This window comes from Labrenzia sp. 5N (genome assembly GCF_012395805.1).
GTDB classification, from domain to species: domain Bacteria; phylum Pseudomonadota; class Alphaproteobacteria; order Rhizobiales; family Stappiaceae; genus Roseibium; species Roseibium algicola.
This window is the reverse complement of sequence record NZ_JAAZTM010000014.1, coordinates 227991-285661: the sequence shown is the minus strand read 5'-3', so window position 1 is coordinate 285661 and position 57671 is coordinate 227991. Positions and strand designations below refer to the sequence as shown.

54 protein-coding genes (2 of these 54 cut by a window edge) are annotated in these 57671 nt (G+C 60.2%); 31 read left to right on the top strand and 23 right to left on the bottom strand.

The genetic code is table 11. The features are described 5' to 3' along the window. Positions 1–463 carry the 3' portion of a glyceraldehyde-3-phosphate dehydrogenase gene (locus tag HEP89_RS14875; protein WP_055655809.1) on the top strand. 971 nt of this gene lie to the left of the window's left edge, so the window shows 463 of its 1434 coding nt (coding positions 972–1434); its start codon lies beyond the left edge, outside the window; it ends in the stop codon at positions 461–463. Between the two features lie 491 nt (positions 464–954). On the opposite strand, the gene HEP89_RS14870 is transcribed toward HEP89_RS14875, so the two are convergent. The 7 genes from HEP89_RS14870 to HEP89_RS14840 all read right to left on the bottom strand — a co-directional run bounded on the left by HEP89_RS14870 (position 955) and on the right by HEP89_RS14840 (position 10456). After that, positions 955–1176 (bottom strand): hypothetical protein, encoded by a 222-nt coding sequence (locus HEP89_RS14870; protein ID WP_168692381.1) that lies wholly within the window; start codon positions 1174–1176, stop codon positions 955–957. A 481-nt stretch (positions 1177–1657) separates the two neighbouring features. Then, positions 1658–2374, bottom strand: a complete 717-nt coding sequence (locus tag HEP89_RS14865; RefSeq protein WP_168692380.1) for a response regulator — start codon at positions 2372–2374, stop codon at positions 1658–1660. After that, positions 2371–5412 carry a PAS-domain containing protein gene (locus HEP89_RS14860; protein WP_168692379.1) on the bottom strand — a complete coding sequence of 1014 codons (3042 nt, stop codon included), beginning with the start codon at positions 5410–5412 and terminating at the stop codon, positions 2371–2373. The genes HEP89_RS14865 and HEP89_RS14860 overlap by 4 nt, the downstream gene beginning before the upstream one ends. 477 nt (positions 5413–5889) lie before the next feature. Beyond that, positions 5890–6642, bottom strand: a complete 753-nt coding sequence (locus HEP89_RS14855; protein WP_077292152.1) for a DeoR/GlpR family DNA-binding transcription regulator — start codon at positions 6640–6642, stop codon at positions 5890–5892. Further along, positions 6642–8324 carry an ABC transporter permease subunit gene (locus HEP89_RS14850; RefSeq protein ID WP_168692378.1) on the bottom strand — a complete coding sequence of 561 codons (1683 nt, stop codon included), beginning with the start codon at positions 8322–8324 and terminating at the stop codon, positions 6642–6644. The genes HEP89_RS14855 and HEP89_RS14850 overlap by 1 nt, the downstream gene beginning before the upstream one ends. After that, positions 8321–9361, bottom strand: coding sequence for an ABC transporter ATP-binding protein (locus HEP89_RS14845; protein WP_168692377.1), 1041 nt, complete (start codon positions 9359–9361; stop codon positions 8321–8323). Before HEP89_RS14845 ends, HEP89_RS14850 begins: the two co-directional genes overlap by 4 nt. Before the next feature lie 87 nt (positions 9362–9448). Then, positions 9449–10456 carry an ABC transporter substrate-binding protein gene (locus tag HEP89_RS14840; protein ID WP_022998042.1) on the bottom strand — a complete coding sequence of 336 codons (1008 nt, stop codon included), beginning with the start codon at positions 10454–10456 and terminating at the stop codon, positions 9449–9451. A gap of 202 nt (positions 10457–10658) precedes the next feature. Between HEP89_RS14840 and hisN the strand changes: the two genes are divergently transcribed. Next, positions 10659–11447: a histidinol-phosphatase gene (hisN, locus tag HEP89_RS14835; RefSeq protein ID WP_168692376.1), complete on the top strand. Its 789-nt coding sequence runs from the start codon at positions 10659–10661 to the stop codon at positions 11445–11447. 233 nt (positions 11448–11680) lie between these two features. On the opposite strand, the gene HEP89_RS14830 is transcribed toward hisN, so the two are convergent. The 8 genes from HEP89_RS14830 to HEP89_RS14795 form a co-directional block, all read right to left on the bottom strand. Further along, positions 11681–12997 (bottom strand): SGNH/GDSL hydrolase family protein, encoded by a 1317-nt coding sequence (locus HEP89_RS14830; RefSeq protein WP_168692375.1) that lies wholly within the window; start codon positions 12995–12997, stop codon positions 11681–11683. A gap of 12 nt (positions 12998–13009) precedes the next feature. Further along, the gene (locus tag HEP89_RS14825; RefSeq protein ID WP_286145743.1) at positions 13010–14845 is read right to left on the bottom strand and encodes a carbamoyltransferase; all 1836 of its coding nucleotides are present in this window, start codon (positions 14843–14845) and stop codon (positions 13010–13012) included. Between the two features lie 4 nt (positions 14846–14849). Further along, positions 14850–14999, bottom strand: a complete 150-nt coding sequence (locus HEP89_RS14820) for a DUF5989 family protein (protein WP_022998046.1) — start codon at positions 14997–14999, stop codon at positions 14850–14852. 47 nt (positions 15000–15046) lie between these two features. Continuing rightward, positions 15047–15451: an SxtJ family membrane protein gene (locus tag HEP89_RS14815; protein ID WP_031268239.1), complete on the bottom strand. Its 405-nt coding sequence runs from the start codon at positions 15449–15451 to the stop codon at positions 15047–15049. A 514-nt stretch (positions 15452–15965) separates the two neighbouring features. Continuing rightward, entirely contained in the window at positions 15966–16970 is a 1005-nt protein-coding gene (locus tag HEP89_RS14810; RefSeq protein ID WP_168692374.1) for an aldo/keto reductase, read from the bottom strand. A 134-nt stretch (positions 16971–17104) separates the two neighbouring features. Continuing rightward, entirely contained in the window at positions 17105–20284 is a 3180-nt protein-coding gene (locus tag HEP89_RS14805) for an efflux RND transporter permease subunit (protein WP_168692373.1), read from the bottom strand. A gap of 56 nt (positions 20285–20340) precedes the next feature. Next, on the bottom strand, positions 20341–21852 hold the full coding sequence (locus HEP89_RS14800; RefSeq protein WP_022998051.1) for an HlyD family efflux transporter periplasmic adaptor subunit: 1512 nt from the start codon (positions 21850–21852) through the stop codon (positions 20341–20343). Positions 21853–22121: 269 nt separating this feature from the next. Next, positions 22122–22793 carry an outer membrane protein gene (locus HEP89_RS14795; protein ID WP_168692372.1) on the bottom strand — a complete coding sequence of 224 codons (672 nt, stop codon included), beginning with the start codon at positions 22791–22793 and terminating at the stop codon, positions 22122–22124. Positions 22794–23163: 370 nt separating this feature from the next. Here HEP89_RS14795 and HEP89_RS14790 point away from each other — a divergent pair, with 370 nt between their 5' ends. The 7 genes from HEP89_RS14790 to mscL all read left to right on the top strand — a co-directional run bounded on the left by HEP89_RS14790 (position 23164) and on the right by mscL (position 32093). Then, positions 23164–24177: a calcium/sodium antiporter gene (locus tag HEP89_RS14790; protein ID WP_022998053.1), complete on the top strand. Its 1014-nt coding sequence runs from the start codon at positions 23164–23166 to the stop codon at positions 24175–24177. An 89-nt stretch (positions 24178–24266) separates the two neighbouring features. After that, complete coding sequence (uvrC, locus tag HEP89_RS14785) at positions 24267–26246, top strand: excinuclease ABC subunit UvrC (RefSeq protein ID WP_168692371.1); 1980 nt, start codon at positions 24267–24269, stop codon at positions 26244–26246. A 60-nt stretch (positions 26247–26306) separates the two neighbouring features. Next, positions 26307–27863: a tetratricopeptide repeat-containing sulfotransferase family protein gene (locus HEP89_RS14780; RefSeq protein WP_168692370.1), complete on the top strand. Its 1557-nt coding sequence runs from the start codon at positions 26307–26309 to the stop codon at positions 27861–27863. Positions 27864–28003: 140 nt separating this feature from the next. Beyond that, the gene (locus HEP89_RS14775; protein ID WP_168692369.1) at positions 28004–29563 is read left to right on the top strand and encodes a tetratricopeptide repeat-containing sulfotransferase family protein; all 1560 of its coding nucleotides are present in this window, start codon (positions 28004–28006) and stop codon (positions 29561–29563) included. A gap of 82 nt (positions 29564–29645) precedes the next feature. Continuing rightward, positions 29646–30749: an endonuclease/exonuclease/phosphatase family protein gene (locus tag HEP89_RS14770; RefSeq protein ID WP_168692368.1), complete on the top strand. Its 1104-nt coding sequence runs from the start codon at positions 29646–29648 to the stop codon at positions 30747–30749. Between the two features lie 128 nt (positions 30750–30877). Further along, the gene (locus HEP89_RS14765; RefSeq protein ID WP_022998058.1) at positions 30878–31456 is read left to right on the top strand and encodes a thymidine kinase; all 579 of its coding nucleotides are present in this window, start codon (positions 30878–30880) and stop codon (positions 31454–31456) included. A 193-nt stretch (positions 31457–31649) separates the two neighbouring features. Beyond that, on the top strand, positions 31650–32093 hold the full coding sequence (mscL, locus tag HEP89_RS14760) for a large conductance mechanosensitive channel protein MscL (protein ID WP_168692367.1): 444 nt from the start codon (positions 31650–31652) through the stop codon (positions 32091–32093). A 29-nt stretch (positions 32094–32122) separates the two neighbouring features. Here the strand turns inward: mscL and HEP89_RS14755 are convergent, their stop codons facing one another. Continuing rightward, positions 32123–33076 carry a helix-turn-helix domain-containing protein gene (locus HEP89_RS14755; protein ID WP_168692366.1) on the bottom strand — a complete coding sequence of 318 codons (954 nt, stop codon included), beginning with the start codon at positions 33074–33076 and terminating at the stop codon, positions 32123–32125. Positions 33077–33200: 124 nt separating this feature from the next. Here HEP89_RS14755 and HEP89_RS14750 point away from each other — a divergent pair, with 124 nt between their 5' ends. The 8 genes from HEP89_RS14750 to HEP89_RS14715 all read left to right on the top strand — a co-directional run bounded on the left by HEP89_RS14750 (position 33201) and on the right by HEP89_RS14715 (position 38958). Then, positions 33201–34226: a carbon-nitrogen hydrolase family protein gene (locus tag HEP89_RS14750; protein ID WP_168692365.1), complete on the top strand. Its 1026-nt coding sequence runs from the start codon at positions 33201–33203 to the stop codon at positions 34224–34226. Positions 34227–34393: 167 nt separating this feature from the next. Continuing rightward, positions 34394–34765, top strand: a complete 372-nt coding sequence (locus tag HEP89_RS14745; RefSeq protein ID WP_022998062.1) for a winged helix-turn-helix domain-containing protein — start codon at positions 34394–34396, stop codon at positions 34763–34765. A gap of 71 nt (positions 34766–34836) precedes the next feature. Next, positions 34837–35628 carry a molybdate ABC transporter substrate-binding protein gene (modA, locus tag HEP89_RS14740; RefSeq protein ID WP_168692364.1) on the top strand — a complete coding sequence of 264 codons (792 nt, stop codon included), beginning with the start codon at positions 34837–34839 and terminating at the stop codon, positions 35626–35628. A gap of 185 nt (positions 35629–35813) precedes the next feature. Beyond that, positions 35814–36104 (top strand): HlyU family transcriptional regulator, encoded by a 291-nt coding sequence (locus tag HEP89_RS14735; RefSeq protein WP_168692363.1) that lies wholly within the window; start codon positions 35814–35816, stop codon positions 36102–36104. Positions 36105–36206: 102 nt separating this feature from the next. Next, complete coding sequence (gene pgsA, locus HEP89_RS14730) at positions 36207–36779, top strand: CDP-diacylglycerol--glycerol-3-phosphate 3-phosphatidyltransferase (RefSeq protein WP_022998065.1); 573 nt, start codon at positions 36207–36209, stop codon at positions 36777–36779. 43 nt (positions 36780–36822) lie between these two features. After that, positions 36823–37074, top strand: coding sequence for a molybdopterin converting factor subunit 1 (gene moaD, locus HEP89_RS14725; protein WP_062487668.1), 252 nt, complete (start codon positions 36823–36825; stop codon positions 37072–37074). 3 nt (positions 37075–37077) lie between these two features. Further along, the gene (locus HEP89_RS14720; RefSeq protein ID WP_022998067.1) at positions 37078–37539 is read left to right on the top strand and encodes a molybdenum cofactor biosynthesis protein MoaE; all 462 of its coding nucleotides are present in this window, start codon (positions 37078–37080) and stop codon (positions 37537–37539) included. A 195-nt stretch (positions 37540–37734) separates the two neighbouring features. Then, the gene (locus tag HEP89_RS14715) at positions 37735–38958 is read left to right on the top strand and encodes a multidrug effflux MFS transporter (protein WP_168692438.1); all 1224 of its coding nucleotides are present in this window, start codon (positions 37735–37737) and stop codon (positions 38956–38958) included. Between the two features lie 24 nt (positions 38959–38982). Here HEP89_RS14715 and HEP89_RS14710 read toward each other — a convergent pair whose 3' ends face one another. After that, a complete protein-coding gene (locus HEP89_RS14710; protein WP_168692362.1) occupies positions 38983–40059 on the bottom strand; it encodes an alcohol dehydrogenase family protein in 1077 nt (358 codons plus the stop codon). An 80-nt stretch (positions 40060–40139) separates the two neighbouring features. Here HEP89_RS14710 and HEP89_RS14705 point away from each other — a divergent pair, with 80 nt between their 5' ends. Then, positions 40140–40667 carry a TetR/AcrR family transcriptional regulator gene (locus tag HEP89_RS14705; protein ID WP_286201050.1) on the top strand — a complete coding sequence of 176 codons (528 nt, stop codon included), beginning with the start codon at positions 40140–40142 and terminating at the stop codon, positions 40665–40667. 49 nt (positions 40668–40716) lie between these two features. Here the strand turns inward: HEP89_RS14705 and HEP89_RS14700 are convergent, their stop codons facing one another. Further along, positions 40717–41619 carry a branched-chain amino acid aminotransferase gene (locus HEP89_RS14700; protein ID WP_022998071.1) on the bottom strand — a complete coding sequence of 301 codons (903 nt, stop codon included), beginning with the start codon at positions 41617–41619 and terminating at the stop codon, positions 40717–40719. Positions 41620–41865: 246 nt separating this feature from the next. Here HEP89_RS14700 and HEP89_RS14695 point away from each other — a divergent pair, with 246 nt between their 5' ends. From HEP89_RS14695 to HEP89_RS14680, 4 genes are all read left to right on the top strand, one after another. Further along, positions 41866–42432, top strand: a complete 567-nt coding sequence (locus HEP89_RS14695; RefSeq protein WP_173017312.1) for a MarR family winged helix-turn-helix transcriptional regulator — start codon at positions 41866–41868, stop codon at positions 42430–42432. Between the two features lie 34 nt (positions 42433–42466). Further along, positions 42467–43165 carry a response regulator transcription factor gene (locus tag HEP89_RS14690; RefSeq protein ID WP_022998074.1) on the top strand — a complete coding sequence of 233 codons (699 nt, stop codon included), beginning with the start codon at positions 42467–42469 and terminating at the stop codon, positions 43163–43165. A gap of 71 nt (positions 43166–43236) precedes the next feature. Next, a complete protein-coding gene (locus tag HEP89_RS14685) occupies positions 43237–44571 on the top strand; it encodes an ATP-binding protein (RefSeq protein WP_209014724.1) in 1335 nt (444 codons plus the stop codon). Between the two features lie 233 nt (positions 44572–44804). Next, positions 44805–46139 (top strand): 8-oxoguanine deaminase, encoded by a 1335-nt coding sequence (locus tag HEP89_RS14680; protein ID WP_022998076.1) that lies wholly within the window; start codon positions 44805–44807, stop codon positions 46137–46139. 39 nt (positions 46140–46178) lie between these two features. On the opposite strand, the gene HEP89_RS14675 is transcribed toward HEP89_RS14680, so the two are convergent. Together HEP89_RS14675 and HEP89_RS14670 are read right to left on the bottom strand one after the other, a co-directional pair. Further along, positions 46179–46520, bottom strand: a complete 342-nt coding sequence (locus HEP89_RS14675; RefSeq protein ID WP_022998077.1) for a tRNA-binding protein — start codon at positions 46518–46520, stop codon at positions 46179–46181. A gap of 70 nt (positions 46521–46590) precedes the next feature. After that, entirely contained in the window at positions 46591–47289 is a 699-nt protein-coding gene (locus HEP89_RS14670; protein ID WP_168692359.1) for a TetR/AcrR family transcriptional regulator, read from the bottom strand. Between the two features lie 367 nt (positions 47290–47656). Between HEP89_RS14670 and HEP89_RS14665 the strand changes: the two genes are divergently transcribed. Then, entirely contained in the window at positions 47657–48130 is a 474-nt protein-coding gene (locus tag HEP89_RS14665) for a ferritin-like domain-containing protein (RefSeq protein WP_062487658.1), read from the top strand. Between the two features lie 108 nt (positions 48131–48238). On the opposite strand, the gene proC is transcribed toward HEP89_RS14665, so the two are convergent. The 3 genes from proC to HEP89_RS14650 form a co-directional block, all read right to left on the bottom strand. Beyond that, positions 48239–49057 (bottom strand): pyrroline-5-carboxylate reductase, encoded by an 819-nt coding sequence (gene proC / locus HEP89_RS14660; RefSeq protein ID WP_168692358.1) that lies wholly within the window; start codon positions 49055–49057, stop codon positions 48239–48241. Then, entirely contained in the window at positions 49054–49554 is a 501-nt protein-coding gene (locus HEP89_RS14655) for a YbjN domain-containing protein (protein WP_022998082.1), read from the bottom strand. Before HEP89_RS14655 ends, proC begins: the two co-directional genes overlap by 4 nt. A gap of 348 nt (positions 49555–49902) precedes the next feature. Then, positions 49903–50169, bottom strand: coding sequence for an accessory factor UbiK family protein (locus HEP89_RS14650; RefSeq protein ID WP_022998083.1), 267 nt, complete (start codon positions 50167–50169; stop codon positions 49903–49905). A 253-nt stretch (positions 50170–50422) separates the two neighbouring features. Between HEP89_RS14650 and lgt the strand changes: the two genes are divergently transcribed. The 8 genes from lgt to HEP89_RS14610 all read left to right on the top strand — a co-directional run. Next, entirely contained in the window at positions 50423–51238 is an 816-nt protein-coding gene (gene lgt, locus HEP89_RS14645; RefSeq protein ID WP_077292130.1) for a prolipoprotein diacylglyceryl transferase, read from the top strand. Then, entirely contained in the window at positions 51235–52323 is a 1089-nt protein-coding gene (locus HEP89_RS14640; RefSeq protein ID WP_077292129.1) for a class I SAM-dependent methyltransferase, read from the top strand. The genes lgt and HEP89_RS14640 overlap by 4 nt, the downstream gene beginning before the upstream one ends. A 55-nt stretch (positions 52324–52378) precedes the next feature. Continuing rightward, positions 52379–53143, top strand: a complete 765-nt coding sequence (pgeF, locus tag HEP89_RS14635; protein WP_077292128.1) for a peptidoglycan editing factor PgeF — start codon at positions 52379–52381, stop codon at positions 53141–53143. 9 nt (positions 53144–53152) lie between these two features. Then, positions 53153–54310, top strand: coding sequence for a Xaa-Pro peptidase family protein (locus HEP89_RS14630; protein WP_022998087.1), 1158 nt, complete (start codon positions 53153–53155; stop codon positions 54308–54310). Positions 54311–54401: 91 nt separating this feature from the next. Further along, entirely contained in the window at positions 54402–54923 is a 522-nt protein-coding gene (locus tag HEP89_RS14625) for a hypothetical protein (protein ID WP_022998088.1), read from the top strand. Positions 54924–55162: 239 nt separating this feature from the next. Further along, positions 55163–56095, top strand: coding sequence for a ribose-phosphate pyrophosphokinase (locus HEP89_RS14620; protein ID WP_031268253.1), 933 nt, complete (start codon positions 55163–55165; stop codon positions 56093–56095). A gap of 390 nt (positions 56096–56485) precedes the next feature. Then, on the top strand, positions 56486–57493 hold the full coding sequence (locus HEP89_RS14615) for a BMP family protein (RefSeq protein WP_168692357.1): 1008 nt from the start codon (positions 56486–56488) through the stop codon (positions 57491–57493). Between the two features lie 96 nt (positions 57494–57589). Further along, positions 57590–57671 carry the start of an ABC transporter ATP-binding protein gene (locus HEP89_RS14610; RefSeq protein ID WP_168692356.1) on the top strand. It continues 1466 nt past the right edge of the window, so only the first 82 of its 1548 coding nucleotides appear in the window; its start codon is at positions 57590–57592; its stop codon lies beyond the right edge, outside the window.

Here is a 57671-nt window from a genome sequence, read left to right as displayed (position 1 = left end):
CGACAACTACCACAGCGGGGATCGCCGCGGCCGGTCCGCTCCCCTGAACATGGTGTTGACGAGCACGGGTGCGGCCAGCGCGGTCGCAAAGTGCCTGCCGGAAATGAAGGGCAAGCTGACCGGCAACGCGGTGCGGGTGCCGATCCCCAACGTCTCCATGGCCATCCTCAACCTGAACCTCAAGCGCGAGACGACGGCCGAGGAAATGAACAATTACCTGCGCGGGATTTCGGTGCAGTCGCCGATGCAGGACCAGATCGACTACACAGCCTCGACCGAACTGGTTTCCTCCGACCTCGTCGGCTCCACCCATGCAGGTGTGGTCGACAGCCAGGCAACCATCGTCGACGGCGACCGGCTGGTCCTTTACGTATGGTATGACAACGAGGCGGGCTACAGCACACAGGTGATCCGCCTGATGCAGGAAGTTGCGGGCATGAAGTACCCGTCTGTCCCTGCATAACCCTACCGTTAAAGAACAGGAGGGGCCCAAGCCATGTCTTGGCCCCTTCCATTGACTTTTGCCGTGAAGCTGCGCGAAGCGCTTTTGCCCCATCAATGCGCAGGACGGGGTGAGGTTTTTTTGTGGTTTGATGATCACTGCCGGCTGTTGCCGAGCGCCGGACCAAAAACCGAACACGTCGGTCAGCGCCGCGCCTTGAAATCGGTTGCTCAACAGTTTGGGCTAGGTGGTAAAAGCAGGCATTCAAAAAAGGCGTAGAAATTTCAAAACACCTGGAGAGGAGAGCTTGCCTGAAGGGGCCAACCGGCCGTTTCAGATGTCTTCTTCTTGAAAATCTGTCTGCGGGCAATTCAACGGCTTGATGGGTAAAACCTGGCAAGCAAGCCAAAACACATCAATGCCAGTCGAATTGCACCGCAGGAGAGGTGACCCTTATGACGTCTTGTTCACGCCGAGGGTTTCTGGTTGTCAGTTCCGGTCGAGGTTAGGCCTCAACGAGATTTCTGACGGGAAGATTTCTTGATCTTCACTGTCTGCGTATCGGAATTGCTTTCGTGACCGATCTTGCCAAGTTCGTCGACAAGATTGTCGATGCAATCCTGAAGCGCCTGACCTTCAAGTCCCCAGCAGCTCTGGCCAGCGGAAGCAGGCGTTGCCTGGATCAGGAACGTGGACATGACAGCAGCCAGTGCGAAAGAAGTGGTTTTTATCATAGTAGTTCTCCATTTGGTTTTGGCGTCGGCGACCTTGCCGACACACCAAAGATGGGAACCTTTCTTTTCAGCCCCGTTTCACCGGGTGTTTCAATTGTATCCGGTCGTTCGCCCCACTGAAATATCCGACACATTGTTTCAAATGCGAGGTCTGAGCGGGGATTGAGCTGGGCGACAAAACCCCAGACAAGATCTGTGTAAACGACTGAAGAAAAACATCTTTTGAAAAAACTTGAAAAACCGGATCACGCGCCGGGGAAAGCGTTTTCCCATGTCCGCCCGGTATCAAAAAGCCCGCCCCTGCACACACCAAAGGTACAATTGTTACCGTTCACAAGGAGACAGCGCGGATCTGGGGCTGGATTGATGCGCCAAAAAGCCGGGATGCTGACCAACAGGACGCAAATTCCGGCTCTGACGAACTGGAATTTGCGGCAGGCATCACAGCTGACGGGGTTTCCCGGGTCGCCGGGAAGAGCACTTAATCGAAGACGTAGCCCAACCCTCGGACCGTTCTGATGGTCTCGGGTTTTGTGGGATTGAGTTCTATCTTGCGGCGCAGCCTTGAAATACGCAGATCGATCGAACGATCGAAAGGTTCCCAGCCCTTGTCGTGTGCCTGCTCCAGCAACTGGTCGCGGTTGAGAACGCGTCCACGGTTCTCAACGAACACCCTGAGCAGCTGATACTCCATCGACGTAATCGCAATTTCCTGACCGTCGCCACCGATCAGCCTCGCCCCGTCCAGATCCAGACGGCAGGTACCAAAGGGAACTGTGCCTGCTTGCCGATCCTTCTGCCGCGCACTTGTCTCGTCAAAACTTCTGCGCCTCAGTGCGGCTTTGATCCGGGCCTCCAGTTCGCGCAGGTCGACAGGTTTGCCGACATAATCGTCGGCTCCCATTTCCAGCCCCACCACGCGGTCGATCACATCACTTGCTGCGGTCAGCATGATTACCGGCACGGTCGAGGTGGTTCGAAGGTCACGCAACGCGGTCAGACCATCCGTACCAGGCATGTTCACGTCCAGAATGATCAGCGCCGGTTCCAGGCTCTCCAGAAGCCGTTTCATGTCGTTGGCGTTTGGCGCCTCAACAACATCATAGCCGCGCTCGGCGAGATACTCGGCAACCATTTCGCGAAGATGAGGTTCGTCGTCACAGACCAAAATTTGCTTCGCACCCGGAGCCCCGCTCATGATGTGTTTTTCCTGCTGTCCAGTTGATTTAACAAACAAGCCAGATCCTTCTTGGAAATGGGCTTTTCAATGTAGGGGCGCTCGCTTTCGATCAGAAATGTCTGAACGGACTTCCCCATGGCATCGCCCGTCATGAAGGCGATACGATCCTTGTAAGCGGGCGATAACCCGATCAGGCTGTTGTAAAATGCGGCACCGTCCATGCCCGGCATCTTGTAGTCGCTGATAATCAGATCGACGGATGTGTGAGACAGGCGCGCAAGAGCCTTGCGTGCGCTGGTTTCCTGTATTGCCTGGCAACCGAGATCTGCAAGCAGGTCACAAACGAGCTCGCTGACCGCGACATCGTCATCAACGACCAGTACCCGTTTGCGATGATGCGTTCCGCCTGGCTGGGCCTGCGAGGTGTCAGTTGAAGCCTCTGTTTCCATTGCGGGCAGCCGCACGAAGAAACTCGTCCCCTTGCCAACGGATGAACTGACTTCGAGAGTGCCTTCATGGGTGTCGACAACCCGGTGACAGAATGCCAGGCCGACACCTGTCCCCTCACCCACGTCTTTTGTCGTGAAAAACGGCTCGAAGATGCGGTCCCTGATTTTCTTCGTCATCCCCGGACCATTGTCCCGGACTTCAAGGACTGCCTGGCCGTCTCTTCCGTCGTGGAACGTCCGCAGCACAAGCACCGCGTCTTCACCAAGCGGCGAAAGGGCGTGTTCCGCATTGATAATGAGGTTCGTAACGACCTGGACCAGCTGGTCCGTATCGCCGAGGATTGAAGGAAGATCCTCATCAAACTCCGTCTCAATCCTGGCTCCGTTGGAGCGCAGCCCGTAGCCGGCAAGATCAAGGGCAACCGAGGCGATTTCGTTCAGCGTACACGGTTCCAGATTTGCCGGTCGCTGGCGCGCCATGGACAGGAAAGCCCTGACGATCCGCGCGCTTCTGTCGGCAGCCTCCGCGATGCGGTCGATGCGCTTTTCCAGAACCGGGTCCTTGAGCTTTCCCTGAAGCATCTGGGCGTAACCGGTAACGATGGAAAGGGGATTGTTGAGTTCGTGCGCGACACCGGCAAGCAGCTCACCCAGGGCGGACAGTTTTTCGTTCTGGTGGGCAATGTCACGCTGTTTCTGCAATTCCTCCTGCATGGCCAGAAGGTCCGAAATGTCCCTTGTGGAGGACACGATGACATTCTCGCCCTTGTAGTCGGTCACGCGGGCGGCGGTGATGCCTTCCATGATTGAGCCGTCGGCCCTGCGGAACTGAACCCGGTAATCATCAAGTGTTCCCGTCGGCAAGAGCGCTTCCAGATATCGCTCCCGATCCTCCGGCTTCAAGAAGAAATTGAGGGTCGTGTCGATATCGCCGAACCGCTCTCGTGAAGCAGGCGGGCAGTAGATGATTTTTCCATCTTCGATGCGGGATACGAGAAAGTTTGCCGGGCAGGCCTCGACGATCTTGTGCAGAAGCAGATCCGCCTCGCGCTGCTCTTCCTCGGCCCGTCGCTGCTCGGTCACGTCGATAAAGGAGACGAGGTACCCGTCCAGTTCGGTTCTGTGGGCTGACGCCAGCAGAATACGTCCACCGGCAAGATGGATGGCCTGCTTCTTCTGGTAGGATTTCACGAGCAGCGTCAGCTCGCACATATAGGACGTCTTGTCTTCGCCCTCGGGAACAAGAACGACGCCGTTGTCGATCAACCGGCCCAGGATGGTGAGAATGTTCTCCCCGGCAACGGGCGGCGCCAGTTCACTGAAGTACATTTCGTACCAGAGCCGGTTTCCGAGCACGAAATTGAGGCTCTTGTCGAAGAGCACCAACCCCTCATCGAGAGATTGAATGGCATCATTCAGGGTGGCCAGGCTTCTGGCCTCGGTTTCTTTCAAGGCGGTGATGTCGGTGACCACGACAACGCGGCTGTTATGTTCGGAGATGGCTCGCTCGACACGATAGTGCCGGCCATCCCAGAAGCGAACCTCCATGGGTTCCAGCGTCTCGCGCTGCTGCTTCACCGCAGCGGTGAAGAGCTCAGCCGCGCGGTCGCCTACTTCCTGCCCGGCAACCATCGATATCTGCGGTGCCAGCAAGTCGATCCGCTCAATATCCGACAGCTTTAGAATTTCGGCCGCGGTCAGGTGAAAGGGCGCTGCAAACGCATCATTGCAATGCGTGAACTGCCCGTCCGGCCCTTCAAAGGCGATACCCACCGGCAACCGTTCAACCGCGGTCGTAAAGCGCCGCTCCGCCCTGACGCGATCCGTGACGTCTTCAATCGTGAGCAGCCGTCCTTTCAGATTTGTCTCGTAGGCGCTGCCAACCAGCTCCCTGTTCTGATTGTTGGGTATCGGATACCCCTTGATAGCAAGGCGTATAAGCCGATCCAGCTCATCGAGAATTTCGGCGGGTTTCATGCCTCCCGGAAGCGGGATCAGGCCGCATGCTATGGCCTCGGCGTGGATGTCGCGCATCGCACGGCCAGGAACGAAAAGCCTCCCGTCCGGGTCGCCAATCTCCCGAAACTTCTTGTTGGCAAACACCAGCCGGTCATCATCATCGACGAGCGCGATACCAACGTCGACGGCATCAACCGCGCCGTAAAGGATCTCTCTTGCACGCGCCTCTGCGGTCCGCTGTTCCGTGATGTCGCGAACCTTCACGACAATGCTGCCGTCTTTCAGATGCTTGAGATAGATCTTGTGCTGGCTGCCGTCGGCAACCTTGATCTCGATCTTCAGTTTTCCCCTGGCCGCCAAGGTTTCCAGGACACCAGGCAAACCGCCTTCAGGGCTGCGAACGAAGGAAATGTGCCCACTGCCGACAGCACTGCCGACGATGTCGTCAAGCCGCGCGCCGGGAACAAGCAGATCCTTGTGCGGACCAAGCATCTCCGCATAGCGTTTGTTTGCGAAAACGAGCCTTCTGTCACTGTCGTAGAGCACAAAGCCATCGCTCAGCGCCTCGACAGCTTCTTCCATGAGCAGCTGGATCCGGTTTCTATCGGCTTCACTTTCAGAAGCACTCGCTCCGTCTTGAAGCAACATTGGATCTCACTTTGTATCAACGCCTCGGCAAGGGCGGCAGGCCGGACCTCATTTCTACGTAAGCTTCTTTTCAGTTTGGCCTTGCCGTTTGTATCAATTGTATCATGTCGCAAGCGTCGAGGGCCCGCAAACCGGGATTGAACATTGCCCATTGTCCGGCCTGGCCGACCCATTTGGAACTTTCTGCCCCCTTCCTTGAGGCCTGAAGGTAGCTGGAACCGGCAAGCTGAAACCATGGGCTTTCGATATCAAGGCGGTCGATATCCGGTCGGGAGAAACGCAGGCTGGGGATGAATGGGGCGAAGCGGCAACTTGATGCGGGTGCCGATTACCCATGTCGCCATCGCCGATCCCTCCACCAGAGCTGAACAAAGACGACATTGAACAGACGCTTCAGTTTGCCGAACCAGGCGCGAGTGCAGAAAACCTGTACCGCGTTGTGCAATCGGGTCCTGTCTATCGAGCGGTTTTCGCTTCTCAAGCCATTACGTCTATGGCCGCTTGGCGGAAGGCCGCTACCTGCTCTTCAGTTGCTGCCCTGTTTGTCACAAGCCTGCCGATCTCTCCGGCCTCCAAGGCCTGAACCCTGCTGGTTTTTCCAAGCTTGCTCTGGTCGGCCAGAATAACCGTCTGCTGCGCCTGTGCCGCCATGGCTTTGGAGATTTCAGCTTCCTGCAGGTCGTAGAAGAACGCACCCTTGGTCGGATGCACCCCAACCGGAGCCGAAAAGCACAGGTCGACACGGAAACGGCGGATTTCAGACAGCGTGAGTTCGCCGACCGTCGAAGGAACGTCGGCCGCCATCCGTCCACCGAGCAGCAGCACATCCTTGCCCGCCCCTTGCAGCGTGGTGGCAATATCAATCGAGTTGGTGATCACCGACAGATCCGACAGCTTGGCCAGTTCGCGGGCAAACAGGGCCGTAGTGGTGCCCGCGTCCACAAGGATCGTCTGTCCGGGCTGGATCAGTCCGGCAGCCTTGCGGGCAATCTCCGACTTTGCCCGGATCTGCGTCGTCATCCGTTGGCGGAAGGGCTCCTCGGAACGCGGCTCGGGCAAGACCGCGCCGCCATGGACGCGGCTGACCTGTCCAGACTCTTCCAGGTCCAGCAAATCGCGGCGCACCGTCTCGCGAGAGACGTTCAGCATCTGCGCAAGATCGTTGGCGCTCACCTGCTGGCTCGCACTTAGCATGGACAGAATGAGCCGGTGACGTTCTTTCGCCCACATCAGGTCCGCACCTTGCTCCGGTTGCCTCGTCCCATCAGCACCAGCGTTCCCTTCATGCTCAAAAGCGCAATACACACGACTGCCATCACACAGGTGGAAAAGGCTGCCGCCTGCGAAGTCAGACCGGCATCGTCCAGCCGCATGATGGTGACAGCCGCCACGCTCAGGTCAGGCGTGGTGAGGAAGACGACTGCCGACAGGGTTACCATGGACCGCATGAACAGGAAAAAGAACACTGAAACGAGCATTGGGGCAATGAACGGCGCGACGATATCGACGGCCGTCCTTGCCATTCCAGCTCCAAGACTGTCTGCAGCTTCCTCGAGCGCCCGGGGCAACTGGCGAAAACCGGTCATCACCGTCAGAAAACCCTGCGTGTGGTAGTGGTAGAAGTTGATGACCGCGATGAGGGCCGCCGTCCCATAGAGAAGGTAGAGCGGCGTCGCGGTTGAATTGAAAGTCAGGATATAGGCAAGCCCCAGCACCATCCCGGGCACTGCGGCCGGCATGGCGGCCAGCATCTGGATGGGTTGGGCCACGCTGCGCGGAAGGCGGCGCAGCCCGAGGCACAGGAGGAAGACCGCAAGCGTGCCTCCCGACGCTGCCATGAGCGATATCACGATGGTCATCCAGAGCGAGGAATACCCCCCGGCCAATGTGATGTCGTAGTGCTTGAACGACAGCGCCATGTTGTAAGGCCACAGGGTGACAAAGCTTGCGTAGACGACAATGCCGATAACCGCGACGATGCCGGTGCAGACCAGAAGCGACAGGAACGCCATGACCGGGTCGCGCACGGGTGCGAAGGAGGGCCGATACGGCACCTGGCCAGCCATCTGTCCGACCTGTTGCCGCTTCATTGCCTGACGCTCGATCGCATAGGAAACCACCGTCGGCAACAACAGCATGATGCCGACGACAGCTCCCATGTTGAAATTCCGCTGGCCGACCACTTGAGAGTAGATTTCGGTCGCCAGAACCGAGTAGTCCCCGCCGATCACCGCCGCGTTGCCGAAATCGGTGATCGTGATTGTGAAGCAGACGAAAGCCGCGTTGAGGATCCCGAAGCGCGCCGCGGGCAAGGTCAGGTCGCGAAACTGGCGTGACGGCGAAGCGCCCATGACTTCCGCAGCTTCGTAAACACGCGCGTCCAGCAGGACCAGCGCCGCGCCGATTATCATCACCGCCTGCGGCAAGGCATAAAGAGTGTTGGCGATCAACAGCCCCCAGAAGCCGTAGATTTCGATCTCGACACCCAAGGCACGGCTGATGACGCCGTTGCGTCCCAGAAGGAAGATCAGCCCGAGCGCCTGCACGAGCGAGGGGGCGAGCAGCGGCAGGACGATCACACCGCGGATCAGCCACTTGCCCCGGAAAGCGCAGCGATAGAGCCCATGCGCGATGATGAAACCCAGGAAGACGCTGAGAACTGTGGTGGCAGCCCCCATGATCAGGGAATGTTCGGTCGCACGCCAGAACCCCGTCGACCCCAGAACCCTCGTGTAGTTGGCAAACCCGTAACCATCGTCAACCGTCAGGGAACGCAGGAACACGATCACCATCGGGTAGAGAAAAAAGAGGACGAGCCCAATCAGCGGCAGCCCAACGCAAACAAGTGTGAGCAGCCGGTCTGCATCCAGTTGTTTGCGCGCTGGCGTGGTCATCGTTTCCACACCGCTCATGCGGCGGTCTCGGCAGGCTGTTGGGTGATGTCGTCAGCCACCCAGGTGCAGGCTTCCGGTGGAATGCTCAGGTTCACGCGTTCGCCCTCGTGACAGGAATTATACCCGTGGGTCTCGACGACCAGCGGGCCGATTGCGCTATCGACCTCAAGCCGTCTGAGATTGCCAAGGAAACTGATGCTGCGCACCGTGGCGTTGCCGTCCCGCGCCGGGGTCAGACTGATCTGTTCAGGGCGAATGCAGGCAACATGCTCCGCCCCCGATCCCCCCGGCCACTTTTCCATCAGATCCGGGTATTCACGCCGGATCGGGGCGGCAGAAACGAGATTGCTGATCCCCATGAAGTCCGCCACAAAGCGCGTCGCCGGTCGATGGTAGAGGTCTTCCGGCGTGCCGGCCTGCACCACGACACCATGGTTCATGCAGATGATCTTGTCCGCCAGCGCCAGCGCCTCTTCTTGGTCATGTGTCACCATCAAGGTTGGAATGCCGAGCGAACGCTGAACATGGCGGATTTCGTCTCGCAGTTCGGCCCGGACCTTCGCGTCGAGCGCCGAAAGCGGTTCGTCCAGCAGCAAGACGCGCGGGTCGACGGCGATTGCCCGTGCCAACGCGATCCTCTGTTGCTGCCCGCCGGACAGCTGACCGGGAAACTTGCCGGCGACTTGCGGCAGTTTCACCAGCTCCAGAAGTTCCGCCACACGCCGTGAAATCTCCGACCGCGGGGTGCCACGTATCTTCTGCCCGTAACCGATGTTTTCGGCCACTGTCATGTTGGGAAAGAGCGAGTAGGACTGGAAGACGATCCCGAAGCCCCGCTTGCGTGCGGGAAGGTTCGAAAGCGCAGTCCCCTCCAGAAGGATTTCGCCGCTGTTCAGCTCCGTCAGGCCGGCGATCAGCCGAAGGAGTGTCGTCTTGCCACAGCCGGAGGGACCCAGCAGGCAAACGAATTCCCGTCGATCGATCTCGATCGAGACATTGTCGAGCGCTTTGAAGGCCCCGAAGGTCTTAGTGGCGTTACGGACGGTCAAGTACACGGCGGATCGGTCTCCTGTCAAAGGTGCGCGGGCCTCCAGTGAAGCCCCGCGCGCTTCTGGCGGCAGCCGGAGCTGCCGCGGGCACGATCAGCGGCCCAGCTTTTCTTTCCAGGTTTCCTTCACGGCCGTCTGGTTCTTGGCCGCGGTGACGAAATCGATTTTCGCCAGGACGGTCGAAATATCAGCCGGCAGGCCCGCTTTTTCAGCTGCTTGCGAAGCATCGACACCCGGAACCGTGATCAGCGCCTTGTACTGCTGGTAGAGACCGATTGCCTCGTCAGACATCGTCCAGTCGAGGAAGGCTTTTGCCGCATCCTTGTTGTCGGAGCTTTCCATCAGGCCGGATGCTTCCAGTTCATATCCAACGCCTTCCTCTGGGAAGACCATTGCCAGCGGATAACCTTCCTCGATGGACTGCATCGCGGTGAAAGCCAGTGAAATGCCGACAGTGTATTCGCCGACGCGTGCGGACTTGCAGGGTTTGGAACCGGATGAAGTATATTGTGCCATGTTCGGATCGACGGCTTCGAGCTGTGCCCAGCCGGCCTCGTCACCCATGGTTTGCAGAACCGCATTGACGTGCAGGTATCCGGTCCCGGAAGAATTCGGGTCCGGCATCAGGATCTCGCCCTTGAAGTCCGGGTTCTCCAGATCCTTCCAGCTCTTGGGCATCGGCAGGCCCTTTTCCTCAAGCCGTGCCGTGTTCACGCAAAACGCGCCCATGTAGCCGATCGGAGCAAACCATTTGCCGTCTTCACCACGGAAGGAGGCAGGCAGAACATCGACGCCCTTGGCTGCGTAGGGTTCCAGCATCTCCAGGATCTGGGGATCCATCATGGCGCTGACGGCCCAGCCCCAGATCACGTCGGCCTGCGGGTTGCCCGCTTCTGCCAGAAGACGCGCGCCCAGCTTGCCCGTGGACAGGCGCAGCACATTGATCTCGGTATCGGGCATCGCCTTCTGGGCGGCCTCGATATAGGCCGCGATCTCTTCTTCCTCAAGCGCAGTGTAGACGGTGATTTCGTCGGCAGAGGCTGTTGCCGTCATGCCGACGGCAAACAGCGAAGCCAAGGTGAATTTCGTCCAGGTCTTCATTGTCGTCTCTCCTTGTTGATCCACGTGTTCGTGTGCCAGTGCCTGCCCCGGATCGGATCCTCCCGAGACCCTTTGTTATTGCCGCGTCCTCTGTTCGCGGTTCTGGGGATATTTGTGTAGTCTTGCATTTTTGTGGATTTTGTCTAGAGTTAATTTGCCGGCTGACCATCGTTGCCAGCTTCCCCGCAGACAAGGAAAACCCATGCAAAGCTCCACGACGCCGCCCGAAACGGAGATGCTGGCGCGTTTTGCCGACGGGCTCGCCAACGTGGCCGACGCCATGGCGATGACCTACTTCCGCAAGCCATTGGACGTGGAACAAAAGGCCGACCTTTCCCCGGTCACGCAGGCTGACCGCGCCATCGAGGCCGCGATGCGTGAAAGCATCCTCAAAGAGTTCCCGGCCCATGGCATTCTTGGCGAAGAGCATGAGGACGCACGTCTGGATGCCCAACACCTCTGGGTGCTCGACCCGATCGACGGGACAAAGAGTTTTGTTTCCGGGATGCCGACCTTCGGCACGCTCATTGCCTGCCTTTTCAACGGGACACCGGAACTCGGCATCATCTCGATACCGCCGACCGGCGAACGCTGGACGGGGCGGCGTGGTGAACCGTCAACATTCAATGGTGAACCTTGCTGCACCAGCGGCCGGCACCGACTGGCCGACGCGATCCTTTACACGACCACACCCGACACGTTCGACACCGAGGGACGCGCGCAGTTCGAGGCACTCTCAAGCAAGGTCGCCATGCGCCGCTTCGGGGGCGACTGCTACGGATACGGACTGCTGGCTTCAGGCCACATTGATCTGGTGTTCGAAATGAATCTGCATCCCTACGATTACATGGCCCTCATTCCGGTTATCGAGGGTGCGGGAGGCGTGATCACCGACTGGAAAGGTGAAAGGCTCGGCCTGCACTCCGAAGGTCAGGTTCTCGCCGCGGCCAACGCCGCACTGCACGCAGAAGCACTCGCCGCCTTGTCCTGACCCGCCTTCGACAGTGCCCTGGGCTGTCGCCCCCGCGCCGTCCCAATTCAGATCCTGTGCCCGTGCCGGCGTCGTCAGCCCGGGAGACATGACGAGGCTGCCTGTCAACGCCGTTGCCAGAAACAGGGCATCCGACGCTGGAGGGATGGTGCACGGCCACGTGCAAAGTTCGGCAACCAGGGTGCGGAAAACGACGGCATTGCGGCACCAAGCATCCACTCGGCAAGGCTGGGTCAGGGAAGGGTCATCAGCGGATCGGCCATGATCGTGCCGGCGGCAAGCGCCGCGCCTTCGGCATTCAGATGCGCATCCGGCGCGTAAAGGCCCAGCGGCGAGGGATAGTCGCGAAAGGTCGGGGTCAGGTCGATCAGACCCAGCCCTGCGCTCTCGGCTGCGCGCGCCACGTTCTCGCGTAGCGGAGCGCTGAGAAAGCCATGCGGAAACACCCCTCCGAACTGGTCGAGAGCGGGGATATAGACCACTACCACCTGCCCCTGCCAGCCATCTGCGATCTGCTTCATGCGATGCAGGATCTGCTCGAAAACCGGGTTGTCGCTGGCCGCCTTGGGGTAGTGCAGACCCAGGATGCTGGCGGTTTCCTGAAGGGCGAGGAAATTGCGCAAATAGGCCCGGCGGCTCAGATATTCCTCCAAAGTGGCAGCAGTGCCCTGCCACCAGCCGGCAATGATCCGGGCCGCGTCCGCGCGCCGCGCCGCATCCAACTCGATCGGGCCGAAATCGGCCTCCGGCGCCAGGGCCTCGTGCAGCCACGGCTGTTCTGTTTCAACGGACAGGTTTTCCCAGTCGTTCCCCTCGAAAAAGGCCAGAACGGTGATGCGGGGGCGAAAATGCGGGCCATAGCGGCCAAGGACCGCCAGTTCATACAAGGGGCCTGCGCCCCGGCTGGCAGTGTTCAGGATCGAAGCCCCGCCCGCACGCATCTGGTCGACGAAATGCTGCCCATCGTCGAGGCAAATCCCCTCGGCAAAGGAATCGCCGAGGATCATCAGATCGACCGGCGCGGCGGTTTCCGGTAGCGGATTGCGAAACCCGTAGCTGTCGATCCGTGTCGTGACCGGCACGCCCATACGGCTGCACAGCAGCATCTCGGCTCCGGGCGTCCCGGCCAGCACCGCCTCGGCCAGAGTTTCGGTCCCCAACTTGGCATTCAGGGCCTTGATCGTATAGGCCGGAGGCATGGCGCCGCCATAGCGCTCCAGATCGGTTCCGCCATCGACGATCCCGGCCAGCCCCATCCGCTGCGGCAGGTTATGCCAGCGCATGTACCCCTCGAACATGAACATCCCGGCCAGGATCGAGCAGGCTGTAATCCCCATCGTCAGCGCATTGTCGGGCGACAGAAGCCAGGCGCAGCCAACCAGCAGCGCGGCAATCGCCAGCGGCCCCAGGACATAACGCAGCAGCCTGGGCAGGTCTGAGGCGAAATCGTCAAAATGCACCAGCGCAAAGATCGCGGTCAGCAGGAAGTAACCCGCCGGGATCAGGCACAAGATGGTAGCGATCCGGCGATGGCGGCCGAAGATGTGCAAGGGCTCCTCCGGTCAGTCCAGTTCGTACATGTTTTCGTAATTCTCATGCAGCGAGGCGTCCTGCGCCTCCTTCTCCAGCAGGCAATTGCCGGCGACCAGCATCTCGATCCCGGTGCCCATGAAGCAGCGGAAGGCGTCGGTCGGAGTGCAGACGATCGGTTCTCCGCGCACGTTGAACGAGGTATTGACCAGCAGCGGGCAGCCGGTCAGGTCGTGAAAGGCGGAGATCAGCGCGTGATATTTCGGGTTGGTGTCGCGATGCACGGTCTGCACGCGGGCCGAATAATCGACATGGGTCACGGCGGGGATGTCCGAGCGGCGGATGTTCAGCTTGTCGATGCCGAAAAGAGCCTGCTCCTCGGACGTCATCTGGCGCCGAATACGTTCGGCAACATCGGCGACCAGCAGCATGTAAGGGCTGTCCCCGTCCAGATCGAACCACTCGCTGACATGCTCGCGCAGGACAGAGGGCGCGAAGGGCCGGAAGCTCTCGCGGTATTTCACCTTGAGGTTCAGCAACTTCTGCATGGAGCCCGAGCGCGGGTCGCCAAGAATAGACCGGTTGCCAAGGGCGCGCGGCCCGAATTCCATCCGTCCCTGAAACCAGCCCACGGCCTTGCCATCCGCCAGCGCCTGTGCGCTGCGGGCCAGGATCTCACCCTCGTCCAGCCGGGTAAAGCTGGCCCCCGCCGCTGTCAGATCCGCCGCGATCCGGTCGTCGTCGAAGGCTGGACCCAGATAGGCGCCCCGCATAGCATCGCCGGGCTGCGCCTGTCGGGGCTGGCCCAGTTCCATATGCCAAGCGGCCTGCGCTGCCCCGAGCGCGCCCCCGGCATCGCCCGCCGCCGGCTGCACCCAGATGTCGCGAAAGGCGCCGTCACGCAGGATCTTGCCATTGGCCACGCAGTTCAGCGCCACCCCGCCGGCAAGGCACAGCGAGGGAATCCCGTATTCCTGCGCCAGCGCGCGGGTCATGCGCAGCAGGATCTCCTCGGTCACGGCCTGGACCGAGGCGGCGATATCCATGTGGAACTGTGTCAGCGGTTCCGTCTCGGGCTGGCGCACGGGGTGGCCGAACAGGTCCTCCATGGCCTTGCTGGTCATGGTCAGACCCGCCGCATAGTTGAAATAACGCTGATCCAGCCGGAACGAGCCGTCCGGCTTTACGTCGACGATCCGATCCAGCATCAGGTCGCGAAATCGCGGCTGCCCATAGGGGGCCAGCCCCATCACCTTGTATTCGCCGGAATTCACCTTGAAGCCGGTGTAATAGGTGAAGGCGGAATAGAGCAGGCCCAGCGAATGCGGGAAATGCAGTTCGCGCTGAATTTCCAGATCCTTGCCGCGTCCGATCGCGACCGTGGTCGTCGCCCATTCCCCCACCCCGTCGATGGTCAGCACCACCGCCTCTTCGAAGGGTGACGAGTAGAAGGCACTGGCGGCATGGCTGATGTGATGTTCGGCGAACAGCAGCTTGTCCACGGAGAAGCCCGGGTCGAAAAGGCTCAGTTCTCGCTTCAGCAGGTCCTTCAGGAACAGCTTCTCGCGCAGCCAGACCGGCATCGCCATCCGAAACGAATTGAAACCGCGTGGGGCATAGGCCAGATAGGACTCAAGCAAGCGCTCGAACTTCAGGAAGGGCTTGTCGTAGAACGCGACGTGATCGACGCTGGCAAGGTCCAGCCCGCCCTCGTCCAGCACATAGGCGATGGCATGGGCGGGAAAGCCCGCATCGTGCTTGCGCCGGGTAAAGCGCTCCTCCTGCGCGGCGGCCACGATCCGGCCATCGACCAGCAGTGCAGCGGCGCTGTCGTGATACAGCGCCGAGATCCCCAGGATCGCGGTCACTGGTCTAGAACAGCGCATAGATGAAGGGGGCGACCGCCGAGCCCTGGCTGAGCACGATCAGCGCTCCGAAAATCGCCAGTACAATGAAAACTGGCAAAAGCCAGAATTTCCGCCTATCACGCAGAAAACCCCACAATTCGGCGATCATCGACATAGAGGCAATTCCTTGCTTTGTCTGGGAACCGTGCCGGTATTTTTGTCCTAATATTGCAGTTTCATGGACTTCGGCTGGTCGGTTCTGGGAATCCAATAAGATTTTTCATTCGGATCCACTTTCCTTGAAAGCGGATCCTTCCCGCTGGCTCGCATCGCAAGACCGATGGGAATGAAGATTAAAAGAAAGACAACCGCCATCGCCACCGGCGCCATCACGGCACCAAGCAGCAGACCCAGTTTGAACCACAACCTGTTGGGTAGGCGCAGGCTCTGCGGCGCAAACATGGCAAGGGCAATAAAAACAGCCGCAAGGGATAGCAAAATCCAACGCGGCGCGGCGCCACCAGTGACCGGCCACAGCCCGATCAGCAAAAAGACCACGGCGAAGACCAGCCCGAAATTCCGTTCGGAGCCCATCCTGACCGAGGTATTGAACTGATGATCACTCATTTGGAACCACACAGGTAAACAACCTGAACTATATATATCAAAATCGACGGGGTTAGTCCCCAGTTAATATTCGCGTAAAAATTAAGCACATGATGCGGTTTTGCACAAATCGAAAGAGGGATCCACTGCGTAAACCCGGATTTATAACCTGGGAGGCATGAGCCATAGGACTCAAGCGAAGTACAAAGCCGCGAACCGAGCTGCTTGGAAGCAGGCCTTGAAGCAACGTAGGTCGGGGGCTTTGTGGGTTGGTCCTCAGACGCTGTGGATGTTGCCGCCGACCAGTTTCCTGTTCTGATTATTGGGCATCAGATACCCCTTGATTGCAAGGCGTATAGACCGATCCAGCTCATCGAGCATTTCGGCATGTTTAATGCTCCCAAACGCGAGATCATGCCACATGGCGTGGCCTCGGCATGCTCCTGCAAACCAGCGTGTGAAATTGGCCGCAGTCTGACCCTTCTGATCCACTTAGGACGTTCCCCCGCTGTTTGGGCATGGGATGGAACGATGATCAGACCGGTTGCGGATTGCGTTCAGGGAATGCCCGTTGGTGCCAATATGGATAGGGAACGGGTGTGGTGCTGGCTTCGTCAAGCAGGCGCATATGTTCGGCATCCAGCTCCCAGCCGGTGGCCTCCATGTTGTTGCGCAACTGAGCTTCGCTGCTAACCCCGATGATGAGGCTAGCCACGGTCGGCCGCTGCAGAAGCCAGTTCAGTGCGACCTGGGCTTCGCTTTTGCCTGTGTCACGAGCCACCTCCCCCAACGCTGCAAGTACGCGCTCCAGAAGGGTTTCGTCGTAAAGAGGCGGTGCATAGTCCGGGGTTGCGTCCTTGTGCCGGCCTGCTGAAGCGTGCTTCCCGCCACCCTTCAGGCGCCCCCACCCAAGCGGACTCCACACCAGGGCTGAAACGCATTGATCCAGGCCCAGTGGCATCAATTCGAATTCGTAATCGCGGCCGATGAGCGAATAATACACCTGGTGCGCCACCAGCGGCTGCCAACCGTTGTATCGTGCCGCAGCCTGAGACTTCATCAACTGCCAGCCGGCATAGTTCGAGACACCCTGGTGCCGAACCTTCCCCGCTTTCACCAGGTCATCCAGCACCTCCATGGTCTCTTCGACCGGTGTCATTGCGTCAAACGCATGGAGCTGGAACAGGTCAATATAGTCGGTGCGCAGTCGGCTCAGCATTCCCTCGACAGCAGTCAGCAGGTGGCCGCGTGAACTGCCCACGTCATGTTCGCCCGCCCCGGTCCGCAGACCCGCCTTCGTGGAGATGATCACCTTGTCCCGGCGCCCGTTGATTGCCTGCCCGAGCACCATTTCGGCATTTCCGCCGGAATAGACGTCCGCGGTGTCGAACATGTTCAGCCCCTCGTCGAGACAGATGTCGACAAGACGCCGGGCTGCACCCGCATCATTGCCAGACCATGGCCCGGACGTGAAACTCGCCGTCCCCAAGCTGAGAACGGGCACAGACAGGGCACGATCGCCCAGCCAACGACGGTCCAATGCGTGTCTCCTTCCACGATTGATTGAACTGACCTTGATCAGATACTTTTCTGGTAAGACGTCGGGATTGGATCAGGTATTCCGATCCGGTTTCAGGCTTTGCTCCAGTCCATCACTGCACCCTCCCCCTGCGGTCACGCCTGTCCACCGGAAAGCGGCGTCCTGCCTCGAAGCTTGAGCAGCCGCCTGCCACTGGTGATCGCCTGACCGAAATCCTTCTGCACCGCCAGCAGAGCCGGCACCAGAAGGATGACAAGGAACAGCCCGACGCCCAGCCCGTAGGCCAGCGTGATGACTGTCGGCAGCAGGAACTGGGCCTGGCGACTGGTCTCGAACAGCAGCGGCGCCAGGCCGAACACTGTCGTTGCAGTCGTCAGCACGACCGCCCGCAACCGGTCGCAAACACCGTTGACCACTGCCTGCCGGAAGGGGTGGTCCTTGGCGTATTCGTCGATGGTGGTCACCAGCACGATGCTGTCGTTGATGATGATGCCCGCCATGCCGATGAAACCGACCACGGAGAACATCGACAGCGGAATGCCGTGCAAGTAGTGGCCCCAGATCATGCCGACACAGCCGAAGGGAATGATGATCATGATCATCAGCGGCCGGGTCCAGGATTCGAAGATCCAGCACAGCACCAGGTAGATGCCGGCCAGACACATGGCAAAGCCGATCAGTGCATCGGAGAGGAACGAGCGTTCCTGCTCCGCCAGCCCGCTCATCTCGCTTTCGACGTCATAGTCGGCGGCAAGCTGTGGCAGAAGCTCGTTCTGCAGTATGTCGGTCACTCGGGCAGCGGCTGCCGGATTGTCCTCTGATACATCCCCGAAGACCCGCAGCGTGCGCAGCCCGTCGCTGCGGCGGACCGAGGCAAAGCCGTAGGTGCTGTCGATGCTCACAATCTCGCTCAGGGAAACATAGGTGCCGGCATCAGTGCGCACCCGCGTAGAATAGAGAAACGCGGCATCCGTTTCCTCATCCGGCAACAGCACTTTCACCGTTGCCGTTCGCCTGCCGATCGGAAACTCGGCAACCTCGATGCCCTCCAGCCGGTTGCGCAGAATGCGGGCGATTTCCTCTGTGGTGAAGCCAAGGGCTTCGCCGCGCGGTGTCAGCGTCAGGTTCAGCTCCGGCTTGTCATAGGCCAGCGTATCCTCCAGCGCGCTGACGCCTTCCATAGGCGCCAGAGACTGCTTCAGGCTTTCGGCAGCGGCTTTCAGGTTTTCCGTGGAGTTGCCGTAGAGCTTGATGTCGATCGCGTCGCCCCCCGGGCCTGAGCGCTCGCCGCGCAGGGCCAGCGTTTCCAGAAGCGGCGGATTTACGATCTCCTCGCGCCAGTCGCCGATGAACTGAAAGGCCGAATAGGGCCGAAGGTCGGGGTCGAGCAGTTCTATGGAAATCCCGCCAAGCTGGTCGGCGTCCTTGGTATCTGCCCCCATGAGGCCGCGCCCTGCCGTCGCACCGACGGTGGAGAGCGCGAAGACCACCGGTTCGGCACCATATTGCTCGCCGTACCGCTGGTTGACCACGTCAAGCGCGCGTTCCATCTCCGCAATCATCGCCTTGGTGTCATCGCGTTTTGCCCCGGGCATCATGGCAATGCTGGCGGAAACCACCGCCTGTTCCGGCGCATTGAAGAACCGCCAGCGAACCGACTTGTCGAAAACCAAGGTGAGCGACAGCGCCAGGACCATCAGCGCAAAGCCGATAGCCGGATACCGCACGGCGAGAACCCAGCCGACGAACCGGCGAAACAGCTTTTCCCGGAACCAGACGAAGCCCCGGTTGAACAGGCGGTTGGGCAGGTCGAACCAGTGTTTCTTCTTGCTGGCCTTCAGCGCGTGGTTCATGTGGGCCGGCAGGATGAGGAAGGATTCCACCAGGCTGGCAATCAGCACCACCGACACCGTAAAGGGAATATCGGCGACGAGACTGCCGAAACGCCCACCGATGGCAACCAGTCCGACAAAGGCAATCAACGTGGTGATGGAGGCGCAGAAGACCGGTGCCGTCATGCGCCTTGCCGCAAGGCTGGCGGCTTCCGCTGGCGAATAGCCGCGCCTGTGCAGGAAGTCGGCATGCTCACCGACCACGATGGCGTCATCCACGACGATGCCGAGACAGATGATCAGCGCGAACACGGAGATCATGTTCAGCGTGATCCCGAAGACATACATCAGGCCGATCGTGGCGGCCATCGCCACCGGAATTCCGGCGGCCACCCAAAAGGCCGTTCTGGCTGAAAGAAACAGGAACAGGAACAACAGCACCAGGGCCAGCCCGAAGATGCCGTTTTCAACCAGGATGTCCAGCCGGTCGATGATCGCCTGCGAGCGGGTGTTGGTCAGCTGAACGACAACACCTTCGGGAAGTGTGTGCTGGAAGTCCGCCGTGATCCGCTCTACGGCCCGCTGGATCTCGATGGTGTCTCCCTGGGCGCTCCGGCTGACCCGCAGAACCACCGCCGGCATGCCCTTGTGATAATAGGCCCGGCCGCTTTCCACCCCTTCGGTGACAATGTCGGCAACGGACCGCAGCTCAAGCTTTTCCCCTTGCGAGGGCGCTTTCAGAACGATCTCTCCCAGCTCCTGCTCGCTGCGCCGGGTCTGGCCGGTACGCAGCCGGGCGGAACTGCCGGCGACATCGCCCGCGGGCGTCGTTTCCATCTCCGCCGAAACAACGTCAGCGATTTCGGCAAGCGTCAGACCATGCCGCACCAGCATGTTCTCGCCGACATTCACCCGGATGATCGGGTCTTCCAGTCCTCGAATGGTGACCCGCGTGACGCCCTGGCGGAAAAAGACGGTCTGGAGATCTTCGGCAAAGCGGGCAAGCTGGTCGATATCGACCGGCCCATACATGACGACATCTGTCACCCGGTCGGAATAGACGCTGCGGGTGACCACCGGTTCGTCGATGCCTTCGGGAAGACTGGAGCGGGCCTGATCGACGGCGGCCTTCACCTCGTCGGTTGCCTGGCCCATGTCCCAGCCGTCCTCGAACTCCAGTTCGATGCTGGCCCGACCCTCGCGCGCAACGGATGTGGCTTCGTCGACACCGTTGATGGCAAGCAGTTGCGGTCCCAGGATTTCGACAACGGCCCGGTCGAGATCCTCAGGCCCGGCACCCGACCAATTGACCACGACGTCCACTTCCTCGCGGACAAAATCGGGAAAGAACTGCGTCCGGATCTGCGTCGACGCCGCGAACCCGCTGATCAGCATCATGGCCAGTAGCAGGTTCGCCGCTGTGCGGTGCCGGACCATGTAGTCCAGCAGCGAGGCAAATTGCGATCCGCCAGGAGAACGCATGTGGGGACACTCCAATCAGAATATCAGGTCGGATGTGACAGGGTTTACAGCGGTGTTCAGCCGCTGTTGCCGCCGCCATGCTCCAGCCGTTCGATCAGCTCTTTCGGCACCATCGGCTTGTTCAGAAGGGCAAGCAGTCTGGCCTTGCGGTTTTCCGGCATGTCGGACCTGTTCAACTGATCGATCAGCGCCGCGCGTCGTTCAGGTTCCAGCGCCACCAGGTCGCCGGAGAGACGCGCTTCGCCCGCTTCCAGCGCCTGCGCCGTCGCTGGCTCGTCAGGTTGCGGGTCATCCTGCCCACCGGTGTTGCGCCGGGGAGTAACCTTCAGACCGGTGCCAAGCTGCGGCAAGCGCTCCCGCACGTAATCAGCGCCAAAGGGGACATTGGCCACGATGACTTCATTGCCCATCCGGCGCAGGATCGTCGCCTTGATTTCCTCGATCCGATCCCCTTCGCCAACGATCAGCATGCGACCGTCTTCCGTGAGCGCCGCCGAAGGCACCTTCGCGACACGGGTCAGCTCCGGTTCAAGCACATTCACCTTCACGAAGTCGCCCGGCCGCAGCACCGTACCCGGCTCCAGATCCAGCGTCGCAAACAGCGTCCGCCCCGCTTCGCCTTCAGAGACCACGGCCGCGGCCCTGTCAATGGTACCTGGAACCTCGATCGACCGGCCTCCCAGCTGCAGGACTGCAGTGACGGGTGCCTTGACCAGACTTCCGCTGGTATCCAGCAGCCGGGAAAATTCGTCGGTCGACAATGAGAAACGGACTTCCAGCGCCGCCGGATCGATCAACAGGGCCAGTGTCTCCGAAGAGCTGACGCGGCGCCCCAGCGTGGCGTTGACCTCAGACAGGTAGCCGGTGAAGGGGGCCGTCAGAGTGACTTCCTCCAGGGTACGCCTGGCATCATCCAGAGCGAGCCGGGCTCGCTTGACCGTCAGATCCATCCGCTCGATGCGCTTGCGTGCAGTGATGACCGATTGCAGGCGATTGCTGAGCGATTGTTCGAGGGAGGCGACGGCCAGTTCTTCGGTCTCGACCTGTACGGCCGTGGAATAACCCTTGTCTCTCAGCTGCTGCTGGCGCTCCAGCGCCTGCTTGCGCAAGTCCAGCTGGCGCCGGGCTGCTTCCAGTTCCTGCTCGGCACCGACAATGGCTTCCGCGGCTTCCGCCTTCTGGGCCTCGGCATCGGCAAGGGCCGCTTCCGCGTCCAGCACCTGGAATTCCGCATTGGCCGGATCGATCCTCAGCAGCAGTTCGCCCTTTGCGACGGCAGCACCGTCGCGAAACTTGGAGGCAACCTCCACAAGCCTGCCTTCCGAGCTGGCCCTGAGTTCCAGCGTCCGCCAGCTTTCCACCTGGCCGTAGGCGGTCGTGACAGGCGCGACCGTTTGCGATGTCAGCTCTGCGACATTGACCGAATAGCTGCGTTCGCGGGCAGGACGTCGCTGCGCGGTCTCTTCTGCCGTCATGGCAGTATACAGACGGTAGCCGCCAAAACCGGCAAACCCGATCATGATCGCCATCAATGCCAGACCGACAAGTCCGCGCATCAGAAACCGCATTCGCCTCTCCACCTGAAGGGCCGGACTAGCGAGTAGTAAGGAAGTCACCCGGGCACCGGCACTTAACGTCAGGTCCCTTAAGTAACACGGTACTGGGGCGAAATTCTGAAAAGCTTGTAACGACTTGTATCGTCTTGTATACGCCGGCCGCCTGTTCGCCCGTCAGCCGCTTCTCTTTGCCGCAGCCGACCGAAGACACCCGGAAAGCAGACATGAAAAAACCCGGCACCTTGCGGTACCGGGTTTTCCGTGTCGGCCGGGAGGCTGGCTTAGAACTTGTAGCCAATACCCATGCGAACCTGCGAATTGTTGAAATCCGAGCTCACGCCGGTTCCGTTCAGGTTGAAATCCTGTTCGCCGAAATCCTGGTAGACGTATTCCAGCTTGGCGCTGATGTTGTTGGTGATGGCTGCTTCGCCACCTGCGCCAAGGGTCCAGCCCAGGGCGGTCTTGCTGTCCGTGTCGCCATTGCCGGAAACTTCCAGGTCGGCAATCGCCAGACCGCCGGCACCATAGACCATGTAACGGTCGAAGGCGTAACCGACACGGCCACGGAAGTTGGAGTTCCAGTCAGACTTGGACCGCAGGGTAAGGCCACCGTTGGACTTGGACTTTTCCAGGTCGGTCAGGCTGAAGTCGGCTTCCGCACCGACCACGATGTTCGGCGTCACCTGGTAATTGTAACCGGTGTAAAGACCGCCGGCGATGCCGTTCGCGTCCACTCCAAGCCCGGTGTTGTTGCCGGCCTTGTTGTCGAACTGGCCAAAAGCCCATCCGAGATTGCCACCGACATAAAGGCCGGTCCAGTCGATGCTCTGTTGCGGAGCCGGAACCGCCTCATAGGCCGGTGCCGGCGATTGCGGCAAATCCGCAGCCAGGACAGGCGCCGATGCGACCGTCGCGGCTGTCAGGGCCATGCCAGCAAGTGCAAGACGTTTCATTTGAGTACTCCAGGTCCACTTTATCCATTAGTGCGTTGGCCGGAAATTGCCGGCCAGTTGCGAGTTGGACGGGTATAAAGCCGCGTCCTCACTCTCCCCCAATGACAAGATATGGAGATCGTTTGTGGCGGATCAGGATTGAGAATGGGGAGTTTTGATGACAAATGGAGGCAACATTCTGACAGGATGAAAGACCCGTAAAGACAATTGCAATTTGCATTCAGGAACCCCATTTGGCCGGTAGAAAGATCCTTGTCCGCGGCTTTCCCCTCACCGATCTATTGCGTATAAGGCGCCAAGTTGAACATTGGCGCTGCCACATTGAAGCCGCCTTCGAAGATTGAAACTGACCCGAACCGGAAATTCGTAAATGCTCTTTGACTACATCAGCCTTGCAGGCGGACTTGTTGTTCTGATTATCGCAGGCGATGTCTTGGTCAGGGGTTCGGTCGGTATTGCTCAGCGTCTGGGCATTCCCAATCTGGTCATCGGTCTGACCATCGTCGCCTTCGGCACCTCCGCTCCCGAACTGGTCATTTCCCTGAAAGCAGCGCTGGAAGGCGCCGGCGGCATCGCCATCGGCAATGTGGTCGGTTCCAACATCGCCAACGTGCTTCTGGTTCTTGGCATGCCCGCGCTGATTGCGGCAACCCCGTGTGGTGAAACCGGCGCGACGCGCAACGCGCTGTTCATGGTCGCAGTCACCATTGTTTTCATGGCGCTCTGTTTCTTCACGCCCATCGGCCTGACCGCCGGCCTCATTCTCCTGGCACTGCTCGGTGTCTTCCTTGCAGCCTCCACCATGATGGCGCAGAAGCACAGGAAAGAGCAGAAAGCCATCGCCGCGGCATCCGCGGGCGCCGCCGCTGCCGATATCCCGATGGAAGACGATGATGGCCTGGACGAGGTTGAGGATGTTCCCGATTCCGTCTGGATCGCGCTTGCCTATATTCTTCTCGGCCTGGTCGGCCTTCCGCTCGGTGCGCATTTCACCATCAGCGGAGCAACGTCGATCGCAACCTCCTGGGGCGTCAGCGAAGCCGTCATCGGCCTGACCGTCATCGCCCTCGGCACCTCCTTGCCGGAACTTGCCACCACGGTCATGGCCGCCATTCGCCAGCATGGTGCCGTCGCCATTGGCAACGTCATCGGCTCCAACGTCTTCAATCTGCTTGCCATCATCGGCATCACCGCCGTCATCGTGCCGATCGACGTGCCGCAGGAAGTCCTCAAGCTGGATATCTGGGTGATGCTGGCCTGTGCGATCCTGCTGACAATCCTGGCTGGAATGCGCATCTGTCTCGGCCGTATATCCGGCGCTGTCATGACGGCGGCCTATTGCGCCTATATCGCCACCGTCTATGTGCTGGGTCACACCTCCTGAAGACACTTTGGGCCGCCAGTTGGCAGCAGAGCACCGCTTCGCCGTACCCGCCTCTTTCCCTATTGCCTTGCGCGGCTTAAATGTCTGGCATGCAGGATGATACTGATTCTGAAAAAAGCGCCGTATCCGCGCCGGAGACCGGCAATGCCCCCGCACGCAAGGGCGTCGAGGTCATTGCCGACGAGGTCAAGCGCCTGCCCAACGGGCCGGGCGTCTACCGGATGCTGGACGAAAACGGCGAGGTTCTCTACGTCGGCAAGGCCCGCAGTCTCAAGAAACGGGTCACCAGCTACACGCGCCTGCAGGGCCAGTCCAACCGGATCATGCGCATGATCCTGGCGACGGCGTCGATGGAATTCGTCGTCACCCAGACAGAGCCGGAAGCCCTGCTACTGGAAGCCAACCTGATCAAGCGCCTGCGGCCACGGTTCAACGTGCTGCTGCGCGACGACAAGTCCTTTCCCTATATCCTGGTGACCGGTGACCATGAATCCCCCGCGATCGTCAAGCATCGCGGTGCCCGCAAGCGCAAGGGCGAGTACTTCGGACCCTTTGCCTCGGCAGGCGCGGTCGACCGCACCATCAATGCGCTCCAGAAAGCCTTTCTGATCCGGACCTGTTCGGACAGCTACTACGAAAACCGCTCCCGTCCCTGCCTACAGTATCAGATCAAGCGCTGTGCAGGCCCCTGCACCGGGGAAATCGATCCCGCGGATTATGCCGGCCTGGTATCGGAGGCCAAGGCCTTCCTTTCCGGCCGCAGCCAGTTGATCAAGACCCAGCTTGCAAAGCAGATGGAAGCCGCGTCCGCCGATCTGGAGTTCGAGCGCGCCGCCATCTACCGCGACCGCCTGTCGGCATTGTCACACATTCAGGCGCATCAGGGCATCAATCCGCAGTCGGTCGAGGAAGCCGACGTTTTCGCCATCCACCAGGAAGGCGGCCAGACCTGCGTGCAGGTGTTCTTTTTCCGCACCGGACAGAACTGGGGCAACCGGGCCTACTTCCCCAAGGCCGACAAGTCCTTCGAGGAAGCCGATATTCTGGAAAGCTTCCTGGCGCAGTTCTATGACGACAAGCCCGCTCCACGTCAGATCCTGCTCTCCCACGAATTGAGCGAACAGGACCTTCTTGCGCAGGCGCTCTCCGAACGCACAGGCCGAAAGGTCGACGTCGCCTGCCCCAAACGCGGGGAAAAGAAGGAACTGGTCGACCACGCACTGACCAATGCACGCGAAGCGCTCGGCCGCAGACTTGCGGAAACCTCCAGCCAGGCCCGTTTGCTGAAAGGGGTCGCGGAAGCTTTCGACCTGCCCCAACCGCCGCGCCGGATCGAGGTCTACGACAACTCCCACATCATGGGCACCAATGCGGTGGGCGGCATGATCGTTGCCGGCCTGGAAGGCTTCGCCAAGGGCCAGTACCGCAAGTTCAACATCAAGTCGGAAGATCTCGTCCCCGGCGATGACTACGGCATGATGCGCGAAGTGCTGACGCGGCGCTTCTCCCGCTTGTTGAAGGAACATGCCCGCGAAGACAGCAAACCGGAGGCGGTCGACCCAGCCCTCCAGGATACCGATGAGGGCGAAGTGGAAACGGCGCCTGCCGATACCGGCGTACCGGCCTGGCCGGAACTGGTCCTCATCGACGGTGGCCAGGGCCAGCTGACAGCGGCCCGCGAGACGCTGGAAAGCCTCGGCATCACCGATGTCCCGCTCGTCGGCATCGCCAAGGGACCGGACCGGGATGCCGGACGGGAGAAATTCTTCATCCCCGGCCGGCAATCCTTCATGCTGCCCGAGCGCGACCCCGTCCTCTATTTCGTGCAGCGCCTGCGCGACGAAGCGCACCGCTTTGCCATCGGTAGCCACCGGGCCCGCCGCAAGAAGGACATCACCAGGAACCCGCTGGATGAGATCGCGGGTGTTGGTCCGACGCGGAAGAAGGCCCTACTGCGCCACTTCGGCACGGCCAAGGCCGTCTCCAAGGCAGGGGTCGACGACCTGGCCGCCGTGCCCGGCATTTCCGAGGCGATTGCCAAACTGGTCTATGACCATTTTCATGAATAGGACGTCCGGCCGGAGGTTCCTCCCGGCCAATGATTTTGCCAAAGCCAAGGAATTCTGAGAGTGTCAAACCCGTTGGAAGCCGCGCTTCGGTGCATCGACGCAAAGGATTACGGCATGGCGCTGGAGATCCTGACCGATCTCAATGCAGCCAATCCGCGAGATCCTCAGGTCAATCACTGGCTTGGTGTCATCTATCTGACCCACGGTCACGCATCCCGGGCAATCGAACATCTACAAGCTGCCGCGAAGGTCGCGAAGAAGGAAGCCGTCATCTTCGCAACACTTGCGGATGCCCTCACCCTCGACAACCGTTTCGAGGAGGCCCTGCCATATGCGCGCAAGGCAGTCGCCCTCGACGCCAAGTCCGAATTCGCCCACCGCACCCTGGGCGAGATCTACGCAAGGCTGCGGCGGCCCGTCATGGCCGAACATGCCTTTCAAAACGCGCTTGCCATCAACGAGGCATCGGCGATCGCACATCTGGCGCTCTCGCGGCTGAAAGTCTCGCTCGGCAAGATGGACGAGGCCGAAACCCATTTCCGGCGCGCACTGGAACTGGCTCCCGAGGAACCCTCGGTTCTCATCAGTGCAAGGGACCTCTCCGACCTTTCACTGAAGAAAGAGGCGCTGGAAAAGATCGAGCCCCTGCTGAACGATGCGGAACGGCCGATGGCGAAGGTCGAGCGGGCAAGGCTTGCCTTCACCGCCGGCAAGATCTGCGACGACACCGGCGACATTCCCAAGGCCTTCCATTACCTCGGCCTGCATCGAGACGACCTTTACGGTCACTATGATGCCGACCGGCAGGAACGCCACGTCGAAACCTGCCGGGAAGTCTTCTCGAAACAGTTTTTCGAAGACCGCAAGGATTTTGCCCTCACCAACGACAGACCCATCTTCGTCTTCGGCATGCCGCGATCAGGCACCTCGCTGGTGGAGGCCATCCTGTCTGCCCACCCGAAAGCAACGGCTGCGGGCGAACTCAGCTTCTTTGACGAGCAGATCGACGGTCTGACGGCAGGCCACACCGGTGACAATGCCTTCTTCGACGCCGCCCAGGCCCTTGACCGCAAGAGCGCCCAGCGCATCGGCCGCAAGTACCTGACCCTGCTCGACGGTTTCAGCAAGAAAAGTGCCCGCGTGATCGACAAGATGCCGCAGAATTTCGAGCACCTCTGGCTGATCGCCCTCCTGTTCCCCAATGCACATTTCTGCCATGTCAGCCGCAACCCGGCCGACACCTGCGTCTCCATCTACATGACGCCCCTGCCCGGCAAGCACGGTTACTGTGAAAGCCAGCAATCGCTCGCCCATTATTATGGCCAGTACAGAAAGCTGATGACGCACTGGAGCACGGTGCTGCCGGTTGAGATCCGCAATCAGTCCTACGAGACCCTTGTAAGCGATCCGGATACGGAGCGCCCACTACTGATTAGTCATGCCGGGTTGGCCTGGGACGATGCTTGCCGCCATCACGAAAGCAATGAGGCGCAGGTCTTCACCTTCTCCATGGCCCAGGTCAGGCAGCCCATTCATACAGGGGCCATGAACCGCTTCGAAAAGTACCGGGATCACATTGGCCCGCTGCTCGAAGGACTTGCAGAGATCGAAACCTGACACCGGAGGGTTGCATCTTCAGGCCGGTTTATCACAAGCTGTAGCGACAAACCGGCACCCGGCGCGTCTTCCGCGCCTTTTTTGGAAACGGGTGTGTTCGCGAGACCAGCCGCTTGTGCGGTGCAGACCACCGGACAAAGATGCACCCAGATCCGACCGAACAAGCTTTTGCTCTTCTTCAAGCCGGGCAATTCGACCGCGCTCAGGCGCTTCTGGAGGCATTGCTCCAGAACGATCCGCGCAATGCCCGGGCACGGTATGGCCTGGGCATCGCCTGCCTCTCCTTCGGCCGAACCGCGCAGGCGATCCCGCATCTGGAAGAGGCCGCAAAAGGCGCGAAAAAGGAAGCAGTGGTTCACACCACACTTGCAAGCGCGCTCAACATCGAGAGGCGCAGCGAAGACGCACTGCCTCATGCACGCAAAGGAGCGTCGCTCGCACCCGGGTCTGAATACGCGCAGCGCGTCCTCGGTGAAGTCTACGCCGATCTCCGGCGCTCCGGACTTGCCCGGCAGGCCTTCGAGCAGGCTCTGAAGGCTGATCCGCAGTCGCCACGAGCTCATCTGGGCCTCTTCGAACTGGAAATGACGCTCGGCAATCGGGAGCTTGCTGAAAATCATATTCGCACCGCCTTCACCGAGGCGCCTTCCGATCCCGCAATCCTGACCGCGGCTGCCGAAGCTCAGGACGAAACTATCAAGGCGAGTGTCCTTGACGGGATTGAACGGCATCTTGCGAACCTGCCCCAAGGTGCCACAACCGCCGAAGTCAGCCGTCTTGCGTTTGCCGCAGGCAAGATCTGCGACGCTGCAGGCGACACCGGCAAGGCATTTTCCTTTTTCGACGGATACCGGACGGGCCTTTACCCCGCCCACGATCCGGGCGTGCAGAAAACCTTCGTGAAAACCTGCAAGGGCGTCTTTGACCGGGAGTTTTTCGAACAGCGGAAGGACTGGGCGCTTTCAAGTGACAGGCCGGTTTTCGTTTTCGGCATGCCTCGCTCCGGCACGACCCTGGTCGAGCGGATCATCGGCCGGCACCCCGCTGCACGGGCCGCAGGGGAGCTTCAGTTCATCCCCGATCGGATTCATGATCTGGCGTCCGGCCGGATACACGACCCGCGCCTTTTCGAGGCAGCCCGACAAATGACACGGCAGGACGCTCAGCGCATCGGCCGCCGCTATCTCTCCCATCTGGAGGATATCGACAAGAGAGCGCACCGTGTAATCGACAAGATGCCTCACAATTTCGAAAACCTCTGGCTTCTCGCCCTTCTTTTTCCCAACGCCAGTTTCGTGCATCTGACGCGGAGCGCGGAAGACACCTGCCTTTCGATCTACATGACGCCGCTACCGCCGCATCATTCCTACAATGAGAGCCAGGCTTCACTCGGCCGCTATTTGAATCTCTACCGTGATCTGATGGCCCACTGGTCAGAGGTTCTGCCGGTCGCCTTGAGGCATCAGTCCTATGAAAGCCTTGTCAGCGACAATGAGACGGAAAGTCGGGCCCTGCTCGCCCATACCGGCCTGGACTGGGACGACGATTGCCTGAAGCCCCCTGACGAGACCACCCAGATCTTCACCTTCAGCCGAGAGCAGGCACGCCGACCGGTCTATGGCTCGTCCGTCGGGCGCTGGAAGGCCTATGAAAGGCTTATTCAGCCGCTTCTGACAGCGCTCGAGGCAAAGGCGAACTGACTTTGCGGCAAAACAGGTCGCACCTTCCGCACAGTCCGTGCTAAGCACAGCCGCCTTCTCATGAAATCGGACCCAGGCTGCCATGTTTCGAAAGCCCCAGGCTAAACCGCGTTCCCTGATCCATAGCGTATTATCCCTGATCGGTTGGTGCGGCAGCCTTGGTGCCATTGCAGTCAGTGTGCTCGGCCTGCTTGCCTTTCTGGCACCGGACGTCTGGCTTGCGGACAACATGAGCTTCTTCCTGCGACAGTTTCTGGCCGCAGGCCTGGCAGGGTGTCTTGGCGGTGCGGCCGGTTTCCTCGTTCGCCACCGGCTGCGTCTGCTGTACCGGTTGACCTGGTTCGTGGCCGTGATCGCCTTTCTCAGCCTGGCCGGGTTCACCGGAGCTCGCACGCTTGCCAACACCAAGCCTCTCGGTCCCGCCGCGCCGGGAGACCGTCCGCTCAAGATCGTCTCCATCAACCTTGAACACCTGTTTCTGGGTGACAAGGTCTTGCAGGCCTTTCTGGAAAAGGAGCAGCCTGATGTCGTGGTGTTTCAGGAAGTGCTGTGGTGGCTTCAGGAACGCCGCTGGCAACGCTTGGGGCTGCCGACCGGCGGTGCCGGCAAGAACGGATTTCCCGAATACCTGAAGGTCGGAGACCTGGGGGGCCTGGCGGTCTATTCCCGCTTTCCGCTGACGTCGGAAGAAACCCGTGTCATCTCTGGCGATGTCCCTCCCGGGGCAAATGTCTATTACGATGGCGACAGGGAACTGCTGTCGCTCTCCGTCGACACCGGTTCGGCTCCGCTGCATCTCCTGGTCATTCATCCCGACAGCCCGCGTTCGAAGATCCGCTGGGAGAACAAGCGCCGCTATTTCGACGAGGCTGATAACGTCATCGATACCTTGAAGGCCGACAACGGCAGCAACATTCTGGCGATCGGCGACTGGAACAGTTCACCCTGGTCTGCCCGGTTCCAGCAGACACTGACACGAAACGGGCTGAAGACGGCCTATCCGGACGGATGGCCACAGACGACGCGCTTCTTCTTCGACTACAGCCTGCACTGGATCCTCGGTGCGCCTGTCGACCAGTTCGCCGTTTCCAGGGACATCCAGATCGTCAACGTTTCGCTTGGCCCCGATATCGGTTCCGATCATTTGCCGCTGATCGTGGAGATCGCCCAGACGCCAGCGAACTGAACCCGGCAATCGGCCCCCGTCACCTGAAATTGAGTCATTGGCTGTGACTTCAACCGGAAAGTGTTTGAGGCTTCGGGTGGTTTCCTGAAAACTGCCCGCAACTTCAAGACCGATTCCCAAAGTTCCGCATGGCCAAGCTCTATTTCAACTACTCCTCGATGAACGCCGGCAAGTCGACCGTCCTGTTGCAGGCCGCCTATAACTACGAGGAGCGCGGAATGAACACGCTGCTCCTGATCGCCGCCTTCGACGACCGGGGCGGCAAGGGCCGGATCGCATCGCGTATCGGGTTGGGAGCGGATGCCGATGTCTTCAACTCGGCTGACAACGTCTTTGATCACATACTGCGCGCCGACGAAGCGAAAAAGGTCGACGCGGTCTTCGTCGATGAAGCCCAGTTTCTGACGGAAGACCAGGTCTGGCAGCTCGCCCGGGTGGCCGACACGCTGCGCATTCCGGTAATGTGCTTCGGCCTCAGAACGGATTTCCAGGGAAAGCTCTTCCCCGGCAGCGCCGCCTTGCTGGCGCTTGCGGATAATCTGAAGGAAATCAAGACCATCTGCTGGTGCGGACGCAAGGCAACCATGGTTGCCCGGTTGGATGCGGACGGCAAGATCGTCGAGGAAGGCGACCAGGTCGTTATTGGTGGCAATGACAAGTATGTCTCGCTCTGCCGCCGTCACTGGAGCGAGCGGAAGCTGGGCTGATCGCCACTTTCCGTTCGGAACCTTGCAGCACCGCACCTCGGACTGGTCGCAGTGCCCTCACTTTGTGATGGACAAAGCCCCCTAGAGCAGGATTATCGGTTTTTCTGACAAGAAGCCCCGCCGCAGCCCAATTCGTTGAAGGTGCTACCGCGCGCACTCTGGTCAGCGATCCGAAGACTTTTGGGGTATGCATATGATCAAGGAATTTCGCGACTTTATCGCCAAGGGCAACGTCATGGACCTTGCCGTCGGCATCATCATCGGCGCAGCATTCACCGCCATCGTCACCAGCCTGGTCAATGACCTGATCAACCCGATTATCGGGCTCATCATCGGCGGCATCGACTTCACCTCCATGTATGTCGTTCTGTCCGGGGAGGTTCCTGCCGGCACCGGTCTTGCCACTGCTCGTGAAAGCGGAGCCGCCGTTTTCGCCTATGGCGCCTTTCTGACGTCCTGCATCAACTTCATGATCATCGCATTTGTCGTCTTCATGCTTGTGAAGTCGGTCAATCGGATCAAGTCCATGGCTGAAAAGCCGGACGACGTAGAGCCTGAGGTCAAGACCGGCCCGTCGGAAATCGACGTCCTGATCGAAATCCGCGACGAGCTTAAGTCAGCCAAGGCCTCTGCCTGATTTCATCTTCGCGGGACCCTTTACCGCGATTACTCTTCCTCGCCCCGGTACTGCCGGGGCGAACGGCCAAAAGCCTTGCGAAACAGTGTCGAGAAATGCTGCAGATTGTTGTACCCGCAGCGCATCGCGATTTCACTGATCGACATCGCTGCAAATCTCGGGTCATGCAGCGCCGCTGCAACGACCTCCAGCCGTTTCTGCCGGATTTCGCCTGCGATCGAAGACCCTTCGCACTGGAAGATCGCGTTGAGACGCCGTACCGACAGTCCGGTGGCCGACGCCACCTGGTTCCGGTCCAGCTCCGGATCGTGAATGCGGCGCGCAATGCAGCTGCGCGCCCTGAGCAGGATCTGACGATCGAACGAGGAAAGCGCCAGCTCGCTCTTGCGGCTGCCCGCCAGCCCGGTCGCCACAAGGTCCAGAAGTGTTTCCTGAAGCGTTGAGGCGAACGCCGGAGAGCCGCTGTTCAGGTGGGCTGAAAACGCCAGGATGCTCTCCCGCACAAGACGGCCGATGTCGCTTTGCCCGTCGATCCAGGTTCCGCCGAGCGTCTCGGCAAATGGCAATCGGGAGAGCAGACTTGCCTTCGAAAACTGCAGGACCGTTTGCGAGAAGGGTTCCGTCAGATCCAGACAATAGGGCTGGGTGCTGTCATAGACCACCATGTCGCCGGGACGCAGCACCGATGTTTTTCCGAATTGGGTCAGACGCGAGGAGTTTGCGGTCTGCAGGCTGACGAGGAAATCGGCTTCCGACGCCGACCGGATGTCGCTGGGACGCCGCACCACCCTGTGGGCTGTCCCGGACACTCTGGAAACGGACAGGGCCGAATGGCGCTCGATATCCAGACTGCCGACGAAACCGGGGCCCTCGCCCGCTTCACAGCCCAGCTGGACATAAGAGTCACAGACTGCTTCCCGCCAATAGGCGAAGCGATCGCGCGGGGCGATGTCCACTGTGCTGTATGAGGCCTGGCCGCTCATATCCGTTTCCGTGTTCGACTGGTCGATTTTCGGCAGTCTGCCCAAAAACGCAAGTTTTTTGGCTCAGGGACAAAAGTAATCTCTTCTTCACTCCGGCAGGCTGGGAGGCCTAGGAGGACATCACATGACCAAGCAATTCAAAGTCGCAGCCGTCCAGGCTGCCCCCTGTTTTCTCGATCTTGATGCCGGCATCGACAAGGCCGTGCGCCTGATCGAGGAAGCTGCATCAGCCGGAGCCAGACTGGTCGCCTTCAGCGAAACCTGGCTGCCCGGTTATCCAAACTACATCTGGCTCGGCCCCGTCGCCTGGCAGATGCAGTTTGCCGGACGCTATTTCGAAAATTCCATCGTCGCCGGTTCGGACCATGAAAAGCGCCTGGCCGACGCCTGCCGGAAAAACAACATCCAGCTTTCCATGGGCTGCTCGGAACGTGACGGCGGCTCGCTTTATATAGCCCAATGGCATTTCGACGAGACTGGCACGGTCGTGAACCGCCGGCGCAAGCTGAAACCCACCCACGTGGAACGCACGGTCTATGGCGAAGGCGACGGCTCTGATCTTGCCGTGGTCGAAACCTCCCTCGGCCGCATCGGCCAGTTGGCCTGCTGGGAACACCTGCAACCGCTGTCGAAATACGCCATGTATGCCCAGAACGAGCAGATCCATTGTGCCGCCTGGCCCAATCTCCACCTCTACAAGGGCACGGCCTACGCCCTTGGCCACGAAGTCAACAACGCGGCGTCGATGATCTATGCGGTTGAAGGCGGTTGCTTCGTGCTTGCACCCTGCTCGCTGGTCACCAAGGACATCCAGGACGAGCTCTGCCAGGGCGATCCGGAAAAGGAAGCACTATGCCCGCTCGGCGGCGGCTATACCCGCATCTACGCCCCGGACGGACAGGAAATCGGCACGCAGATCGCTCAGGACGAAGAAGGCCTCGTCTTTGCGGACCTCGACCTCGGCATGATCGCCTTCGCCAAGGCAGCTGCCGATCCGGCGGGTCATTATGCCAAGCGGGACGCCACCAGACTGCTGCTCAACCGGAAGAAACAGCGCCCCGTCGTCGCCTTCGACGATGCCCCCGGCTGGGAAGATGCAAGCGAGCTTGCCACAGCGCGGCAGAGCCCAATGGAAGAGGCTGCCGAATAGACCAAACGAGCCGGTGCGCGGTACCTGCGCACCGGTCCGGGATTCGCCGGGTCTACCGTACGTTGAGCCAATCCGTCGGCGACGACCTCGCCGGCACACTTGGACAAACCCGCGGAACCGAAATTTGCGCCTTGTCCAGGCGTGGCCGGCAAGGTCAATATCGGCGTATGAGAGACGAAGACAGCAGTCCCCGGTTCCGCATCCGCCTCGTGTTCGGCCCGGACGAAATGATGGGCCCCGGCAAGGCCGAGTTGCTGGAACGCATTCAGCGCACCGGATCGATAGCGGCCGCGGGCCGTGAGATGGGCATGAGCTACAAGCGGGCCTGGCAACTAGTGGAAACACTCAATGCCATGTTCCGCTCTCCCCTCGTGGAACGCAGCCGCGGCGGCGCAAAAGGCGGTGGGGCGCAGATTACCGAGACCGGCCTCGCCGTTCTCGAGGAGTATCGCGCAATTGAACTGAAGGCGCGTGCCGCCGGAGACCCGCACATCGAAAAACTGAAAACCCTGCTGAGCGATATTCCCGACGGAATATAACGCTTGCCTTTTGGCAGCTTCGCCTGCGATATTCCCGAAGAAACATATCGCAATTTTGAGGAACCAGCTGCATGTCCAATTCCAGTGTCTTCGCCTGCTTGCGCTCTCTGGCTGGTGCGGCCTTTCTTGCAGGCCTTGCGGCTCAGCCAACCACTGCGGCAGCAGGGGAAGTCACCGTTTTTGCCGCAGCAAGCCTGGCGGACGCCCTGGAAGAGATCGAGCAGCGTTTCGAAGCAGCCACCGGACACGATCTGGTGATATCACTTGCGGGCTCTTCGGCGCTGGCGCGGCAGATCCAGCAGGGAGCACCGGCGGACATCTTCATCTCGGCGAATCCGGACTGGATGGATGTTCTGGAAAGGGACGGGCTGCTGGAGGCCGGCACCCGGTTCGACCTGTTGAACAATTCCCTCGTCCTGATTGCACACGGCCGTGAAGCAAAGCCGCTCGATATTTCGGCCGATCTGAACCTCCCCGAAATCCTGGGCGACAACCGTCTTGCCATGGCTTTGGTCGATGCGGTGCCCGCAGGCATTTACGGCAAGGCAGCCCTGCAAAGCCTCGGGCTGTGGGACGATGCGGAACCACGTGTAGCGCAGTCGGACAATGTTCGTTCCGCGCTCGCCCTGGTGGCAACGGGTGAAGCGCCCTACGGCATTGTCTATGCCACGGACGCCGTAGCAGAGGACAATGTGACTGTCGTTGGAACCTTTCCGGCAGAGAGCCATCCGCCGATTGTGTATCCGGTGGCGGATCTGGCCAATCGGGACACACCCGCGGAAGAAGAGTTTCTAGCCTATCTCCAGGGCCCCGACGCGCGCGAAGCCTTCGAACGTCAGGGTTTCGTCGTGCTCGATCGCTAGGTCTTCAAGCCAGACAACGCAGGAACCTCAAGTCGCCAAACAGGTGAGCAGGCCGGACGAGACGCCTCTGCCCCATCACCTTGCGCTGAAGAATGCAAATTCCCGCAAGCTTCTCCGGCCTCTCCCCTTGAAGCCATTCCCCGCCCCTCGTAAAAGGGGGCAAATGAAACGGATTGAGGCCTCAGATGCTCGGCAAGATGTTCAAATCCCTTTTCGGCTCTTCCGGAGACGGCAAAAAAGGCGCCTCGAAGGCAACGACGGTGGACTATGACGGTTACCTGATCGTCGCTCAGCCCCAGCTGTCGAACGGCCAATGGCAGGTCAGCGGCCGGATTGAAAAGCAGGTTGGCGAGACAACCAAGGTGCATACCTTCATTCGTGCAGACACGCTGCCGGACGAGGAAGCTGCGGCCAACGAGATGATCCGCAAGGCCAAATTGATGATTGACCAGGTCGGCGATAGCATATTCGATTGAGCAAGGACCGGATCTTCACCGGAAATGAATAGTCATGGCGCTGCCGGGAACCCGTATCCCGGGCCGAGAGCGCCGGGTTCAGCCCGAAATCCGAAAGCCGACATGAAACGAAATATTGTCCTGAGCCTGCCCAATCTCCTCACCTATGGGCGCATATTGGCGGTTCCTGCGGTTGCGGTTTGTTTTTATTTCGAAGGCAACACAGCCCGCTGGGTTGCGCTTGCGCTGTTCGTTCTGGCAGCGATCACCGATTTCTTCGATGGCTACCTGGCGCGTGCCTGGCAACAGCAGTCCGCGCTCGGGCGCATGCTCGACCCGATTGCCGACAAGCTGCTGGTGTCCGTCAGCCTCCTGATGCTGGCCGGTGACGGAACCATCTACGGCTGGACCATGATCGCGGCAATCATCATCCTGTGCCGGGAAATCCTGGTCTCGGGACTGCGCGAATTTCTGGCCGAACTGCAGGTCAGCGTTCCCGTTACCAAGCTTGCCAAGTGGAAGACCACCGTCCAGTTGATCGCTGTCGCCTTTCTGCTTGCTGGGCCGGCGGGCGACACCGTATTCGCCTATACGACGCAAACAGGCCTCGTGGCACTTTGGCTCGCCGCCCTGCTTACCCTATATACGGGGTACGATTATTTCCGGGCCGGCATAGGCCATCTAATAACGGAATAGGCGCCTTCATTCCGGCCCTGACCGCACACCACCTGGAGGTTTCATGAACATCCGCTATTTCGCCTGGGTCCGTGAACGGGTCGGCGTCGAAGAGGAAACCATCGAGGTTCCGGCATCGGTTGCGACAGTTGCTGATCTGATCTCGCATCTGAAGACACTCGACGACAATCACGCCGCCGCGTTCGAGGAAGAAGACGCCATTCGCGTCGCACTTGACCAGATGCATGTGGAAACCGACGCTGTGCTTGGCGATGCCCGGGAAGTTGCTTTCTTTCCGCCCATGACAGGCGGCTGAACGATGGCCACAACCCCGCTTGTCCGCGTCCAGGCAGAAGACTTCGACCTGCAGGCCGAAAGCCTTCGTCTTACAGAAGGACGCAAGGACGTCGGTGCGCTGGTGACCTTCACAGGTCTGTGCCGGGATGAAGCCGGAACTCTGGCGGCGCTGGAACTGGAACACTATCCCGGCATGGCCGAAGCCGAATTGACCCGGATTGCCGGAGAAGCGGCGGAGCGCTGGCCGCTGACGGGCCTTACCGTGATCCACCGCTTCGGCAAGATCGCACCAGGGCATAACATCGTTCTGGTGATCGCAGCCTCTTCCCACCGCCGGGCCGCGTTCGAGGCTGCCGACTTCCTGATGGACTACCTGAAGACCCGCGCCCCCTTCTGGAAGAAGGAACACCCTGCGGAAGGCGGCACCGGAGCCTGGGTGGAAGCGAAAACCGAAGACGACACGGACGCCGCACGCTGGACCTGAGCTGCACAAGCGAATAGTCTGCTATTGATTCAAGGCCGCTCTGCCGCTTCTTTCCCATTCTCAAGCTTTGCGGCTGCCCGGCAGCCCACCCATTTGAATTGGTCCGACCCCGTGAAACACGACAGTGAACCCTCCGGCACAGCCGCCGCAACGCCGGCGGCAGAAAAGGGTGCTTCAGGCTCTTCTTCAGAAGTTCTGCGCGAGCCAGGCATTCCCTTTGCCGAGTTTGTTGCCATCATCGCCATGATCATGGCGCTGAATGCCATGGCCATCGACGTCATGCTGCCGGCCCTGCCCGCGATTGGCGATGCACTCAACATCGTTGAGGAGAACAACCGCCAGCTTGTGCTCCTGTCCTATCTGGTGGGTTTTGGCGGGGCGCAGCTCTTCTTCGGCCCGGTAACAGATGCACTGGGGCGGCGCGGCATCCTCGTCGGCGGCCTTGCGCTTTACAGCCTTGCCAGTATCGGCGCCATCTTCGCGATGGATCTCGACACGCTTTTGCTCGCGCGCGTCCTTCAGGGCATCGGCTGTGCGGCTGCCCGCGTCACGGCGCTTTCCGTCGTGCGCGATTGCTACACCGGCAGGCGCATGGGCAAGGTCATGTCACTGGTGATGATGGTCTTCATGGCCGTTCCCGTGGTCGCGCCCTCCATCGGCCAGGCCGTTCTCCTGATTGCCGGCTGGCACTGGATCTTCGCGCTTCTGCTCATTTACGGCGTCGCGATGATGATCTGGTCCGCCCTCAGGATGCCGGAAACCCTGGCGGTCGAAAACCGCCGCCCGATGGAAGTCTCCACCATCGTCAGTGCCTATATGACGGCTCTGACCACCCGCGTGAGCCTTGGCTACACCGTCGGCACCGCATTCATTTTCGGCGGCCTGTTCTCGTTCCTGGCCATGTCGCAGCAGATCTTTGTCGACATTTTCGGCCTTGGGACGCTGTTCCCGATCGTCTTCGCTGCCATTGCCATCACCATGGCCGGTGCGTCCTTCACCAACGCGCAGCTGGTGGAAGCCATCGGCATGCGGCGGCTCTCCCATGGGGCCGCGGTCGTCTACACCGCGCTCGGATTTATCGTGTGGATTCTGGCGTTTCTAGGTTTGGAGAACTTCTGGGCGTTCATGATACTGGCAACGCTGATCATGACCAGCTTCGGCTTCCTGGGTGCTAATTTCAATGCCATGGCCATGGAACCGCTCGGCGCCATCGCCGGAACCGCTTCCTCCGTCATCGGCACCATTTCGACGCTTGGCGGCGCGATCCTGGGGTACATCATGGGGCAGCTTTTCGATGGCACGACCCAGCCCCTTGGCCTCGCCTACACAGTCTATGGACTTTGTGCCATCGGCTGCATTCTCTACGCCGAGCGTGGCCGCATGTTCCACGCCATGCACGACAAGCAGTCCCAGGACTGAGAATGAGATGTTGATGTCGGCGCCTCACGCGCCGACATCAATCGCGATTTTTCCGATGAAGGCTTTTTCCAGGAACTTTTCCTGCGCGGCACGCAGTTCGCGCAAGGGATAGGTTTCAGCAACCACCGGCCGGATCTCGCCCGCTTCGATGTAGCTCACAAGGTCCTGAAAGACGTTGTCCGGCTGATAGGTGCTTCCAAGAAGCGTCAGATCACGCAGGTAGAGCGTGCGAAGATCCAGTTCGACAATCGGCCCGGCTATCGCACCCGATGTGACGTAGCGCCCTCTGTTGCAAAGCGCATCGATCAGCTTGCCCCAGGAAGGGCCGCCAACGAGATCCAGCACAACGTCAAAGGACTGTTGGGGCGGAACGGCGTCCCGATCCAGTGTTTCGTCGGCTCCAAGAAGCCGCAAGTCGGCTGCTTTTTCCCGGCTGGTAACCGCCGTGACATACGCCCCCCGGCGCTTGGCAAGCTGGATCGCCGCAGAGCCGACCCCGCCGGACGCCCCTGTGATCAGCACACGCTCAGCCTTGACACCAGCGCGCTGCATCATTCCTTCAGCCGTGGAAAAGGCGCAGGGAAACGAAGCCAGTTCGATGTCGCTCAGACGGGAGTTTATCGCAAGCGCATCGTGAGATCTTGCCGCCGCGTATTGTGCAAATCCACCGTTGCTCTCTGACCCGAAGGTCCAGATTGCAGGTTCCTGGCCATCTGCTTCGACGGATTGAAGTGCCCGCACCAGAACCCGTTCGCCAATCCGGCTCACCGGGACGCCGTCGCCAACCGCAACGATTTCACCACAACAATCAGCGCCCTGAATATGCGGGAAGGTCAAAGGCTTGCCGGACCAGCTGCCATCCGCTCCGGTGTCGGCCAAATATCCGTCAGCCGCGCCGGAGGCGGTGTCGCCACGCACGGTCTTGGAGTACCAACCCGTTCGGGTGTTCACATCGGTATTGTTGACCGACGACGCACCGACACGGATCAGAACCTCGTTCTTTCCGGGCACGGGAACCGGCAGGTCTGTCCGCCAGACCAGCTTCTCAAGTCCGCCGTGCCCCGTCAGCACGACACCGCTCATCTTTTCGGGGATCGCCATACGCTTTCCTTTGGTAGAATGATCGTTCTACTTGCCACGTGTAGAACGATCATTCTACATAGTCAAGCATGACCGACACCATGACCAGGATCGCTTCGGGACTTGAGCGGGCATTTGCCGAAAACGGCTTTGCCTCACCAAGCGTGGGAGATTTGAGAGATGCGGCGGGCGTAAGCCTTCGCACGCTGTACAAATACGTGCCGTCGCGGGAAGACATGGTCTACGCGGCCCTGGAGCATCGGCACCGGCGCTACCTGAAACTGGTGTTTGGCGACTTGCCGCTCGATCCGGAACAAGCTCTTGGAGAAATCCTCGACCGGGTCGCCAGCTGGATGGAAACCGAAACCACGAGGGGCTGCCTTTTCCATGCCGCTGTGGCATCTGCTCCCCATAAAGAGAAGCTGTTTGACCTCCTGAAGGAACACAAGACACAGGTGGCCGACCGCGCCGCCAGCGCAACGGGGCTTGCGGGCCGTGAAATCGAACTCTCGCTTCTTCTGGAAGGTCTGACGCAGACCTGGCCGCTTCATGGCGACCGGTCGGTGGAACGCGCCAAGTTATTCGGCAAGCTTCTTATGACGGCGCATTCCGACATCACCGCAAAATAAAAGGCGGGCCAATGCCCGCCTTTCCGATTATTGCCGTGCGGCTGTTCTGTCAGCCTGCTGCGGCCTGCAGGGCCGGGGTTTGCGGACGCACAGCGGCATCATAGTCCTGCATCAGGGTCTTGATGATGTCGCCGACCTGATAGGTATTTCCGGCGATCTCGGAAACCGGTGTCACTTCAGCGGCCGTTCCGGTAACGAAGCACTGTTCGAATTCCGGCAGTTCTTCCGGCATGATCACGCGCTCGACAACCTCGATACCGCGGTCGCGTGCCAGACCGATCACCGTCTGGCGGGTAATGCCGTTCAGGAAGCAGTCAGGCGTCGGCGTATGGATCTTGCCGTCCTTCACGAAGAACACGTTGGCGCCGGTCGCCTCGGCCACCTGGCCGCGCCAGTCCAGCATCAGCGCATCGGTGTAGCCCTTGGCTTCCGCGGCATGCTTGGAGATGGTGCAGATCATGTAGAGACCGGCGGCCTTCGCCTTGAACGGCGCCGTTGCAGGCGCCGGACGGCGATATTCGGCCATATCCAGGCGAATGCCCTTCAGGCGCTCTTCCGGCTTGAAATAGCTCGGCCATTCCCAGGTGGCGATCGCCAGGTGAATGGTGTTGTGCTGAGCCGAAATACCCATCATCTCGCTGCCGCGCCAGGCGACGGGGCGGATATAGGCATCGGTCAGGTTCATGCGCGCCAGGGTTTCTTCCTTGGCAGCGTTGATCTGTTCAGCAGTGTACGGGATCTCGAAACCGAGCATGCGCGCCGATGCAAGCAGGCGCTCCGTATGCTCTTCGGACTTGAAGATCCGGCCGCCATAAGCACGCTCACCTTCGAACACGCTGCTGCCGTAGTGCAGTCCGTGGCTGAGAACATGCAGTTTGGCTTCCGACCAAGGCACGAAAGTGCCGTCGTACCAGATATCACCACTGAGCTGATCAAAAGGCGTTCCAGCCATTTTTCATCTCCCGCTCGCTCTATGAGCGTTGTTTTGTTTTCTCTTTAACAGAGGCAAATGACGCCAAAGACTTGCGCCTTTTTTACCGCTGTATTTTTTGCACAGCACGCCAACTATCGGTATCCTGATGGCCGCGGCGACGATGATAGGATTCGTTTATCATCTGATGCGTGAAAATGCATCAAAAAGACCGATCATTTCGTTCGCGACCGGATAGAAGTAACAATCGACCAGAATTAAGTCAATATGACTGACGTAAATTTCAAACCGGACCAACCGCCCCTGAGACGGGAAACGGACGAGGTTCGGCCCAGGCAGCCCGAAGGGGACGATACGGATGGCGCCAACGCGCTGTCCTACGACCTTATCGAGCTTCTTTTTTTCGCATATCGCGACTTCACCGGTGACCCGGATGACGTACTGGCCAAGTACGAGTTCGGCCGCGCACACCACCGTGTTCTGCATTTTGTGGATCGCAATCCGGGGATCATGGTCACTGACCTGCTCGGCATCCTCCGGATCACGAAGCAGAGCCTTGGCCGGGTGCTCAAGCAACTGGTGGACGCCGGCATCATCGAGCAGCGCGAAGGCCATCACGACAGGCGGCAGAGACTGCTCTATACCACCGAACGCGGACACGCCCTTGCTGTGGACCTTACCAGCCTGCAGCAAAAGCGCCTTGAACGCGCCCTAATTGGATTGCCAGATGGCAGCGACGAAATTATCCGCAGGTTTCTGCTCCGAATGATCGACCCCGAAGCGCGGCCTCAGATCCTCCAACTGATACGCAGTCTCTACGATCTGAAGGATTGACCGGCAGAGGTCACAAAAGGACGACAAAGCCGACATGAATGCCCAGGTGCCTGACGACAACGCCAACCACATTCTCCTGGTCGACGACGACAAGCGCATCAGGGACCTTCTGTCCAGGTTGCTCAAGGAGAACGGCTATCGTGTGACCGCCGCCGCCCATGCGGCCGAAGCCCGCACGTGCCTGTCCGGGCTTGAGTTCGACCTGATCATCCTCGATGTCATGATGCCGGGTGAGACCGGTCTGGAACTTGCCGTCTCCCTGCGCCAGGACTCTTCCGTCCCGATCCTGATGCTCACCGCGCGCTCCGAGGCTCCGGACCGGATCGCCGGACTGGAAGCCGGTGTCGATGATTACCTTTCCAAGCCGTTCGAACCGCGGGAACTGATGCTGCGCATTGCCGCGATCCTGCGCCGTGGCAACCAGCAGCCGGTCATTGTCAGCGAAGAGATCCGCTTCGGCCCGTTTTCGTTCAATTCTTCCCGGGGTGAACTGAAGAATGGCGAGGCCATGGTGCGCCTGACGGACAGGGAAAAGCAGATCCTGTCGATATTTGCCGAGCAACCGGGCGCGACCGTTCCTCGCCACAAGATCGTCGGTGATGATAGCGGCCTGGGCGAACGAACGGTCGACGTCCAGATCAACCGGCTGCGCCGCAAGATCGAAACGGATCCGGGAAACCCGATCTACCTGCAGACGGTGCGCGGCATCGGATACAGGCTCGCGTGCGACTGAGCCGGAAACAAATGGCGAGACTCGACAGCTTCTTCCGGCGCGTTCCCCTGACGGTTCCCCTGAAACCGCTGATGGCGGTCTATCGTCAGGTCGCCAGGCTCATGTACCGGGTCATGCCGAAGGGCCTGTTCACCCGGACCTTCCTGATTATTGTCGCCCCCATCGTGATCCTGCAGTCGGTGCTCGTCTTCGTGTTCATGGAGAGGCACTACCAGCTTGTTTCGCGCAGGATGTCCGAAGCCGTGGTGCGCGAGATTGCGGCCGTGGTCTATGTTCTGGAGAACTATCCGCAGGATCCGGACTACGCCAACATCGAGGAACTCGCCTCGCGGGCGCTCGGCATGTCCATGACGGTGACACCGCTTGAGCCCTTGCCCCCTCCGACGCCCAAACCTTTCTTCGACGTCATCGACCAGGAACTGAGCCAGGCGATCGGGCAGCGCATTGGCAAGCCGTTCTGGATCGATACGGTTGGCAGGTCCCGCTTCGTCGAAATTCGCATCCAGTTGAAGGATTCCATCCTGCGCGTCTTCACAAGGCGCAGCCAGACCTACGCCTCCAATTCGCACATCTTCCTGGTCTGGATGTTCTCCACGTCGCTGGTTCTGGTGATCATCGCCCTGTTGTTCCTGCGCAATCAGATCCGCCCGATCGTGCGCCTTGCCAATGCGGCGGAGGCCTTTGGCAGGGGCCGGCCGGTGGAAAACTTTCGGGCCAGCGGCGCACGCGAAGTTCGCCAGGCAAGCCTTGCCTTCATCGACATGCGACGGCGCATCGAACGGCAGATCGAGCAGCGCACCACCATGCTTGCAGGCGTCAGCCACGATCTCAGGACCATTCTGACGCGTCTCAGGCTGCAGCTCGCGTTCCTCGGCGGCTCGCCGGAAAGCGAGGCGATGCGCAAGGATGTCGACGAGATGAGCCACATGCTCGAGGATTATCTGGCCTTTGCCAGCGGCGATGGCGATGAGGACATCCAGAAGACCGACCTTTCGCTGCTTCTGGAGGAACTGGAAGAAGAAGCGGAGATCTCGGGCCACGATGTAAGGACCCGGTTCGAAGGCGACCCGGAAGTCGAGATCCGGCGCCTGTCGATGAAGCGCTGCCTCTCCAACCTGGTGACCAACGGCTTCAAATACGGCAACCGGGTGGAAGTACTCGGCCGAGTCGACAGAGGCTGGATCACCATCACCGTCGACGACGACGGCCCGGGCATTCCCGAAGACCAGCGCGAGATTGCCTTCAGGGCCTTCCACCGGCTGGATCTTGCCCGCAACATGGATGAAACCGGCAGCGGCCTCGGCCTTGCCATCGCCCGTGATATTGCCCGTGCCCATGGCGGCGACCTCTATCTAGAAGACAGTCCAATGGGCGGCTTGCGGGCACGGCTGCGTATCCCGGCTTAGGAAAACTTTACTCTCCAGGCAGGAATTCGCTGCCAATCTGGCCGAGAGACTTGCCTTTTCAGCCAGCAATTTGTTTCATTTGAAAGTCTTTCAAGGCGATCAGACACAATCGCCACCCAATTTCCGGTTGACTGGGCAAACATCAATTTTCTACCAAATGGCCTGCTGGTTCTTGCCCCCGTTTTCCACCAGCCGAGCGCATTCCGATGAGACGGGGACTTGAGGAATGCACCATGCCTGAAATTCTGCTGAAAAATGCCGAGACCGTCCTCACGATGGATGACGACCGCCGGGAACTGTCGGCCGTCGACATTCGTTTGCGTGATGGCGTGATTGCGGAAATCGGCAAAGATCTGGAGACCTCCGGCGAAACGCTGTCCGCTCGTGGCTGCGTCGTGACACCCGGCCTTGTGAACACGCACCATCATCTTTACCAGAGCTTGACCAGAGCTGTTCCCGGTGGCCAGGACGCCCTGCTTTTCGGCTGGCTGCAGACCCTTTACCCGATCTGGTCCCGCTTCGGCCCGGAGGAAATGTTCGTTTCCGCGCAGACCGGACTTGCCGAACTGGCACTTTCCGGATGTACGCTCAGCTCCGATCATCTCTACCTCTATCCCAACGGGTCGCGGCTTGATGACACCATCGCCGCCGCAAGAGAGATCGGCCTTCGCTTTCACCCGACCCGCGGCGCCATGAGTATCGGCGAAAGCGACGGCGGCCTTCCGCCCGACAGTCTTGTTGAACGCGAAGCCAGCATTCTGGAAGATTCCATTCGCGTCGTAGACGCCTTTCACGACCCGTCAGAAGGCGCGATGGTTCGTGTCGGCCTTGCCCCTTGCTCACCCTTCTCGGTCAGCCGGGACCTGATGCGCGATGCGGCTCTGTTGGCTCGCGACAAGAAGGTTATGCTTCATACCCATCTTGCGGAAAACGATGAAGACATTTCCTACTCGCAGGAAAAATTCGGCTGCCGACCGGGTCAATACGCCGAGGATCTCGGCTGGACCGGGCCGGATGTCTGGCACGCCCATTGCGTCAAGCTGGATGATCGGGAAATCCGGCTGTTCGCCGGCAGCGGCACAGGCGTTGCCCATTGCCCCTGCTCCAACTGCCGGCTTGGCAGCGGCATTGCCCCTGTTCGCGCAATGCGCGACGCCCGGGTGAAGGTTGGCCTTGGTGTTGACGGTTCGGCCAGCAACGATGCCGGCAACCTGGTCCTGGAAGCGCGCCAGTCGATGCTGCTGCAACGGGTGGCCAACGGTGCGGATGCCATGTCTGCCCGCGAAGCCCTGGAAATCGCGACGCGTGGCGGAGCCGATGTGCTCAACCGACCGGACTGCGGCCGGCTCGCCCTCGGCAAACGTGCAGATATCGCACTGTGGGATGTTTCCGGCATAGAAAGCGCGGGCAGCTGGGATCCGGCGGCCCTGCTGCTCGCCGGTCCGACACGCGTCAAACACCTGTTCGTGGAGGGCCGTCAGGTCGTCAACGACGGTCAGATCACCACGATCGACCTGCCGAGGGTGATCGAACGCCAGAACCGGCTTGCGCGAAATCTGCAACCCTGAAACGAGCTTGCCCCTGGAGACGGGGTCAGGTGCGCAGGATCAGTAAAGCCGACCGCCGATCGGAACGTCCTTGGTCGGCGACAAAAGCACCACTTCGCCATCGGCATCCGGAACGCCGAGCGTCAGCACTTCGGACATGACGGGGCCAATCTGGCGCGGCGGGAAGTTGACCACCGCCATCACCAGCTTTCCGACCAGGGTTTCCGGCGTGTAGTGTTTGGTGATCTGCGCAGAGGTTTTCTTGATGCCGATTTCCGGACCGAAATCGATCTGCATCTTGTAGGCAGGCTTGCGTGCTTCGGGAAATTCCTCCGCCTTGATAACGCGGCCGACACGCACATCCACTTTCAGGAAATCGTCAAAACTGATCTGATCGCTCACGAAAACATTCCTTTTGTTTCGCGAGCGACCATGGACGGACAGATGACGGTTCGCAAGGCCCGGGCAGCGCTCAGGCGCCTGCCGGGGCCTCTCCGCCGAGGTCTGTGTCTTCCCGGTCACTTTCCGCCCTGTCACCGCGGCGGCCAGAGCGTTCAGATGCCTTGCGGAAGAACGACCGGATGCCTTTTGCGACGCCGTCCAGCTTGTTCAGCCGCTTCATGAAGGACGTGCCCTTGTCCAGTTCCTTGTCGAGGCGCGCCATGGTGCGCGGCATGCCTTCGTCTTCCTCGTCCAGCCAAACGCCGATGACACGGGCAAAGGCAACGGAGAGACCCTGGGCAACGACGGTTGCCTTGACCCCGGAAACATCGATCCCGGCAGCGATCAGCATCCATTTCTGCGAGCGCACTTCAAGGGCGTTGAAGTCAAGCGCAAGGGCGGGATCCTTTCGCGCCGCCTTGTGGAGCGCACGCACGGTTTCCTTGTGTTCGGCCATGGCGTCGATGCGGCTCATCAGGATGTCGAACAGGCGATCGCGCGCGGGTTGGTCGCCCATATCCTCGTCGCGTTCGTCCAGAACAGCGGTGTCGATCTGTTCCAGGAAGGCGGCAACCAGCTTCAGCTTGGAGGCATAGGCGCTGCGCATCTCGGAAAGCTTGACCTTGGACGTCTCGGCGATCAATGGCAGCGAGACGTCTTCATAAGGATGTTCCGACAACAGATCGAGAAAGGTCTTCAGGATCTTCTGCTTGGTCTTCGCGGTCGCCATTGCTGGCCCTCCTGTGTGTTTTCTGCCCTCAACATAGGATCGCAGATGCTTTCAGAAAAGGGCGGCCCGCTGCCGCAGGCTATCGGAGCGCCCCTCCAGGAACGCGGGTCTCAGGCAAATGCAGGCACCGAATAGGAACCAAACCGACTGGCACGGCGTTTCCTGAACTGACGGGCCTGAGACCGTGTACGGAGTGTCCGGAAGGACTCCCGGTCACCTTTCTCATGGCCTGTTCCGCCCGAGCGATCGGTTCCCCCACGCGAAGCCCCGTTGAGACGGAGCGTCGCGCCGATCGTCTCCGGGTGGCTTTGACAGACCTTTGCCGAGCCCCGCCCCGGGCCAAGCGCATCTTGTGAAAGGACGCCCCATGAAAACGCTTGCCGATGCTTTCGAGCATACGCTTCAGGACATCTACTACGCCGAAAAAACCATGACCAAGACCATGCCGAAACTGCAGGAAGCTGCAAACGGCAAGAAACTGAAGGATGCGATCGGTGAGCATCTGGAAGAAACGAAATCCCAGGTCAAGGTTCTGGAACAGGTCTTCAAGTCGCTCGGAAAGAAGCCGGAAGGCGAGAAGTGCGATGCCATTGAAGGCCTTATCAAGGAAACCGACGGCATCATCAGCGAGGCGAGCGGCGCGGCCAAGAACGCAGCATTGCTGGCCGCCTGCCAGGCGGTCGAGCATTATGAGATCGCCCGCTACGGGACACTGCGCGAATGGGCCAAGGTCCTCGGCCACGAGGAGGCCCACGACTTGCTGACCGGCATTCTCGACCAGGAAAAGGCGGCAAACAGCAAGCTGACCAATCTTGCCGTTTCGACCATCAACGCGCAGTAACCGCGCCATGCTGCTCAAAGGCCCTTCGGCTTTCGGGCCAGGTAACCAAAAGGCCGCCGGAGTTCCGGCGGCCTTTTGTCTGATTAAACCCGTGTTGCCGGGATGACCTCAGCCGGCCAGCTCCCGCGCGCGTTTGACGGCGGCGGCAACCGCCTCGCTCATAACCGGCTGCAATCCTTCGGCGTGCATCAGCACGTCAAGCGCAGCAGCCGTCGTGCCGTTCGGGCTGGTAACGTTCTGGCGCAGGATGGAGGGATGTTCACCGGACTGGTGCATCAGCTCCCCTGCCCCGCACACCGTGGCAACGGCCAGCTCATGAGCTATCTCTTCGGGAAGCCCGGCCTGCTTGCCCGCTTCGCTCAAGGCTTCTGCAAGGAAGAAAACATAGGCTGGGCCCGAACCACTGACACCGGTCACCAGATCGATCTGGTCTTCGCTGTCGAGCCAGACCACCTTTCCGACCGCCGACAGAAGCTTGGTGACATCTTCGCGGGAAGAAGCGGAAACTGCCTCAGTCGGATACACCGCCGTGATGCCGCGTTTGACCATGGCCGGTGTGTTCGGCATGCAGCGGCAGATCGGCACCTTGCCGAAGTATTCCTCGAATCTGGCAACCGGAGTACCAGCCGCAATCGACAGCACGAGCGTGTCTGCAGCAACGGCAGACTTCAGCCCGGGCAGGACCTGGTCCATGAGCTGTGGCTTGATCGCCACCAGCACGATGCCAGCCGTAAGGTCATCCGGGACCGAAGTCACATGGCGGATGCCGTGTTTCTTGAGGAGGGCGTCCATCTCTTCGGAAAGACGCGGGTCGCTGACCACGATGGCGGCGGGATCGATCCCTTCCGCCATCCAGCCTGATAACATTGCCCCGCCCATCTTGCCGGCTCCGACAAGAAGGAAAGGCCGTTCCTTTGAAAAGCTCATGCTTCTCCTGCGGTTTCAAACAAGGCCGTATTCAACGCCTCGGCTGCCGAATGACCGGCCCAGACGACGAATTGAAAGGCTTGATAGAAACGTTCGCAGTTTTCAAGGGCATTTGTCAGCATTCCCTCGATCTGTGCCGAGGAGGCCTCCGCACCGCCCGCAAGAAGCAGCGACTGCCGGAACATCACCACGTTCTCCTTGTTCCAGAGATCGAAGTGGCCCATCCAGAGCTGTTCATTGACCAGTGCGAGCAGACGGACAACTTCCGTCTTGCGCAATTCGGTGACCTTGAGGTCAAAAGCGCAGGCAAGATGAAGGGCTTCGACTTCCTCCATCCACGAGAAGGAGACGTGGTAATCACACCAGCTCCCCTCCAGGGATATGGTGATCTCGTCTTCGTCCGACCTTTCGAACGTCCAGTCGTTCAAGGCGGCGAACGTCTCGATGGTGTCAACGGGATTACCAGGTCGCTCGAGTTCAAGCTCGATGAGGCTCATGTGCCTACTCCCCTTCTGAGCCGGGGGCCTAGAACCCGATCACGATAACCGGGCGGGCCGCCGGGAAAAGTCCCATGCCGGAGGAGCAAAACGCGTCCTGTTACGGCCCTTTTAGAAGGGAACCGGTTCCGTCTTGCTCCGACGAATCCCTGTTATCTTTCAGTATAGGAGCAGGATTGACTTAAGCGATACATACCAATTGAGCGAAAAAAGCCGAAACTTGTGGACGACTCAGCGGTATTTTTCATCACACTGCCCAAAATCAACGCAAACCCGCCATGTTCACGCGTCGTAATTCTGTCATCAACTATTAACAGAAAACGCTCACATCGACGTCAACAAATCGGGTTAAGCGTCTCCAGCAGCGCCGGATTCCGGATTTTCGAGTTTGGCGATCCGCGATTCGAGCTCGTCGATCCGGTCCAGAGCGCGCACTGCCATCTCTTTGACCGCTTCGTGCTCTTCGCGCGAAACCACGTCCATGTCGGACAGGAAACGCTCGGCCTGCGCACGGAAGGCAGTCTCCACCTCGCGGCGGGCACCCTGGGCAACACCGGCGGCGTCGGTCATCAGCTTGGCAAAATCATCGAGAAGACGGTTCGGGCCTTGGGTCATCGGACCCTCCTTGATCGGAAAAACATGCGATGGGAGAGAGGTATGAGGGAATGGCGGGAACTTCAAGGACCAATTCCGCCGCAGCCGAATTCACTATCAACAGGAGCAATCTCCCGAGCCCTCTTGCGGGTAGCGCCCCACCGGCCTGACAAACCCGTGTCGGCTTGACGAGGCGGACAAGATCGCGCAAGCGTTCAGCCCGAAACCCGCCCGCGCACCATCGGAAGGTTCTGCCGTGCCGCCTGTTCTGGTTATGCCCTTTCCCGCAATCGATCCTGTACTCGTCGAATTCGGGCCCTTTGCCCTGCGCTGGTACGCGCTTGCCTACATCGTCGGCATTCTGCTGGCCTGGCGCTACATGCGTCTGCTGGTGGCCAACGACCGGCTGTGGGGTGGCATTGCCCGTCCCACACAGCTCGAGATCGACGACTTCGTGCTGTGGGGAACGCTCGGTATCATCATCGGTGGCCGCCTCGGCTACGTGCTGTTCTACAATCCAGGCTATTATATCGCCCACCCGGCCGAAGCGCTCGAGATCTGGACCGGTGGCATGTCCTTCCACGGCGGCTTTGCCGGCACCGTCATCGCGATGATCCTGTTTGCCTGGAAACGCGGCCTGTTGATCTGGACCCTGTTCGACCTTGCCGGCTGCGCGGCTCCCATCGGCCTGTTCTTCGGCCGTATCGCCAATTTCATCAATTCCGAGCTCTGGGGCCGGCCGACGGATGTACCCTGGGCCGTGGTTTTTCCGAACGGCGGACCGGATCCCCGTCATCCAAGCCAGCTCTATGAAGCCGCGCTCGAAGGGATCTTGCTGTTTCTGGTTCTGATGGTGCTCAGCCGGCGCTTCAAGCTTTTGCAAAAGCCCGGCTTTCTTGCCGGTGCCTTTGCCTTCGGCTACGGCATCGCCCGGTCGATAGCAGAACTCTACAGGGTTCCGGATGCCCATATCGGCTATCTGAGCGGCTTTCTCACCATGGGCATACTGCTGTCCGTTCCGATGATCCTGGCGGGCCTCGCAACCATGATCTGGGCCGCCCGGCGCCGGACCGGAGCAACCGCGGCGTGACGGCACTGAAAGACAGGATCAAGGCACGGATCGAAACCGAGGGCCCGCTTTCGGTCGCGCAATACATGTCCGTTTGCCTCGGGGACCCGGACGCCGGCTACTACATGACGCGCGAACCGTTCGGCACCGCGGGCGATTTCGTCACAGCACCCGAAGTCAGCCAGATGTTCGGCGAACTCGTCGGGGCAGCCTGCCTGTCCGCCTGGCAGGCGCTTGGAGAGCCGGCGGAATTTCAGCTGGTCGAACTTGGGCCCGGTCGCGGCACACTGATGTCCGACCTCTTGCGGATGGCAGCCCTGCGTCCAGCCTTTGTGAAGGCGGCTCGCCTGAACCTGGTTGAGACCAGCCAGCGACTGAGGGACATGCAGTCAGCGACGCTGGCGCGCGGTCCGTTGAAACCGCAGTTTCGCGACCGGTTCCAGGACGTTCCGGACGGTCCGCTGATCCTGGTTGCCAACGAGTTTTTCGACGCCCTGCCGATCCATCAGTTCGTCAAGACCGAACACGGCTGGCAGGAACGCCAGATCGGGCTTTCGCAGCACGGAGAGCTGATCTTCGGTGTCGGCACCGCCCGCCTGCCCGATGACGCTGTGCCCGCTGGTCTATTTACTGCACCGGACGGCACAATCTTCGAAACCCAACCCGCCGCCAATGCGATCGCCGAAGAAATCGGCCGGCGGATTGCAGACAAAGGCGGTGCAGCACTCGTCATTGACTACGGGTATCTGAAGACTGCTGCCGGCGACACGCTGCAAGCACTTTACAGGCACGCCTATGACGACGTCCTGGCTCATCCGGGAGAAGCGGATCTGACCGCCCATGTGAATTTCGAGGCATTGGCGGCGGCGGCTGTCCGGGCAGGCGCCCGCGCTCTTGCGCCGCTGACCCAGGGCGAATTCCTGCTTCGTACCGGTCTTCTGGAACGGGCAGGTGCCCTTGGTGCAGGTAAAACCCACAGCGAACAGGAGGCGATCCGCGATGCCGTCGAACGGCTGGCTGCGCCTGACCAGATGGGGGATCTTTTCAAGGTGCTCGCTGTGACGAATTCCGGAAATTCGTTTCCCCCGTTTGACAGCGCGTCCTGAACACCCCAAGGATCAGTCGCTGGCGTGGCGAATCCCCTCCCCTCAGGAGCCCTGAATGAAAATTGAAGCAGACGTTTTGAAGCTGGATGGTATCCGGCACGGCTTCTTCACCCGCCAAGGCGGCGTTTCCGGCGGCATCTACACCAGCCTCAATATCGGTCTCGGTTCGGACGATGAGCGCAGCAGCGTTCTTGAAAACCGCGACCGGGTTGCCGGCCAGCTCGGCATTGGTGCCGATCGCCTGGTGTCCCCCTATCAGATCCACTCCGCCGACGTGATCACTGTCAGCGCACCGTTCGCACAGGATGCGGACCGCAAGGCCGATGCCCTGGTCACGGCCACACCGGGCCTTGCCATCGGCATCGCGACGGCCGATTGCGGCCCGCTTCTGTTTGCAGATACCAAGGCGGGTGTCATCGGCGCTGCCCATTCAGGCTGGAAAGGCGCCGTTACCGGCATCTTGCAGAATACAGTTGCCGCCATGGAAGCTCTCGGCGCGACCAGAACCAACATCACGGCGGTGCTGGGTCCGACGATTTCGCAGGGCGCCTATGAGGTCGGCCCCGAATTCAAGGAACGTTTCCTTCAGGAGCACCCGGACAACACCCGCTACTTCAAGCCTTCGGAACGGGCAGAGCACTTCATGTTCGACCTGCCCGCCTTCATTACGGACAAGCTTCAGGCTCTTGGACTGGGGGCCATTGCCGACCTGGCACTGTGCACCTATGCCGATGAAGACCGCTTCTTCTCCTACCGCCGGACGACCCATCGCAAGGAACCGGATTACGGCCGCCAGATCAGCGCGATTGCACTTTTGTGAGGACCACCCATGGCACTTCATTTTTCCGATGCCGAGTTTGAAAGCCGCTTTGACAAGCTGAAAGCCGCCATGGAGGCGCAGAAGCTGGATGCCATGCTGCTCTTCGCCCAGGAGAGCATGTACTGGCTGACCGGCTACGACACCTTCGGTTTCTGCTTCTTCCAGTGCCTCGTGGTGACGAAGGAAGGACGCCGGGTGCTCCTCACCCGATCTGCCGACGAACGCCAGGCCAAGCACACCTCGAACATCGAGGACATCCGCATCTGGATCGACCGCGGCTCCGCCAGCCCGGTGCTGCAGCTGAAGGAACTGCTGTTCGACATGGACCTTCTCGGCTGCAAGCTGGGCGTTGAATACGACACACAGGGCATGACCGGCAAAATAGCGCTGAAGCTGAACGAGGAACTTACCAGTTTCGCCGATGTCAGCGATGCCTCGCCCCTGATCCCCGAACTTCGTGCGGTGAAAAGCGCCGAGGAAATCGTTTATGTGCGCAAGGCCGCGGAGCTGGCGGACAAGGCCTTTTATGCGGCAATGGATGAAATCCACCCCGGAGCCGACGAGGGCCGCATCCTGGCTGCGATGCAGGGAGCCATTTTTGAAGGTGGCGGCGATTACCCCGGCAACGAGTTCATCATCGGCTCCGACCGCGATGCTCTCCTGTGCCGTTACAAGGCAGGTCGCCGGAACCTGTCCGAACAGGACCAGCTGACACTGGAATGGGCAGGCGCCTACCGCCACTACCATGCCGCACTGATGCGCACGGTGGTGATCGGTACGCCGACGGACCGGCATCTGGAGATGTACACCGCCGCACGTGAAGCACTGGCCGCCGTTGAAACACAGCTCGTCCCCGGCAAGACCTTCGGCGATGTTTTCGACGCTCATGCGGAACGGGTAGACGCTCATGGCCTGATGCCGCACCGGCTGAACGCCTGCGGTTATTCCCTGGGTGCCAGGTTCACACCAAGCTGGATGGACATGCCCATGGCGTACCGGGCCAATCCGGCCGAGGTAAAGCCCGACATGGTGATCTTCATGCATATGATCCTGATGGATTCCAACTCCGGAACCGCCATGACGCTCGGCCAGACCTATCTGACCACGACCGGAACGCCAGAGTGCTTGTCCAAGCTGCCTCTCGACCTGCCGGTCAAGTCAGGCTAAACCAGTTTCAACCTTGCGGCCCGGTTCGCGTTTCGCGTTTCCGGCAGGGCCGCTGCCACGACGATATCGACCGCGAGAGCCAAGCGTCTCCATGACAGACAAGACCACCCAACAATCCATTTCTTCCCGGCGCCTGTTGGCGGTTCTACTGCTTGGAGCAGGGCTTGCAGCCTGTCAGGCTGCTCCACAGCCCCCTACTCCGATCTCGACCACTGTCACCGCGCCGACGATCGCCGGACAGGTCGACCCGGAAGAAGGCATCACCTTCGCGTTCGAACCGTTTACCGGTGCACCGGGCAACATTGCCGACGAGCTGTCCGAAATGATCGGCTCCGAAGCCCGCAAACAGGGCATCACGCTGGTGCGCCGCATCGGCGCGGCCGCCACCTACCGGGTCAATGGCTATCTGTCGGCCACCGGGCAGCCTTCCAACGGCACGGTCTTCTACGTTTTCGACATCGTCGACAGCTCTGGTCGCCGCGTGAAGCGAATCTCCGGAACGGAAGATACCGGCGGAGCCTCAGGCGACCCATGGCAGGCTGTCAGCTCCGGCACGCTGTCGCGCATTGCCAATCGCTCGATGGTGGAAATCAAGGCCTGGCTCAACCGATAATGAATTGCTTTGCCGGGTAATTCCGGCGTGGCGTCACAAAAAATAAAAAAAAGCGGGCGTCAGGCACGAACGCCTGTTGTGGTCCGGTTGCTTGGTTGTTACAACGCCGCCGCCTGCCGAGGGTTTCCGAGCGAGGCTCCCGGCACCCGGCACATGACTTAAGACCTAGGCCTTTCCGCGTGTTTGCAAGGCACAACCTGTCTGCAAAACCGCCGTCGCACCAGAAGGACTTGCGGCTCATGAAGATCGTCGCGGGCAATTCCAACCGAGCCCTGGCTGAGGAAATATCCAAATACCTGGATGCCCCTCTCGCCAAATGCCAGGTCCGGCGGTTTGCCGACCAGGAAATCTTCGTAGAAATCCAGGAAAACGTACGCGGCGAAGATGTATTCGTCGTCCAGCCGACCAGCTACCCGGCAAACGACCACCTTATGGAGCTGCTCATCATCATCGATGCGCTCCGCCGGTCCTCTGCCCGCCGCATCACCGCGGTCATTCCGTATTTCGGCTACGCCCGGCAGGATCGCCGCGCCTCCGGCCGAACTCCGATCTCGGCAAAGCTGGTGGCCAATCTCATTACCGAAGCCGGTGCCGACCGCATTCTAACCCTGGATCTCCACGCCGGTCAGATCCAGGGTTTTTTCGATATCCCGACAGACAACCTGTTCGCAGCTCCCGTCATGACACGCGACATCAAGGAACGCTACGCGACCGACAATGTCATGGTCGTGTCTCCGGATGTCGGCGGCGTGGTGCGCGCCCGCGCACTTGCCAAGCGCATCGAAGCTCCGCTCTCCATCGTCGACAAGCGTCGCGACAAGCCTGGGGAATCGGAAGTCATGAACATCATCGGTGACGTCAAGGGCTATGACTGCATCCTGGTCGACGACATCGTCGACAGTGGCGGCACGCTCTGCAACGCTGCCGAAGCCCTGTTGTCCAAGGGCGCACAGTCGGTAACGGCCTATATCACTCACGGCGTTCTGTCCGGTGGTGCCGTTGCCCGCGTGACCTCTTCCAAGCTGAAGGAGCTGGTTATCACCAACTCCATCGAACCGACTGCCGCCATCACGGCTGCAGCCAACATCCGTGCAATCTCGATTGCCCCGCTGATCGGCGAAGCAATCAACCGCACGGCACTGGAAAAGTCGGTGTCCAGCCTCTTCAGCTGATCGCCGAAACGTCGACTGCTCAAGACGCCCGGCCCGTGCCGGGCGTTTTTGCGTTCAGGCCATATCTTTTTGCGAAAGTTGCCTTTTCCAAGATTGCCGTATTGCCCGCTGCCGTAAAATTGGGCCCAGGCCCGACCCGGCGGGAGGGAATCGGAGCCGGAAGCCGGCCCCCACAGGGTTTGCAACCGGGCCCCCGTATTCGCCCCTTCAGGCCACATTCACGCCAACATCGGACGGGTAGTTTCCACCCCTCACAACCAGTCCGCGCCAAGCTTCACAAATTTTCCCAATTGTTCAAAAAATTTGCCGCCGAAGCTCCTGCCCAGCTTGTGAGCACGCATATTTTGTGGTCATCTAAGCCTGCACAAGGTCTTTTCCAGGGGATTTCAGATGCTCACTTCCAAACCATTTTCCAGGGCCCGCAGGGTCATGTTGACGGCCGCACTGGCTGTCACAGTATCGGCAGGACTATCCGTTCCTTCCGCCAATGCTGCCGACCCGGTCAAGGTCGCAGCGATCTACACCGTTCCGGTCGAACAGCAGTGGGTCAGCCGCATCGACAAGGCGCTGAAAGCCGCCCAGGAACGCGGCGAAATCACCTACACCTTCTCCGAAAACGTTGCCAACACCGACTATGAGCGCGTCATGCGCGAATACGCCGAACAGGGCATGGATCTGGTGGTTGGCGAAGCATTCGCCGTCGAGCGCGCCGCCCGCAAGGTGGCTGCGGAATATCCGGACACGGCTTTCCTGATGGGGTCGTCCTTCGGACCGGCTCAGCCGAACTTTGCCGTCTTCGACAACTGGATCCATGAGCCCAGCTATCTCTCCGGCATGATCGCCGGTGCCACCACCAAGTCGAATGTCATCGGCATGGTCGGCGGCTACGCCATTCCCGAAGTGAACCGCCTGATGAACGCCTTCATGGAAGGCGCAACCTCCGTGAACCCGGACGTGAAGTTCCTCGTGACCTTCATCAACTCCTGGTACGACCCGCCCAAGGCCAAGGAAGCTGCCTTCGCGATGATCGACAAGGGTGCGGACATTCTCTACGCAGAGCGCTTCGGCGTTTCCGATGCGGCCAAGGAAAAGGGCATTCTGGCGATCGGCAACGTGATCGACACGGCAAGCGACTATCCGGGCACCATCCTGTCCTCCGCGCTGTGGCACATGGAACCGACCATCGACAAGGCGATCGGCCTTGTTGCCAGCGACACCTTTGAACCTGCCGATTTTGGCCCCTACAGCTTCATGTCCTACGGCGGCGGCAGCTTCGTTGTGGACGAAAGCCTTGCTCCTGCCGACGCGGTTTCCGCGGCAAAGGCCAAGGAGCAGGAAATCCTCGACGGCCTGTTCCGCGTCAATGTGAACGACAGCGAACCGAAATCCACCATGTAGGCTTTCGCCTGCCACGTCCGGCGGTCACAATGACCGCCGGCGATTCCCGGCCGCGGGGTTCAAGCGCGGCATTCATTCTTTTCCCGGGGGGATCATATGGCAGGTCCGGCACAGGACGCTGGTGTCGTGCTGCGGTTGGACGGCATCACCAAGCGCTTCGGCGCTCTGACGGCCAATG

Bases quoted from the DNA above. Each gene is read 5' to 3' on its own strand.
- HEP89_RS14700 (WP_022998071.1), bottom strand. From the start codon at position 41,619: ATGGCTGGAACGCCTTTTGATCAGCTCAGTGGTGATATCTGGTACGAC.
- moaD (WP_062487668.1), top strand. From the start codon at position 36,823: ATGAACATCCGCTATTTCGCCTGGGTCCGTGAACGGGTCGGCGTCGAA.
- HEP89_RS14865 (WP_168692380.1), bottom strand. From the start codon at position 2,374: ATGAGCGGGGCTCCGGGTGCGAAGCAAATTTTGGTCTGTGACGACGAA.
- HEP89_RS14820 (WP_022998046.1), bottom strand. From the start codon at position 14,999: ATGTCGATGATCGCCGAATTGTGGGGTTTTCTGCGTGATAGGCGGAAA.
- HEP89_RS14690 (WP_022998074.1), top strand. From the start codon at position 42,467: ATGAATGCCCAGGTGCCTGACGACAACGCCAACCACATTCTCCTGGTC.
- HEP89_RS14685 (WP_209014724.1), top strand. From the start codon at position 43,237: ATGGCGGTCTATCGTCAGGTCGCCAGGCTCATGTACCGGGTCATGCCG.
- HEP89_RS14860 (WP_168692379.1), bottom strand. From the start codon at position 5,412: ATGTTGCTTCAAGACGGAGCGAGTGCTTCTGAAAGTGAAGCCGATAGA.
- HEP89_RS14850 (WP_168692378.1), bottom strand. From the start codon at position 8,324: ATGAGCGGTGTGGAAACGATGACCACGCCAGCGCGCAAACAACTGGAT.
- HEP89_RS14770 (WP_168692368.1), top strand. From the start codon at position 29,646: ATGTTTCGAAAGCCCCAGGCTAAACCGCGTTCCCTGATCCATAGCGTA.
- HEP89_RS14705 (WP_286201050.1), top strand. From the start codon at position 40,140: ATGACCAGGATCGCTTCGGGACTTGAGCGGGCATTTGCCGAAAACGGC.
- HEP89_RS14720 (WP_022998067.1), top strand. From the start codon at position 37,078: ATGGCCACAACCCCGCTTGTCCGCGTCCAGGCAGAAGACTTCGACCTG.
- HEP89_RS14855 (WP_077292152.1), bottom strand. From the start codon at position 6,642: ATGTGGGCGAAAGAACGTCACCGGCTCATTCTGTCCATGCTAAGTGCG.
- HEP89_RS14800 (WP_022998051.1), bottom strand. From the start codon at position 21,852: ATGCGGTTTCTGATGCGCGGACTTGTCGGTCTGGCATTGATGGCGATC.
- HEP89_RS14745 (WP_022998062.1), top strand. From the start codon at position 34,394: ATGAGAGACGAAGACAGCAGTCCCCGGTTCCGCATCCGCCTCGTGTTC.
- HEP89_RS14710 (WP_168692362.1), bottom strand. From the start codon at position 40,059: ATGGCGATCCCCGAAAAGATGAGCGGTGTCGTGCTGACGGGGCACGGC.
- HEP89_RS14665 (WP_062487658.1), top strand. From the start codon at position 47,657: ATGAAAACGCTTGCCGATGCTTTCGAGCATACGCTTCAGGACATCTAC.
- pgsA (WP_022998065.1), top strand. From the start codon at position 36,207: ATGAAACGAAATATTGTCCTGAGCCTGCCCAATCTCCTCACCTATGGG.
- HEP89_RS14775 (WP_168692369.1), top strand. From the start codon at position 28,004: ATGCACCCAGATCCGACCGAACAAGCTTTTGCTCTTCTTCAAGCCGGG.
- HEP89_RS14650 (WP_022998083.1), bottom strand. From the start codon at position 50,169: ATGACCCAAGGCCCGAACCGTCTTCTCGATGATTTTGCCAAGCTGATG.
- HEP89_RS14625 (WP_022998088.1), top strand. From the start codon at position 54,402: ATGACAGACAAGACCACCCAACAATCCATTTCTTCCCGGCGCCTGTTG.
- modA (WP_168692364.1), top strand. From the start codon at position 34,837: ATGTCCAATTCCAGTGTCTTCGCCTGCTTGCGCTCTCTGGCTGGTGCG.
- pgeF (WP_077292128.1), top strand. From the start codon at position 52,379: ATGAAAATTGAAGCAGACGTTTTGAAGCTGGATGGTATCCGGCACGGC.
- HEP89_RS14795 (WP_168692372.1), bottom strand. From the start codon at position 22,793: ATGAAACGTCTTGCACTTGCTGGCATGGCCCTGACAGCCGCGACGGTC.
- mscL (WP_168692367.1), top strand. From the start codon at position 31,650: ATGATCAAGGAATTTCGCGACTTTATCGCCAAGGGCAACGTCATGGAC.
- HEP89_RS14805 (WP_168692373.1), bottom strand. From the start codon at position 20,284: ATGCGTTCTCCTGGCGGATCGCAATTTGCCTCGCTGCTGGACTACATG.
- HEP89_RS14670 (WP_168692359.1), bottom strand. From the start codon at position 47,289: ATGGCGACCGCGAAGACCAAGCAGAAGATCCTGAAGACCTTTCTCGAT.
- proC (WP_168692358.1), bottom strand. From the start codon at position 49,057: ATGAGCTTTTCAAAGGAACGGCCTTTCCTTCTTGTCGGAGCCGGCAAG.
- HEP89_RS14840 (WP_022998042.1), bottom strand. From the start codon at position 10,456: ATGAAGACCTGGACGAAATTCACCTTGGCTTCGCTGTTTGCCGTCGGC.
- HEP89_RS14815 (WP_031268239.1), bottom strand. From the start codon at position 15,451: ATGAGTGATCATCAGTTCAATACCTCGGTCAGGATGGGCTCCGAACGG.
- uvrC (WP_168692371.1), top strand. From the start codon at position 24,267: ATGCAGGATGATACTGATTCTGAAAAAAGCGCCGTATCCGCGCCGGAG.
- HEP89_RS14680 (WP_022998076.1), top strand. From the start codon at position 44,805: ATGCCTGAAATTCTGCTGAAAAATGCCGAGACCGTCCTCACGATGGAT.
- HEP89_RS14655 (WP_022998082.1), bottom strand. From the start codon at position 49,554: ATGAGCCTCATCGAGCTTGAACTCGAGCGACCTGGTAATCCCGTTGAC.
- HEP89_RS14755 (WP_168692366.1), bottom strand. From the start codon at position 33,076: ATGAGCGGCCAGGCCTCATACAGCACAGTGGACATCGCCCCGCGCGAT.
- HEP89_RS14735 (WP_168692363.1), top strand. From the start codon at position 35,814: ATGCTCGGCAAGATGTTCAAATCCCTTTTCGGCTCTTCCGGAGACGGC.
- HEP89_RS14615 (WP_168692357.1), top strand. From the start codon at position 56,486: ATGCTCACTTCCAAACCATTTTCCAGGGCCCGCAGGGTCATGTTGACG.
- hisN (WP_168692376.1), top strand. From the start codon at position 10,659: ATGCAAAGCTCCACGACGCCGCCCGAAACGGAGATGCTGGCGCGTTTT.
- HEP89_RS14750 (WP_168692365.1), top strand. From the start codon at position 33,201: ATGACCAAGCAATTCAAAGTCGCAGCCGTCCAGGCTGCCCCCTGTTTT.
- HEP89_RS14620 (WP_031268253.1), top strand. From the start codon at position 55,163: ATGAAGATCGTCGCGGGCAATTCCAACCGAGCCCTGGCTGAGGAAATA.
- HEP89_RS14630 (WP_022998087.1), top strand. From the start codon at position 53,153: ATGGCACTTCATTTTTCCGATGCCGAGTTTGAAAGCCGCTTTGACAAG.
- lgt (WP_077292130.1), top strand. From the start codon at position 50,423: ATGCCCTTTCCCGCAATCGATCCTGTACTCGTCGAATTCGGGCCCTTT.
- HEP89_RS14870 (WP_168692381.1), bottom strand. From the start codon at position 1,176: ATGATAAAAACCACTTCTTTCGCACTGGCTGCTGTCATGTCCACGTTC.
- HEP89_RS14695 (WP_173017312.1), top strand. From the start codon at position 41,866: ATGACTGACGTAAATTTCAAACCGGACCAACCGCCCCTGAGACGGGAA.
- HEP89_RS14765 (WP_022998058.1), top strand. From the start codon at position 30,878: ATGGCCAAGCTCTATTTCAACTACTCCTCGATGAACGCCGGCAAGTCG.
- HEP89_RS14790 (WP_022998053.1), top strand. From the start codon at position 23,164: ATGCTCTTTGACTACATCAGCCTTGCAGGCGGACTTGTTGTTCTGATT.